Genomic DNA, 56,691 nt, shown 5'->3' with positions numbered 1-56,691 from the left:
CCAAGGTCAAGCAGTTCGATCTCAAGGGAGCCGACTGCGGCAATGTCGGGCGTGTGCTCATCAACGATGCCACGGCCTGCGAAGGCGACGGTATAGAGCCTGCCGCATGCATCCGCCAATTGGAAACTTCGGCAAAATCGGGCGTGCAATTCGGCACCTGAGCCGGAAGAACAAGGAAAACCCATGATCCCCTTCGCAGCCTTGCATAGACTGGCCGCCGCCCGTGGCGATGGCCTGAGGCCGGAATTCGTCAGACTGTTCGAAGAACAGGCTCAAATGGCTGCGAATCCCGACATCCTTCCGCTACCGCGGGAGTTCGAGGAATCGGGACCGGTCCCGGTTGCGGTTCTGCCCGAAACGCTGCCGGAAACGGTGATTATTTTCGAGAAATCACAACGGGAACAGGATAAGAAAGCCTCCGGTTCACCCGTCACAGCCAGGAGAAAGAAAAACGCATGTTCATCGCGATGAATCGCTTCAAGGTCATGTCCGGTTCCGAAGAGGCCTTCGAGCAGGTCTGGAAGAACCGTGATTCCAAGCTCGATGAGATGAAGGGATTCGTATCGTTTCACCTTTTGCGCGGCTCGAGGAACGAAGAGGAAGGCTATACGCTTTTTGCCTCACACACCGTCTGGGAATCGCATGAAGACTTCATGGCCTGGACGAAATCGCAGAATTTCCGCGATGCGCACAAGAACGCCGGCAGCAACAAGGTGCTTTACCAAGGCCACCCGCAATTCGAGGGCTTTTCCGTCGTCGAAGGGGCGTAGGCCGGCAACCACGCTCTCTCCATGCCTTATGCGCCGGCCAGCAGGCTGGCATTGCCTCCCGCTGCGGTAGTATCGACGCAGACCGCGCGTTCATGCGCGTAGGCGGCGGGATGGATCACCTCCGAGACCAGCGGGATGATCGGTCCCTCGCGCTCGGCCAGCGCCTGACGAACGGCCTTCAAGGCATCGATGTCGCCTGACGCGGCCACCAGATCCACAGGCAGGTGACGCAAGTCCTGCGCGGCAATGCTTCCATCCACCGCCGCAAGGGGCAGCTTCTTACCGAGCAATGGCTGCAGGGTCTTCTGCGCGCCCGACGCTACGGCCAGCACCGAGTTTCCTGCCGCAAGCGCCTGGATCACCTGCGCCAGCAGCGTTTCGGCCTCCGGCCCCAGGCAAAGCACCCGACCGCGTGGCACCAGCGTCAGCGTGTTCGCCTCGCCGGTCGGCCCCGGCAGATCGACGGGGCCATAATCGAGGGCAGCGGCCGCCGCGATCGCTTCCGCGTCCCTGCCGCGCAGATGCTTGCGGAGAACAGCAATCCGGTCTGCCTGCCTGACCCATCCGCTCCGTTCCGCGTCCGCCATCTTGCGAGCCAGTTCGCGGCTATCGGCGGTGCCTGTGGTATCCAGCCTGCCCTTGGCGGCGGCACCGCGCCGGAAGCGGCGCAGATAATGCGGTCCGCCGGCCTTTGGTCCGGTTCCCGAAAGCCCTTCGCCGCCGAAAGGCTGCGAGCCGACCACTGCGCCGATCTGGTTGCGGTTGACGTAGAGATTTCCGGCCTCGACGCGATCGACGAGATGCTGCACACGTGCGTCTATGCGCGTATGCAGGCCGAAAGTGAGGCCATAGCCTTTCGAATTGATGTCGGAGATCACCTTGTCGATCTCGTCGGCCTCGAAGGTCGCCACATGCAGCACCGGGCCGAACACCTCGCGTTCCAGTTCCCCGATGCCGCTGAGACGCAGGATGTGCGGCGCCACGAAGCGGCCGCCCGCCGGCGCCTCTAGTTTCGCGATGAGCCGGCCCTTCCGCTCCATGTCCTCGCAATAGGCGGAGATGGTCTCCTTCGCCTCGTCGTCTATCACCGGCCCGACATCGGTGGAGACGCGCCACGGCTCGCCTATCGATAGCGCCTGCGCGGCACCCTCCAGCATCTCCATCAGCCGCTTCTCGACGTCTTTCTGGACATAGAGAATGCGCAAAGCGGAGCAGCGCTGCCCGGCACTCTGGAAGGAGGAGGCCAGGATATCGCGCACGGCCTGCTCGGGCAGCGCCGTGGAATCCACGATCATGGCGTTCAGGCCGCCGGTTTCGGCGATCAGCATCGCGTCGGGCCGCGCAGTCTCTGCGAGTTGGCGCTCGATGAGGCGCGCCACCTCGGTCGAGCCGGTGAAGCAGACGCCGGCGATGCGCGGATCGGCGGTCAAGGGTGCGCCGACCGAGGGACCGTCACCGGGCAGCAACTGGAGAACGTCTTCCGGCACACCGGCCCTGTGCATAAGCCCGATGGCGCGGGCAGCGATCAGGCAGGTCTGTTCCGCCGGCTTGGCGAGGACCGCATTGCCGGTCACGAGTGCGGCGGCGATCTGGCCGGTGAAGATCGCCAGCGGAAAGTTCCATGGCGAAATGCAGGCAATGACGCCCCTCGCCTCAGTGCCGGCTTCGGCCCTCGCGGCCTGTCTGGAATAGTAATGCAGGAAATCCACGGCCTCGCGCACCTCGGCAATGCCATCGGCCAGCGTCTTGCCTGCTTCGCGGGAAGCGAGCGCGAAGAATTCCACCGCATGTTCCTCATAGAGGCCGGCTATGCGCCTGAGGATTTCCGCCCGTTCCGCCACCGGCCGCCCCGCCCAGCCCGGCTGGGCGGCAACGGCGAGCCCCACAGCCTCCTTGACCTGCTCTGGGGTGGCGTCGGTCACCGTGCCAACCACCTCGCTCACATGGGCCGGATTGACGATTTCGCGCTGCTGTCCCTTGCCCTTGCTTTTGGCACGCGTCACCGGCGCGGCAGTCCAGCGATGCGGACTCGCGAATTGAGCGCGGGCCCCGTCAATCGCAGCCATGGTGACCGGATCGCTTATGTCCCATCCTTTGGAATTCATCCGCTGGCTTCCGAAAATCTCCGAAGGCATTGGAATCGCTGGGTTATGCGCATCGCCCTGATTTTCGACCGCGTCGAAAGGATCACGCGCGATTTCTTCCGCGCCAACCTCCTCATCCACGATCTGGTGCACAAAGGACGAATTGGCGCCATTCTCCAGAAGCCTTCGCACGAGATAAGCGAGCAGATCCGAATGGGCGCCGACCGGCGCATAGATGCGGCAACGCATACCTTCCGCCCGCTTCACCGTTTCGTGCAGCGCTTCGCCCATGCCGTGCAGGCGCTGGAATTCAAAGCTGTCCCTGTCCGGTGCCATGGCAAGGATCGCAGCGACCGTATGCGCGTTATGGGTGGCGAATTGCGGATAGATGCGGTCCGTCATCGCCAGGAGCTTACGGGCGCAGGCGATGTAGGAGACATCCGTGTTCACCTTGCGCGTGAATACCGGGTAGCCGGCAAGACCCATGACCTGGGCACGCTTGATCTCCGTGTCCCAATAGGCGCCCTTGACTAGGCGTACCATTATGCGCCGGTCCAGTTTTTCCGCCAGTCCATGCAGCCAGTCGAGCACATAGGATGCTCGCGGACCATAAGCCTGCACGACCACGCCGAAGCCGTCCCAGCCGGCCAGCGACGGGTCGGAAAGAACCTGCTCGATCACGTCGAGAGACAGATCCAGCCGGTCCGCTTCCTCGGCATCGATATTGAGTCCCATGCGTGCGTCACGCGCTGCCTGGGCGAGAGAAAGGAGCCGCTCGGACAGTACGGGCAGCATCTTTTCCCGCTGCGGAGCCTCATAGCGCGGATGGAGCGCGGAAAGCTTGACCGAGATACCAGGATTTGCGCGGATGTCGGTAAGGTTCGACTGACGGGCCAGGGCCGCAATCGCATGCGCATAGGCGCTGTGATAGCGCAGCGCATCTGCCTCGGTGCGCGCAGCCTCGCCAAGCATGTCGTAGGAGTAGAGATAGCCCTTGGCGATCATCGAACGTCCGCGCTTCAGCGCCTCGTCGATGGTGCGGCCGAGCACGAACTGCTCGCCCATCTCGCGCATGGCAGCCGCCACCGCCGTGCGGATGACGGGTTCACCGAGCCTACGGACCATGGAACGCAGTGTTCGTTCAATGCCGCCCTCGCCTTCTTCCAGCACCCGGCCGGTCAGCATCAGCGCCCAGGTTGAAGCATTGACGAAGATCGAAGCGGATTCGCCCGAATGTGCCGACCAGTCATGCGGAGCGATCTTGTCGGCGATAAGATCGTCCATAGTCTCCGCATCGGGGACACGCAAAAGCGCTTCCGCCAGACACATTAGCGCCACGCCTTCCTTTGTCGAAAGACCATATTCGGAAAGGAAAGCCTCCATCAGATGAGGGTCGGAAGCCTTGCGCACCTTGTACACGAGCTCGGCTGCGCGGGCTGAGATCGTCGTCCGCTGCTGCGGCGAAAGGCCGGCGGTCCTGACCAGATGGGCAAGCGCGGCATTCTCGTCGGGAAGGTAATTGGCGCGGATGTCCTTGCGGATTTCGTCGAGCATCGTTTCAGGCATATCAGACCTTGGAATCTCTTACGCTGCAATGCGTCCTGGCGTGAGAGATAGCATATCCCAACCCGGCCGGTGATCTTAATTTCTCGACATCGCAGTACGTTCGCACTAACAGGTCAGTATATTTTTCACAGATTGGACCGTGGAATGCCATGCCGGAAGCACAATTGGACCGCATTGACCGCAACATCCTCGATGCGCTGTCGCATGACGGCCGTCTTTCGATCGCTGAACTCGGCCGCAAGGTCGGCCTGTCGAAGACACCAGTCCAGGCACGCCTGCGCCGACTGGAGAAGGATGGCTTCATCCGCGGCTATGCTGCCCTCATAGACCGCGAACGCATGGGTGAAGGCCACATAGCCTTCGTTCAGGTGACGCTTTCCGACACTCGCTCGGCCGCCCTCGACGCCTTCAACCGCGCCGCTGTGAAAGTGCCGGAGATCGAACAATGCCACATGATCGCCGGCGGCTTCGACTACCTGCTGAAAGTCAGGACGAAGGATATTTCTGCCTATCGCCGGATACTGGGGGAACGCATTTCGGCCCTGCCCCATGTCGCGCAGACTTCCACCTTCGTGGCCATGGAGACCGTCAAGGATCGGTAGTGCTTTCGGGAACATCCAGCGTCTTCAGGAACGCTATCAGGGCTTTTCGGCCGCGCTCCGTGAAGATGACACCCTCAATTTCACTTATCCCGGCAGGCGCATCCGGTGCATTGCTATAATGGTCGATGACCTCTTCAAGTGTGGCGAACTGGCCGGCATGCATGTAGGGCGCGCGGCTTGCCGCGCCGCGCAGCGAGGGTGTCTTATAGGCGCGGAGCAATTCCTCCCCTTCCCGCACGGCAAAACGCAGTTCCGCGCATTGCTTCGGCTCCGCGTCACTATAGGGACCGAGGCAGTTGAACGGATCGTCCAGCGCCTGTCGGACTGCCGCCGCCCGGCCAAGATCCTCGGGCAAGCCGGGGACCGCAGACACACCGGTATTGTGGAAATGATCGTCGGTGAAGCGCGGGCCGTTGTGGCAATTGATGCAATTGGCCTTGCCGATAAAAAGCTTCAGCCCTTCCATTTCGAGATCGGAGAAGACAGCATCGCCTTGCGGCTCGCTTCCTGACGCGACAGCGGCGGCGAAGCGGTCAAATCGCGTTTCCGGCGGCACAATGGAACGCTCGAAAGCAGCGATCGCCTTGCCGATATTGGCAAAGACCCGGTCAATGGCGGTTCGATCCGCTGACCGCATGGCTGACCAGGTTGCTCTTTCCTCCACCGTCCCCAGAGGGCCGGCATTGCGCGGCAGGTGAGCGAGCGATGGGAGAGGACCGAAGATCCGTTCGTAACGGGAGCGGTAGTGTTCAGCGATAAAATGCGCATAGCCGGTGCGGTTCCCGCCGTGCTCACGCGCATCTTCCATGGGCACCAGCGCCTGCGCCCACAGGCTGTCGCGGCGACCGTCCCAGAACATCCACGGACTCCAGCCGACGCCGGCAAGCGGCATGGTCCGACGATTAGTCTCCGACACGCCGACCGCCCGCGGCTTGCTGTCCTGGAACTGCTTTTCGATCATATGGCAGGTGGCGCAGGAAACGAGGCCGTCGCCGCTCAAGCCGGTATCGAAAAAGAGCGAGGCGCCAAGCGCGGCAGCCAGCGGATCATCGGCAACACGGTTGCTGGGATCAGCCGGCAACGCCGGCAGCGAAGCCAGCGAAAGGGAACCAACGATCTCCTTCTCTTCCTCCGTCAGCGCGTTCGGATTGCAGGCCGACAGAGCGGGGATGGCCAGGAACGCGGCCATGAACCCCCGGAGGAACGATAAGGGCCAGGACATCAAAGCACGATGTTGAACACCACCTCGTCATCGCCTGCGGGAGACAAGATGGAGAAGCGAAGTTCCCACCAGCCGCCCATATTGAAACGCACGCCCTCGATGCGATAGCGGCCGTCGGGAAGCGGACCCGTCACCTGTGGCGCCGTCGGCAATCCATGTCCGTGTTCAGGCATCCCGCCGTCAATGGAAACGATGGCATCCGTTGCCGGAGACCCATCCGCCATGGTGACAGAAACAAGCCAGGAATGAAGTTTTCCTTGCTCCACCGGTTCTGCTTCGGGCTCAATGCTTACTGCATAGATGCCGTTCGCACTCGATTTTGAGCGGGCAAGGTCGAGATCATCCGGCGGCCGTGCGACAAGATGCATCGCCGCCATGCCGATCGCGATGATTGCCAGAAGCGCGGCGGCTAACAGAACAACACGGCGAGATGGCCACTTCATCGCTGCCTGCACCCTTCCCCTTGAATCTCATGCGATCTTATCCAGCCGTCGTTCAGGACGCCACTGAAATGAGACTTGACGTCGGACTCGTTTGACCTCGAGGCGGAAAGTGCTATGCGCGAAGCCATGTATCGAGGGGAGATCGCATGAAGCAAGGCGTCGTATCGGTTGGTGAATGCATGCTCGAGCTTTCGGGAGGCGAAGGCGGCAATTGGCGCATGGGCCATGCCGGCGACACCTTCAACACGCTTTGGACGATCCGAGCCCTGACGAAGCCGGAGACTACGACCGATTATCTGACCGCTTTCGGTGACGATCCCTTCTCGAAAGACCAAATTGCCTTTTTTCGGCAACACGGGATAGGCACGGCTGCGAGCCCGGTCATTCCGGGAGCCTGTCCGGGCATGTATGCCATTTCGCTGAATGGAGCGGAGCGGTCATTCACGTACTGGCGTTCGGAGGCAGCCGCGCGTCGGCTTGCAGACGACCCGGATGCCTTGGCAAAAAGCCTTCAAAATAGAGGGCTTATTTACTTTTCCGGAATCACTTTGGCAATTTTGAAGGAACCAGCGCGCGCAACGCTTCTCTCGGCGATTCGCGAGGCGCGCGAGGCCGGCACCCGTATCGCTTTCGATCCGAACTACCGCGCCCGTCTCTGGCCTTCCAGGGACGCCGCGCGAGAAGCGATCTCAGCAGCTCTGACGGTGACGGATATTGCTCTTCCGACCTTTCCGGACGAATCTGATCTCTTTGACGACGACGCCCCCGCCGTGACGGCTGAACGCCTCAGAATGGCCGGCGTGTCGGAGATCGCCGTCAAGGACGGCGAGAAGCCGGCATTTGTCAGTCATCAGGGTGGATTGGCATCGATCCCCGCCATTCACGTTTCCGATGCAATCGATACGACCGGGGCCGGCGACAGTTTCAACGGCGCCTATCTGGCGGCTCGCCTTGCTGGCATTGAGCCCAAGCTGGCGGCCACCAAGGCGCATCGCGTGGCTGCGGCAGTCGTGCGAGTGCACGGCGCACTCGCGCCCTTCGAGCTGTTGCAGAAGTCTTTTGGGGAGTGACGGCTTCCTGATTGGCCACCCTGTTGCGGCCAATCGGTCTCACCCAAGCCGGAACCGATATTCCGTCACCTGCCGGTATATTTCACCAGGTCGGAGAACCGCCTGCGGAAAATGGGGATGGTTGGGCGAATCGGGCCATATCTGCGGTTCGAGGCAGAAGCCGGCATGGGGGCGGTATCTAATCCCTTGAAGACCGGCAAGATCAGGATCAAGCTTGTGTCCGGCATAAAACTGGATCCCGGGTTCCGTCGTCCATACCTCCATTTCCACACCAGAACCCGTGCCCTGTGCCCAGGCAGCGAGTTGCAGCGGCCTGCGGGCAGCCGCCAGACAGAAATTGTGATCATACGGGATCTGATCGCCGTCTTCGGTCCGGATAGGACGCGAAAGCTGGAAATCGAATGCGGTACCCGCCACCGGTACAACGAAGCCGGTCGGGATTTGCTCTTCATCTACGGGAAGATAGGCCGAGGCGTTGATCATCAGCCGATGATCGAGAATGTCGCCGGTTCCGCCATTGTCGAGATTGAAATAGGAGTGATGCGCCAGGTTGCATAAAGTCGGTGCGTCGCAGACGGCTTCCAGCTCGATCGACAGCGTGCCGGGCAGCCGCAAACGGTAGGTACAGGTAACATCAAGCGCACCAGGAAAGCCCATGCTGCCGTCCGGGTCGTGCAAGGCGAGTGAGACGAAATCATCGCCGCTATCGACGCACCGCCAGACCTGCTGAGCGAAACCTTCACGCCCGCCATGCAGGCTATGCTTACCAGCTTCGTTCAGATCAGCCTGGAAACGCTCGCCGTCAATGGTGAAACGGCCGGCCGCAATCCGGTTCGCGTAGCGGCCGACGATTGCACCGAAATAGGATGGATGGCGCAGATAATCATCGAGCGTCTCGAAGCCGAGGACGAGCGGCGCGCCGTGATCTGCCAGCCTAAGGTCCTGAATGGCGGCGCCCAGGGTAAGAACGGCGGCGGTAAGCCCGCCGCCGGAGATAACGTGACGATGGACGGCTTCGCCCTCGGCAGTCTGGCCGAAAACCTCCTCCGTCATCACGCGCTGGCTACAGCCCGAGACCGCCGATGCAGACATATTTGGTATCGAGGTAGTCCTCGATGCCCTGATGCCCGCCTTCGCGTCCGAGGCCGGACTCCTTCACGCCGCCAAAGGGGGCCTCGACCGTGGTGATGATACCCTCATTCACGCCGACGAGACCGTATTTCAGGCCTTCCATGACACGGAAGGCGCGGCCAAGATCGGATGTGTAGAAGTAGCAGGCAAGGCCGAATTCGGTGTCATTGGCGAGCGCCACGGCATCCTCTTCCTTGGCGAAGCGGAAGATCGGCGAAACAGGACCGAAAATTTCCTCCTTCATGAAGCGCATATCGGGCGTAGCATCCGTGATGACGGTCGGCTGGAAGAACGTGCCGCCCAGCGCGTGACGCTCGCCACCGGCCGCAATCCTGGCGCCCTTGGCTCTCGCATCCGCAATCAGTTCCTCGACCTTCTCCACAGCCTTGTCGTCGATCAGCGGTCCCTGCTGCGTCCCTTCCTCCAGGCCGGGGCCGACCTTGAGCTGATTCGTGCGGGCAACCAGCTTCTCGACAAAAGCGTCATGGATGCCGTCCTGGACGAAGAAGCGGTTGGTGCATACGCAGGTCTGGCCCGAATTGCGGTATTTGGCAGCGATCGCCCCTTCCACCGCCCGATCAACATCGGCATCGTCGAAAACGAGAAACGGCGCGTTGCCGCCGAGTTCCATCGACACCTTCTTGACCGTCGAGGCGGACTTTTCGAGCAGGATCTTGCCGACCTCGGTCGAGCCGGTGAAGGTGATCTTCTTCACAAGCGGATTTGTGCAGAGTTCGTCGCCAATCTCCGAGGCCGAACCGGTGACGATGTTGACGACCCCTTTCGGGATGCCGGCTTCCTCGCAGAGCGCGCCCCAGGCAAGGCCCGAATAGGGCGTTTGCGAAGCAGGCTTGGCGACGGCCGTGCAACCAGCCGCGAGCGCGGGGCCGATCTTCCTCGCCAGCATGGATGAAGGGAAATTCCAGGGCGTGATCGCACCGATGACGCCGACCGGCTCCCTTGTCACCAGGATGCGGCGATCGGCCCAAGGCGAGGGAACGACGTCGCCATAGACGCGCCTGCCCTCTTCCGCGAACCACAGCACATAGGCAGCCGACATGCCGACCTCGCCCTTGGCTTCCGCCATGGGCTTGCCCTGTTCCAACACCAGAAGCTCGGCCAGCGCATCCTGATTGTCCATGATGACATCGTGCAGCTTGCGCAGGAGCTTGGCGCGGTCGTTGGCCGAGGTCTTTTTCCAGGAGTGGAAGGCCCTTTCCGCGGCTTCGATCGCGCGCGCTGTCTCCGCCTTGCCGGACTTCGGCACGGTTCCGATCTTGAGGCCTGTCGCCGGATTGTTGACGTCGATCGTCTGCCCGGAATCGGCCGGCACCCATTCGCCGTCGATATAATTGGCTTCGCGCATGAAATGGCTAGTCTTCTGGAGCATTGTCTTGCCTCCTTGAGGCGCCGTCACCGGCACCAATATTCCGATTTCCTCGATGAGCGCAGAGCCGGCCGATATGCCGCTTCGCGCGAGCAGGGCACGATCATGGAACCTCGCCCACCATCGCCGCGACAACCTGCGTCATTTCGGCGAACCGGACAACCGTCACGGCACGGCAAAATGCGCCTGGCTCAATAGCCATGACCGTCTGGCTCGTGCCGGTTGACGCGTCAGAATGCGACGCCCGCTCACAAGCCTAGTTAGTGCCGCTCGGGCAGTCGGCAAGCCGGTCATCATGGGGCGCAGGCCTCAGCCGAACACCCATTGTGCAATGGCGAGCCAGGTACCGGTGGTCAGGAAGGCGCAGACTGTACCGATCGTCATGGCGTTGGAGGCAAGAGCCTGCCCTGTGCCGAAGCGGGCGGCAATCAGATAGGTGTTGACGCCGGAAGGCAGGGAAGCCACGGCTACCGTGACTTTCGCCGCCAGAGGAGACAGACCGAACAGCATCGCCATCGCCAGTGCGACTGCCGGCATGAGGACAAGCTTGACCGCCACCAGCACGACTGCCGGACTGAGATGGCCTGACAGTCCGAATTTCCTCAAGCCGAGTCCCATCGCAAAAAGGGCGAGCGGTCCGGCCAAATTTGCCAGACTGTCGATCAGACGGCCGGCAAGAGATGGCGTTTCAAGACTAGTCAGCCGCCAGAACAGGCCGGCAAGGATGCCGATGATCAACGGATTGACGAGCATGGTCGACAGGAACTGGCGAAGGAGGCCGACGAAGTCTATGCCGCCGCCCTTTCCCTTGCCGCCGACAAGGACGAGCAGGATGATGGTGGCCGCTGTCATCGTGGGAAGATGGACCGAAAGGATCAGCGAAAGCACCTCGAAGCCGCTCTGGCCAAAGGCGCCGAGAATGAGCGGCACGCCGAGCAGAAGCTGGTTCGAGAACGCAGCCGTCACCCCCGCCACGACGCCGGCGCGCTCGTCACGGCCGAAAATGTAGATGACCGAGAACTGGGCGGTCAGCCAAGCGATTGCCCCGGATGAAAAATAGGCACCCCAGAGCGACCACGGCACGCCGTCATGGAAATCCGCGCCGGCCATGGTGCGGAACAAAAGCAGTGGCAAAGCGATCGTCACCGCGAAATCGGTCAGCGCGTCGCCGGTCTGGGCTTTCAGCAGACCGGCCCAGCCAGCAACATAACCGAGTGCGACAAGACCGAAGACGAATCCGATTGTTTCGGCAACTGGAGACATGAGCCGGCTCTACGCGACACGGAAGATTACCGCAAGGCGAGGCTGGCAAATGATCACCACCAGGGGTCGACCGGGGCGTTGTCTTGTCGCATGCGGGATTTGCGTTTCCTATATAGCCCGCAGAAAGGAGCGTGAATGTCTCGCCTTTTCCTAGTTCTCATAGTGCTGGCCTTGGCCGCTCCGGTCGAAGCCACCGAGGCCGGATGGGCCCTGCTCCGAAATGGCGGACAGGTCATCCTGATCAATCATGCAGACGCGCCCGGCACAAGCGAGCCGGTCAATTTCGATATCGAGGATTGCTCTACCCAGCGCAATCTTTCCGACCGCGGCAGACAGCAGGCGCGGCGCATGGGAGCGCTTTTCGAGGCGCGCGCCGCGCCGATCGAAAAGGTTCTCACGAGCCGCTATTGCCGCGCCCGTGACACCGCTCGACTCGCCTTCGAAGATATCGAGATCGAAGACTTCGAAGCGCTCGACTCGTTCGCTGATCATCCCGAGAGCAAGGATGCGCAAACCACCGCGGTACGCGAGCGAATCCTGGCGCATTCAGGTGCCGGCAACCTCGTCATGGTCACTCATCAGGCAAACATCACGGCCTTGACGGGCGCGACGCCGCGCGAAAGCGAGGCCGTCATCGTTTCACGAAAAGATGACGGCTTAGGCGTCGCGGCCCGGATAATCTTCCGATAACGTGAGATATCCGACGTGACCGATAGCCCCTTTTCCTGCCAGCCAAAACGCATTAGACAGCCGCACATTATGACAAGACAAAACTTCCCCCAGACGAGGGACCGCAAGTGACGACGACATTCGACAAGGTTGCCGACATCATCGCCGAGACGAGCGAGATCGATCGCGACAAGATTACACCGGAAAGCCATACGATCGATGATCTGGGGATCGACAGCCTCGATTTCCTCGACATCGTCTTTGCGATCGACAAGGAATTCGGCATCAAGGTTCCACTGGAAAAATGGACGCAGGAGGTAAATGACGGCAAGGTTTCCACCGAGGAATACTTCGTCATGAAGAACCTGTGCGCCAAGATCGACGCGCTTGTCGCCGCCAAGGCCGCCTGAACGGCTCCCCAAGCGCGGCAGCACATATACGAGGCCGGCATGAGCGCCCGCGACGTCATGATTACCGGTATAGGCATGGTTTCTTCGCTCGGCGAAGGAACTGACGCCCATTGGCAGGCGCTGACAGCCGAGAAGCCGACGCCGGTGCTCGATTGCGAACGCTTCTCGCCTTACCTCATACATCCGCTGCCCGGGATCGACTGGGGCCTTCAGATCCCCAAACGCGGTGACCAGCGTCAGATGGAGACCTGGCAGCGTCTCGGCACCTATACGGCCGGCCTTGCGCTCGACGACGCAGGCGTGAAGGATGATGAAGCACTGGTGGCCAGCATGGACATGATCGTTGCGGCCGGCGGCGGTGAGCGCGATCAGGCGGTGGATCAGGGCATCCTCGATGCCGCCATGACGCGCAACGACCACGACATCCTGCTCAACGAGAAACTGACAACCGAATTGCGGCCGACTTTGTTTCTGGCGCAGCTCTCCAACCTGCTCGCCGGCAATATTTCGATTGTCCACAAGGTCACAGGCTCCTCCCGCACATTCATGGGCGAGGAAGGCGCAGGCATTTCAGCCATCGAGACTGCAGCGGCGCGCATCCGCTCCGGTCAGTCCAGCCACATTCTTGTCGGTGCGGCCTTCCAGACCGAGCATCCGGACATGCTGCTTGCCTACGAGCTTGCAGGATATCTCAGTCGAGGCGACTGGACCCCCGTCTGGCAACGTGAAAAGGCCGAAGGCGGTGGCGTCATCACCGGCTCGGGCGCCGCATTCCTCGTACTGGAATCGCGCGAACATGCCGAGAAACGAGGGCGAAAAGCCTATGCGGCCATCGGACCGGTCGTTTCGGAGCGAGTTCGCCGCTCGCGAGCGGATCTGGCGGAGGCGTTGACAGGCATGCTGGAGTCTCTGCCCCCGCGAGACGGGACCATAATGACGCTTTCCGGCGCGTCGGGTGCACATGCGGCAACGGCGGCGGAAAAGCAGGCTCTTTCCACCGCGCCCGGTTTCGCGATTCGCGGCTTCTCCTCACTCACCGGACACCTGAAGGAGGCGCAATTCCCCTTCGCCATCGCGCTCGCCGCGCTCGCCATCGAGCGGGGTCACCCTTACCCGGTTTTCGACGCAGAGAACGAGCAGCCTCTCGAAGGTGCGCCGGAGACTGTGCTGGCAACGGCGATCGGCTACAATCTCTTCGAAGGCATGGGCCTTGTGACCAAGGCTTGAGGAGGCAGGGCAAGGTGAAGACGACCGACAGTTTTGGAAGACCGGTGGTCGTGGTGACCGGGATGGGCGTGGTCACATCGCTCGGCCAGGGCAAGGCCGACAACTGGTCGGCCCTCACCAGCGGCCGCTCAGGCATCCATCCCATCACGCGTTTCCCCATCGATCATTTGGCAACGACCATAGCCGGCACGGTAGATTTCCTGCCTTCCAGCGACAAGGGCGCCAGCGCCCTCACCTACCAGCTTGCCGATCTGGCCGCCGAGGAAGCGATAGCCGAAGCCGGGATTCCTACCGACGACTTCACCGGTCCTCTCTTCCTCGCAGCTCCTCCGGTAGAACTCGACTGGCACGACCGCCTGGCTCTTTACGCTTCCGCCAAGGAAGAAGACGGCTTCCGCAATCTTCTCGCCAATGCCCGCCGCCGTCGCGAGCGGGATTATTTCGATGCCAGCCAATTCGGCACCATTGCCGATCGGCTGGCCGACAAATTCGGCACGAGGGGCCTGCCAATCACGCTCTCCACGGCCTGTGCGTCTGGCGCAACCGCCATCCAGCTCGGCGTCGAAGCGATCCGGCGCGGCGAATGCGATCGCGCCCTTGCAATCGGGGCCGACGGCTCGGCCACCGCCGAGGCGCTCATCCGCTTCTCGCTGCTTTCTGCTCTCTCGACTCAGAATGAGCGGCCGGAAAAAGCCTCGAAACCCTTTTCGAAGGATCGCGACGGCTTCGTGCTGGCCGAAGGCTCCGGGGCTCTCGTGCTGGAATCGCTAGAAAGCGCGCTAGCGCGAGGGGCGGAAATCCTCGGCGTCATGCGCGGCTGCGGCGAGAAGGCGGACGACTTCCACCGCACCCGCTCCAAACCGGACGGATCGCCGGCAATCGCCGCCGTGCAGGCTGCCCTTTCGGACGCCGGCATGAGCGACAGCGAAATCGCCTATATCAATGCGCATGGCACCTCGACGCCGGAAAATGACAAGATGGAGCATTTGTCGCTCTCGACCGTCTTCGGTGAACGTATGCGCGAGATTCCGATTTCGTCCAACAAGTCGATGATCGGCCACACGCTGTCGGCGGCCGGTGCCGTCGAGGCGGTATTCTCGCTTATGACCATGCGCGAGAGCGTCATCCCGCCGACGATAAACTATGACAATCCCGATCCGGCGATCGAGCTGGACGTAGTGCCGAACAGGAAGCGCGAGGCAGACATCACCAGCGTGCTGTCCAATTCCTTCGGCTTCGGCGGGCAGAATACCTGCCTTGTCATGGCACGCGAACCGGTCTAAGCGACAGCTTTTGCTGAAGCGGGACACTGGCTGATGCGCGCATTGCAACTGGTCGCGGACCGGAAACTCGAAACCGTGGAGATCGATCCGCCCCCGCCCCCCGCCCGCGGCGAGGTGACGTTGCGCATAAGTGCCGTCGCTCTCAATCATATCGATGTCTGGGGCTGGCGCGGCATGGCTTTCGCCAAGCGCAAGATGCCGCTTACCGTCGGGGCCGAAGCCTCCGGCATCGTCGATGCCGTCGGCCCCGGAGTGTCGGAGCTGCAGCCCGGCCAGATCGTCTCGATTTATGGCGCGCGCACCTGCGGGCTCTGCCGCCCCTGCCGCGAAGGCCGCGACAATCTCTGCGAGCATGTTTCCGGCGTGCATGGCTTCCATCTCGACGGTTTTGCCCAGGAAAAGATGAACCTGCCTGCGCGGCTTCTCGTGCCGGCCCCTCCGGGCGTGGACGAGATAGGCGCCGCGGTGGCGCCCGTAACCTTCGGTACAGTCGAGCACATGCTGTTCGACAATGCGAAGCTGGAGCCCGGTGAAACCATCCTCATCCATGCCGGTGGCTCTGGCATCGGCTCCGCGGCGATCCAACTCGCCAAGCGCATGGGCTGCACGGTCATCACCACGGTGGGCTCGTTCGAGAAGATGGAAAAAGCCGCGGCGCTCGGTGCCGATCATGTCATCAACTATCGCGAGGAGCGCTTCGAGGGTGTCGTACGCAAGCTGACGAAGAAGCGAGGCGTCGACGTAGTCTTCGAACATGTCGGCGCCGATACCTGGGCAGGTTCCATGCTGTCGCTCAGGCGCGGCGGCAGGCTGGTAACCTGTGGCTCGACTTCAGGCGTCTCGACCAGCATGAACCTGATGCAGCTCTTCCAGCAGCAATTGAAGATCTTGGGTTCGTTCGGCTGCCGCATGGAGAATATGGCAAACGCGATGCAGAAAATGGCTGCTGGCCTGGTCCATCCGGTCATCGACACCATCGCCGGCTTCGACGAGATCGATACTGCCCTCAAGCGGATGGAAGGCCGCGACGTCTTCGGCAAGATCATATTGCGCGTGAATTGAGAACGGTCGCGCCCATGAAGCGCTTCCTTTATCGAAACGCGCAAAGACTGAAGAAAGCGGAATACTGGACCACGGCCCAGCTCATCCGAGCGGCACTGTCCGTGTTGCGCCGCGTGCCGGTCGATACCGCGCTCGATTTTGCTGATCGGTGGGCACGGCGCGTCGGCCCCTGGCTCGGCCGCCACCGCGTGGCGATGGAAAATCTGCGCCGGGCCTATCCGGAGAAATCCGAAGAGGAAAGGGAAGCAATCGCCTCCGACATGTGGGCGAATATGGCGCGCCTTGCCGTCGAATACATCTTCCTGGACCAGTTGTTCGACTTCGACCCCGCCCGGCCGGAACCGGGGCGCGTTGAAGTGGTCGGCATCGAGATTTTCATGCGCATCCGGGCAGAGAAGAAGCCGCTCATCTTCTTCACCGCCCATCTCGGCAATTTCGAATTCCTGCCGATCGCCGCGGCGAGTTTTGACCTGCCGGTCACCGCCCTCTTCCGTCCGCCCAACAACCCATATGTCGCCGACTATATTTATTCGACGCGCAAGGCAGCCATGGGCGAGTTGTTGCCCTCACAGGCCGGCGTGGCGCTGCAGCTTGCCCGCGTGCTGGAGCGGGGCGGCAATATCGGCGTACTGGTGGACCAGAAATTCAGGCGCGGCATCCGCACCACCTTCTTCAGCCGCGAATGTGAAACGAACCCCCTCGTTCCGAAGCTTGCCCGCCAGTATGATTGCGATGTCTACCCGGCGCGCTGCATCCGCCTTCCCGGCGGACGCTTCCGCCTTGAGGTCGAGGAAAAGCTCGAACTGCCCCGCGACGACAAAGGCGCGGTCGACATCCAGCGCACAACCCAACTGCTCAACGACATCGTGGAAGGCTGGATCCGTCAAGACCCCGGCCAGTGGATGTGGTTCCACAAGCGCTGGCAGCTCAGCTCGAAATCTAGACGATCGGCAGCCCTCAAACGTCAAGGCGTATGAAGCTATGTCAACAATCAAAGCGACTGTTCCAGGCACCGGCTTGTTCGTTTAGCGGACCAGATCCAACATTTTGTAGTAGGCAAGCGTCGCCGACACATAGAGCCGCCGCAGTCCATGGAATGGGATGGGCGTGATGTCAGTGACAGGTAGCGGCAGGGCTGCAGGGTTCTCACTCACCAGGTAGTCAGCGATCCACTCACCCATCTTGCTCTGCAGCGCGACCCCACGTCCCTGGCAGCCTACAAGAAAGAGCAATCCCTTTTCGGGCTCGTGCAGGTGCGGCAGGAAATCCTGGGTGATAGCTACCCGCCCACCCCAGCGAAATTCGATTGGCTGGTTGGCCAGCACAGGATAGGCACGCGCAAGCATTCGTTCAACATGGGCGAAGTCGCCGTCGGTTGTCGGATTAGCAAAGGTGCCGCGTCCACCCATCAGGAAGCGGCCATCCCGGTCGCGACGGAAATAGGAAAGAAGCCGTCGGGTATCCGAAGCGACCACCTGGTTCTTAAGGACCATCCGGTCAAGATTGGCCGAGAGCGGTCTGGTCGCGACCTGGAAGCTGTTCGCTGCGATGATAGTCTGCTCGAGCTTGGGCCACAGTTGTTTGCTGTATGCGTTCGTGCAGACCACCACATCACGCGCATTTACCCGCGAACCTCGGTTGGTCGAGACGGTCCATCCGGAGGCACTCCGGGAAAGGCCGGTGGCGGCTGTGTGGGTGGCGACGAAGGCACCTTTGGATAGAGCGGCCCGCGCCAGACCACGCGTGTAACTCAGGGGCTGAACACTGCCGCCGCGGCGGTCGATCCAGCCTCCCTCATAGCTGTCAGTTCCGAGCAGATCGGCCATCTCCGCCTTGGTTAGCTCAGCCACATCTGCTCCAAGTGCTTTCCACTGCCTGCAGCGGTCGAGGGCCGCCGGCAATGCGGCTTTCGAATGGGCCGGCTGGGCCCAACCCGAGCGTGTGTCGTCGCAATCGATGCCGTAGCGGTCGATGAGCTCGAAAACTTTGGCGGCTGTCGAACCGAAATTCTCTGCCGCTTTGGCGCCAGCTTCCCACCCGAACATTTTCCTGAGGTCGTCGGGATCGTATTTGATGCCCGGAATAACCTGCCCGCCGCTGCGGCCTGATGCGCCCCAACCGATATCTCCGGCCTCTACAACCTGCACGGAGCGGCCTGCTTCGACGAGGTGCAAGGCCGTTGATAGCCCCGCGAAGCCGCCTCCGATGACGGCAACGTCGACAGTCACGTCCTGGTCGAGCGGCCTGGTTTCAGGCGCAGGCGCTGCTGTAGCCTTCCAAAGCGAAGGGGGAAGTTGAAGCTTGATCACAGGAAAGCCTATTTGTTGAGAACGCGGCGGAGAAAGTCGCGGGTCCGGTCATGTTGGGGATCTGTGAGCACGCTCTCGGCCGGCCCTTCCTCGACAATCAGGCCGCCATCCATGAACAGCACCCTGTCGCCGACTTCTCGAGCAAAGCCCATCTCGTGCGTGACCACGAGCATGGTCATCCCGTCGTTGGCGAGATCACGCATGGCGGCAAGCACTTCGCCGACAAGTTCCGGGTCAAGCGCCGAGGTTGGCTCATCGAACAGAATCGCTTTGGGCCGCATGGCAAGTGCCCTAGCGATGGCGACGCGCTGCTGCTGTCCGCCTGAAAGTGACGCCGGATAGCTATCGGCCTTTGTAGCCAACCCTATACGGTCGAGAAGTGCCCGGCCGTGCGCTTCAGCTTCACGCCGAGGCTCTCCCTTCACGTAGATCGGGCCTTCGATGACATTCTCCAGGGCAGTGCGATGAGGAAACAGATTGAAGCGCTGGAAGACCATCGTCACAGAGGTTCGGATGTCGTGGATCGAGGGTTTCCTTCGATCGACCTCTACGCCGTCGATAGTGACGCGCCCGTCATCATGGCTTTCAAGCCCATTGATGCAGCGAAGCAAGGTCGATTTTCCGGAACCCGATGCACCGATGAGGCAGACGACCTCGCCCTGCGCGACCTCGACGTCGATGCCTTTCAGGACTTCGAGATCGCCAAAGCGTTTGTGGATGTTCTCAAGGCGGATCATCGGGTTCCGAACCTCCGCTCCAGATAGCCTGCAAGCAGGATCAGCGGCACCGACAGGGCGAGATAGAGCAGCGCCACAAATGTGTAGACTGTCATGTTGTCGAAGGTCGACGAGGCTACCAACTTGCCCTTCATGGTAAGTTCGGCGACCGTTATGACAGAGGCCTGCGAAGTATCTTTCAGAAGCATGATCATGGTGTTGCCGTATGGTGGCAGCACGGTGCGAATGGCTTGCGGCAGGATCACACGCCGCATCATCAGCGGCCATTTCATGCCGATCGACTGGGCGGCCTCGATCTGGCCTTTTTCGATCGCCTCGAGCCCGGCGCGGAAGTTTTCCGCCATATAGCAGGAGTAGGCGATGCCGAGTCCGATTGCGCCTGCCTGGAAGGCGGTCAATTCAATGCCCAATTCTGGCAGCACGAAGTAGATGTAAAAGAGCTGGACAAGGATCGGTATGCCGCGCACTGTGTTGACGATCGTCTTTGATATGAGGACCAGGGCACCGATGCCCGAATAGCGCATCAGAGCCCAGACGAGCCCCAGGACCGTGGAGATCACCAGTGCTGCTATCGTCAGCGAAACGGTGATCACCACGCCGTCAATGAGGATAGGCAGATACTGCCCGGCTTTGCTCAGGAACTGCGGCATCCCGATTAGCCTTCGGAATCAACGGCCGCTTATTGGAGACCCCACTTAGCGGCAAGCTCGTCTATGACGCCTTTTTCCTTAAGCCTGGAGAGAGCGGTATTTAGGCGCTCCAAAAGCTCTGTGTCCTCCTTGCGGACCCCAAGCCCAACCGAGCCGACATATTGGCTCTCATAATTAGCGAACTTCGCATTGGGATAGTTCCCCTGGGAGAGCTGGTAGGCCATGATTGGCTTGTCGCCCATTCCAGCCTTGATGCGGCCGCGATTTACCTCGCTGAGAATGTCGGCAAGGGAATCGTAAACGCGAACCTCGCCAAAGCCACCAGCGGCCTGGAGATTTTCAAGATAGACGGTGCCTTGCTGCACACCGATCACCTCTCCAGCCAGTTCCTCGAAGGAGGATGAGATCTTGGTGTTGTCGTCGGCTGCCACGACGATGCCCTCGCCATAAGGCATAACCGGATCAGAGAAGTTGATCACCTCCTTGCGTGTGTCGGTGATAAGCATGGCCGCTGAAATAATGTCGATGCGGCCAGAGGTCAGCGAAGGGATCAGAGAGGCAAAATCCACCGGCTGAACATTCACTTCAAACCCGGCTTCCTTGCCAGCGGCCTGGATCAAATCGACCATCATTCCCTGGATACTGTTGGTTGAGACGTCCAGGAACGTGAATGGCACGCCGGTTGGCGTCGAGCCGACATTGAGGGTTTCAGCAGAAGCCGGCTGCGTCGCGGCGATGGTCAGAAGAGCGGCGCCCGCAAGAAAAGATTTAAGTTTCATTGTCCAGTCCTTTCCCATTGATTGTTATTGGTCTGCCTGACGAGATACCCACCCGAAGAGATCGATCGCACTGCCTCTATGAGGCGTGGTGCTAGTTCCGCTTCCATGGCCTCGATCGACCAGCGGCTTGTCGGGCAGGAAATGTTCACCGCACCTAGTGCAGTGCCGTCGGCCCCAATGACCGCAGATGCGATGTTCAGGTCCCCGACATAGAATTCTTCCACAGCGCTGGCAAAACCGCGCTCGCGCGCCTCGTCCACCTTGGCCATCACGGCATTTACATCAGTGAGGGTACGGGCGGTGAAGGCCGTCATCGCAGTGCGCTCGATGATCGCAAGCGCCTTCTCACGTGGCAGCGTGGCCAGGAAGGCACGACCGGAGGCGGCGCAAAACATCGGGATGCGGGTTCCGATAGGCATATGGATGAAGGAGCGCCGGTTGGCCGTGAAGCGGGCCAGATAGACCATCTCGGTGCCGTCAGGTTCTGACAGGTTAACGGACTCGCCGCAAGCGTGGTTCAGGTCCACGAGATGCGGATTGGCGCGTTCGATCAGCGGATCCGAAGCAAGATAGAATGTCCCTATCTCCAGCGTACGCGGGGTCAGTCGCCAACGCTTCGCGGCGTCTTTGCGGAGGTAACCCAGCATCTCGAACGTGTGGGTGAACCGCTGCGCAGCGCTCTTGGTAATGCCGGCCTCCACTGCGAGTTCGGCCAGGCTCAGGCTCTCTCGCCCCTGGAAGGCGCGAAGTACCGCGAACCCTCGTTCGACCGATTCCACAAAAAGACGACCGCGCTCGTTCACTTACCCTCTCGATCAGATCGCTCTGCGATATTCTATAGCGCAACGCGATAAGACTGTATGAGGTCACCGTCCCTAGTCAAGCCACTTCAGGTTGCGTGCGGACGAATAGCTGGATTGCCGGCCGCGACCAGAATGGACGAACCGAGCTGCGGCGAAGCGAAATGCTCAGAACGGCTCGATGAAGCGCCGCCGTTTCGTGTCGCCATCGCGGTTTGCCAGCGTGTCGAGCGTGAGCTTCAACACATCGCGCGTGGTCGCGGGATCAATCACATCGTCATAAACGAAGCGTGCCGCGGTTTCGATTGCCGAACCGGCATGCTGCATGGCGCCTAGCAATTCCTGCCGGCGGCGGTCGCGTTCTTCCGCATCGGCGATCTGCTCCAGCTCGCGGCCATGAGCAATCTCCACTGCGCCTTCGAGGCCCATGCCACCATATTCGGCTGTCGGCCATGCCAGAAGAACAGCCGGACGAAGGGCCTGGGAACCCATGATATAGAAGCCGAGGCCGTAGGCCTTGCGCAGGACCACCGTCATGATCGGGGCGCGCGCATTGGCAAGCGCGACAAGCAGGCGGGCGCTGTGACGAACAAGACCGGTCTTCTCCGCGTCCGGGCCGACCATAAGGCCGGGCGTATCACAAAGCAGGAGGACAGGAATGTCGAATGCGTCGCATATCTGCGTGAAGCGCGCTGCCTTGTCCGAGGCCGGCGTATCTATCGAACCCGCCAAGTGCATCGGCTGGTTGGCAATGACGCCGACAGTGCGGCCACCGATGCGCGCGAAGGTGGTCATTATCGCCTTGCCGAAATCGCGGCGCAATTCCAGCACCGAGCCGACGTCGCAGATATGCTCGATCGCCTTGCGCACATCGTAAGCCCGGCGGCGGTTCTCCGGGACAACAGTACGCAGTACCGAGGTGTCCGGCTCGATCACCTCGCCGCGCCACGGAGCGAAATAGGAAAGGTAACGCTTGGCGAGTTCGATAGCATCCGTTTCGTCCTCGGCCACGAGATCGACGACGCCGGACTTGGCATGCATGTCGACGGGCCCGATCTCCTCCGGCGCCAGCCGCTTGCCCATTGCCGCGGCCACTAGCGGCCCGCCAAGACCGATGGCGCTCCCTTTTATGCCGATCAGACAATCGCACATGCCGGCAAGATTGGCATGACCGGCAAAGGCCCGCGACGGCNCCTCGGCCACGAGATCGACGACGCCGGACTTGGCATGCATGTCGACGGGCCCGATCTCCTCCGGCGCCAGCCGCTTGCCCATTGCCGCGGCCACTGGCGGCCCGCCAAGACCGATGGCGCTCCCTTTTATGCCGATCAGACAATCGCACATGCCGGCAAGATTGGCATGACCGGCAAAGGCCCGCGACGGCACGATGCCGACGGTCGGCACGAGGCCCGAAAGCCGGGCGAAGACCACGAAAGTCTCCGGCGTGAGCCGGCGTCCGGGCGAGCCGTCCTGCGGTCGAGCGCCGCCACCATCGAGCCAGCAGATCACCGGCAGGTGCAGTTCTTCCGCATGGGCGAACATGCGGGTGATCTTGTGATGATTGATGTAGCTCTGCGAGCCGCCATAGACCGTGTAGTCGTAGAGCACGATGTCGACCGCCTGCCCTTCGACCTTGGCCGTGCCCATGACGAGCCCGTCGGCCGGACCGCTCATGCCGTCGATTACGGGACGAGCGAGACCGCCATATTCAACGAAGCTTCCCTCGTCGACGATCGCCGCCAGCGCCTGCCTTGCTGTCCAGCGGCCGCGACCCTTTTGTTTCGCAACTGCTTCAGGCCTGGCATCGTCCTGAAGGGCGGCACGCGCTTCGAGCACCGCCTTTAGATCCGGGCGTTCATCATTCTTCTCGGTCAACTATCGAGTCCTGTCCTGCTTCACGCTTCGATGACGACAAGCAGCTGATCTTCGGAAACCATGTCGCCCTCGGCGACGGCATATTCCTTGATCCTGCCCGAGACTGTCGCGAGGATCGGTATTTCCATCTTCATGCTGGAAAGGATGATCAGTTCGTCGCCTTGCGAAACCGTGTCGCCGACGGATTTTTCCAGGGTTTCGACGATGCCGGCAATTTCCGATTTGATCGAGACTGTCATGCAACTCTCCTGAACGATAAGTCCGCGTGCTGCGGCGTCACGTGGCAAGCTTCTGCCGCTTGAGACGGAGACCGTGGGCCTCACGGTCCCATGTTCCTTCAACCGTCCCCTGCTCGCGCAAGACATGTTTCTGGATCTTCTGTGTCGGCGTCTTGGGCAGTTCGTCAACCACTCTGAAATAGCGCGGCACCATGAAATGCGGCAGGCGCGGCTTCAGGAACTCGACAAGCTCGAAAGGATCGAAGGCGGCCGGCTCCTTGAGGGCAATAACCGCCATCACTTCTTCCTCGCCGATTTCGTCTCGTACAGCGACCACCGCAGCTTCCTTGACGTTCGGATGAGCGGCGACTTCGGTCTCGACCTCGAAGGAGGAGATGTTCTCTCCGCGCCGGCGGATCGTATCCTTCATGCGATCGACAAAGAAGAAATTGCCCTCCTGGTCCTGACGGAAAGCATCTCCCGTATGGAACCAGCCGTTGCGCCAAGCGCGCGCGGTGGCGGCGTCGTCCTTGTAATAGCCGTCGGACAAAGCCCAGGGACGGTCAGCTCGCACGACGAGTTCGCCGACTTCTCCGGGTGCGACTTCGCAGTCATTGGCATCGACGATACGCAGCGTCATGCCTTCCCGCGCCTTGCCGCACGTGCCGACCGGCGAGGGGTAGAGCTCAGACAGGATCGGAATGCTGACTTCGGTCATGTTGAAGAGCGTATATATCTCGCAGCCGAAACGCTCTCCGAATTTGCGCGCATCCTCGACCAGGGGAATCATCAGCCCAACCCGCAAGCTCGATTTGGCGTCATCAGGACTTGGCGGCGCCTTGCTGATCAGAGGCGTCATCGAACCGAGCAGCGTGGCTATGGTCGCCCTGCCCTCGTTTACCACCTTCCAGAATTCCGAGGCCCGGAAGGATTCCACGATAGCCACCGATCCGCCGCGAATGAGCATGACATAGACGGCCACCGTGCCGCCCACATGAAAAAGCGGCAGATTAATAAGGTATCGGTCGTCTGAATTGGCGAAATGGTAAGGCTCGGCCGAGACCGAATAGAGGTGCAGATAGGAAGAACGCACACCCTTTGACGGACCGGTGGTTCCGGAGGTGTACATGATGCACTGCAAGTCCCAGGGCGCAATGCCCCGCGCAAGCGGCTTCAGATTTGTTTCGTCGCCGTCCAGAGCCTTGTCGTCATGCAGCGCAAGTCTTGTTTTGCTCGCCGGTTTGCCTTTCAGCGTGACGATCGTCTCCAGCCTGGCTGTAGGTATGTCATTCAGCCGTTCGACCAGATCCGCATGGGCGATGATCACCTTCGCATCGGAATTGTCGATGACGTGGGCGAGAAGACTGCCGCGATAGGCAAGATTGATCGGCACGCAGACCGCGCCGATGTAATTGATGGCGAACCATACCCGCAGCGCATCAGGTCCGTTCGGCAGCCACGACAGCACATGGTCACCCTGTTGGACCCCAAGTTGCTGTAGCCCAGCCGCAGTGCGCCGGACAACGGACAGGGTCTCGGCATAGGTCCATTCGGAACCGTTCTCGAAATGGACGAAGACCTTGTCTGGCTGACTGGCCGCATGCTTCTCGAGAATATAGCGAAGCACACAATCCGCAGCGTCCGGAACGCGTTTGTCTTTGACGGAGATGCCCATCACGTTCTCACTTTTCTTACCGTCGGGATGCGCCTTACCGGATCGAAACCTCGCCCATATAGGCTTGTTTCACGGCATTCGACTTCTGCAATTCCGCTGGTGAGCCCTGCGCGATCAGCCGTCCGCCCTGAATGAGGTAGGCATAGTCGACGAATTCGAGCGATCGCTCCACCACTTGCTCGACCAACAGGATCGACACGCCCTGCTCGCGGATCTGATCGAGCTTGGTGAAGACCTCCTCGATCAGGATTGGAGCCAGACCTGTCGAAGGTTCGTCCAGCATGACCACGTCTGGTTTGCGGATCAGAGCCTGGGAGATTGCAAGCATCTGCTGCTGGCCGCCGGACAGCGAGCCTGCCGCATCGCTCGCCTTCTGCTTCAGAATGGGGAACAGAGAATATTGCTCCTCCAGCCGCCGCTGCACCTCGGCGCGGCTCAAAGAGACGCTGGCGAGACCAAGGTCGAGATTGTCTTCCACGCTCAGCTTGCGGAAAATGCGCCGGCCCTCTGCGACATGCGACAGCCCTTTACGGACGAGCGCCTCCGCTCCGGTGCCGGCGACGTTCTCCCCATTGAGCAGAACCTCACCGCCCTTTGGGCGGATCAGACCCGATACGGCGCGCAGCACCGTTGATTTGCCGGCCCCGTTGGCCCCCAGAAGAGCCACCGCCTCCCCCCGCCCGACGGCAAGGCTGATGCCCTGCACGACGGGGATGGCGTTGTAGCCAGCCGTAAGGTCTCTGATGTCGAGAATCGGTTCCGGACGGCTCATTTCGCGCCACCCATATAAGCATTGATGACGGCTTCGTCGTTGAAGACCTCCTCCGAAGTCCCTGCAGCAAGGATGCGGCCCTGATCCAGGACGGTCACATGATCGGCCACATTCGCCACGAGTTCGATGTGGTGCTCGACCATCACGAGGGTCATCCCGAGGCGGCGGATTTCCTTCAGCAGATCTCCCAGCCGGTCAAGTTCGCCCATCGAAAGGCCTGCGGCCGGCTCATCGAGCAGGATCAGCCGCGGGCGGGCCATCAGCGCCCTTGCGATCTCCGCCAGTCGCTGCTGGCCATGGGTGAGTTCTGCGGCCGGCAAATGCGCCATGCCGTCAAGTCCGACCAGCGATAGTAGCTGATGCGCCTCACGCGTGATCTCCCGCTTTTCACGCACTGCCCGCAGCAGCGAAAGGGCGATCTCGAACCCTGACGCCTTTTCACGCGTGTACGCACCGAAGCAGGTGTTCTCCAGCACCGACAGATCGCCCAGCAGCTTCGGCGTCTGGAACGTGCGCTGTACACCAAGCTTGGCGATCTGTTCCGGCGCCATCCCGAGCAGTTCGGCTCCGTCAAGCTTGATGGTTCCGCCATTGGCCGGATAGAAGCCCGAGACAACATTGAGCAGCGTCGTCTTGCCCGAACCGTTCGGCCCGACGATGACATGGATGCTGCCAGGCTCCACATTCAGCGTCACATCATCGAGCGCCTTCAGGCCGCCGAACTGCTTGCGCAGGTTAGCTATGGTCAGCGAAGCGCCTTCGACAGGCTCCGCCTCGTGCTTGAGCCTGCCGGTTGGCGCGCCGACCATAGCCTTGCGGGAACGCCGGCGACCGACCTGGTCCACGCCGCCGGCAAGCCCCGCCGGCAGGAAAACCGAGAATGCAAGCAGGCCAAAGCCGAAAACGATCATGCGGTATTCGCGCAGCGCCGTCAGCAGCTCGGGCAGGACATAGAAGGCGAGCACACCGAACAGCGGCCCGGCCAGCCTCCCCGGCCCGCCGAGCACCACGATGAAGAGAAACAGGATCGAGAACTCGAAGGAGAATTCCTCGGGCGTGACGACGATCTTGGCCGCGGCATAGAAAGCTCCAGCCAGTCCGGCGCAGGCACCGGAGAATGCAAAAGCGAAGAGCCGCATGCGGGCGGACGAAATGCCGTTTGCCTGCGCGCCGATATTGCCGTCACGAAGCGCGTGCAGCGCCCAGCCTATGCGCGAATTCACCAGATTGGCGATGATCCACCACAACAAAGCGGCGACGGCCACCAGGATGACGAAGAACCCGGTTTGGCCCTGCAACGGCCCGATCGAAGGGCTCGGAATCCCGATCACGCCGGCATAGCCGCCGGTGAAATCACGCCACTCCACCAGCATGGCCGGTACAACGAGCGTGAAGGCAATGGTGATCAGCACAAAATACCAGGACGACAGGCGCAGAGCCGGCAATCCGAGGAGGACGCTGAAGCCGAGCCCTACCAGAGTCGATAGACCTGCTGCCGGCCAGAAATTCCAGCCGTAATTGACGGTCGCGATCGCAGTGGCGTAGGCGCCGACGCAGACGAGCGCGCCATGGGCTATGGAGATGATGCCCATATAGCCGGTCAGCACGTTCAGCCCCATCGCTCCGATGAGATAAACGGCGGCGAAGGTGAAAAGCGTGAGGTAATGGCCGTTGACGAAGGCCACCGCGACCGCGCCGACGGCAAGAATGGCGCAGAGCACCGTCTCTGGCGTGAAACGCGCCCCTGCCCTGCCGACAGCCTGGTTTGCTGAACCACTCATGGGATCAAACGCTCCTGCCGGCAGCCTTACCGAACAATCCGTTCGGGCGGATGAGCAACACGACGAGCAGGATTCCAAGCAGCAGCAATTGCCGGTATCCGGTGGAAAGTGTGATGGAGCTGAGGCTCTCAACGCAGCCGATGATGATGCCGGCCAGCAGCGTTCCCCAGTTGCTTCCGACGCCGCCGAGCGCAATCGCCATGAATCCCTTGACCAGCAGGGCTAGCCCGAGAGACGTGCTGGCCAGCATCAGGGGAGCGGCGATAATGCCTGCGAAGGCGCAGTAGGCCGCGCCCGCGGCAAAGGAGATCATGGTGAGGTGCAATGGGTTGATGCCGTTGAGCCTCGCTCCGTCCCGATCTTCGGAAACCGCCGATATCGCCTTGCCAATGCGGGTGCGGCGGTAGACATATTCGATGGCGAAGACGCTGGCGACGACAATGACGAGCACCGCCACCTGATGGGTGTTGAAGGCCACCGGCCCGACGAACATGGTATCGAGGCTCGTTCCCGGCAGCGACGGCACGAAGCGCGGATCGGCCCTGAAAACCTGATCCGCGATATTGATGATGATGATCGAAAAGGCGAGCGTGCTTATCAGCCAGCCGTGGTGGTGCGACTGAACCTTCAGATGCGGCGCTACTGCCACGCGTTCCTCGAGGACTCCCAGCGCGCCTACGGCCAGCACCACCCCGATCGTGCCGACAATCCACGCCATGGACATGTCCGTTAGGAACAGCCAGCCCAGCATGGCACCAAGCATGACGAATTCGCCCTGCGCCAGGTTGAAGACGTTGGTCGGCTTGTAGGCGATGTTGAGGCCAATGCCGGCCATGGCGTAGACCGCGCCAAGCGTCACGCCATTGACCATCAGCGCCAGGAAGTCCTCCAGAAGCATGGCAGGCCCTTAGCCGCGCGGCCTGAAAAGACCTTGCGAGGCGGTGACCAGTTCGCCTGGATCTTCGACGAAGACCTGCGCCATGGCCGCCGCTTCCGGCCCATAGGCGGTATGGTTTTCCGCAGTGAACTTCATCTCGCCGAAGAGGCCCTTATAGCCGGTGAGTTGGTCGAGATACGCCTTGATCTCGTCGGTATCGAGTGACTCCGTTTCCTCCGCTGCATGCTTGAGGACATGCAGGAAGTCGTAATATGGGCTAGTCGCTGCCGGCGGAAGGGCTGCGGGCGGCAAGCCCAATCCCAGGATCTTGTCGATATAGCTCCTGACGCGCTCGTCGGGCTGCTCGCTGTCGGTGAAAGTCAATGCCTTGTAACTGGCAGCGAAGGCATCCGGATAGCGTGCCGCATCCGGCACAGCCTTGTCTGCCGCGGCGAAGACCAGCCCGATGTGGCCGACAACCGGCGGCTGCCAGCCAAGCCGTTGCAGGCCGACGAAGAACTGCGTCACATCGATATTGTTGGAGACGAAGGCGCAGAGAGCTTCCGCCCCAGCACTTCTCAGAGAACGCAGGAAAGGCGTCAGATCGTTGGAGCGCAAGGGGGAGATCTGTTCGCCGACGATGGTCAGGCCGCGTGCCGGCAGTTCTTCCTTGCAGGCGGCGAGAACCGAGGTTCCGGCGGCAGAATCTTCAACCAGGATACCGATCTTCTTGGCCCGGGTCTTCTCCGCCAGATGCTCGGCATAGATCACCGCCTGCGTCTCGACGGTGAACACGCACTGGTAATGATAAGGATACCGAGTGCCGGCGCCGCCTTCACTGGCGGTGATGTAGCCGGACTGGATGATCTTGGCCGGCGTCGAGACGGCCAGCGAAGCGAGCGTCTGCGAACTGCCCACCGGACCGACGACGAATTTGACGTCCTGATTGATCAGTTCGCGCATGGCGATCGGCTCGTTCGCCGGCGCGCCCGCGTCGTCCACCTCGACTTTGACCAGCTTACGACCGAGAATGCCGCCTGCCGAGTTGATCTCCTCGAGGGCAATGTCACCAGCAGCATAGAGCGCTTCGAAGCTGCTTGCCAGCGGTCCGGTCAGCGGGCGAACCCAGCCGATCTTCAACTCGTCGTCGGCGAGTGCGCGGCCGATGATGCCCGGCATGGCGAGCATGGCGGCACTGGCGGCGCCGGCTTTCAGCAACTGCCGACGGCCGATCGGCGCGGCAAGGGCGCGGTCCTGCAGAATCTTCATTCTCTCCTCCACCGATTGCACGGGTTTTTCCGGTTCCTCAGTAGCGGAGGATAGACAGACGACGACAGGGCGACTTGTGTGAATACGCTATGCCGACTGCCGGACCTAGCGCCTGGGCACAAGCATGTCGTGACCGATCGCGCAAAACCGGCTCCACTCAGATCAGGGTGGATGCATGAAGGTTCTTTGCGAGAAGAAGGGGCACATCGCCCTCGTCACCATCAACCGGCCAGAGGTCCGCAACTGCTTCGACCCGGAAACGACCGTGCGGCTCGCCGAGGCCTGGCGCGGCATCAAGGCGGATGACGGAATCCGAGTGGCCGTAGTGACCGGTGCCGGCGAGAAAGCCTTCTGCTCCGGCGCCGATCTCGGCCGCATGTTGCCGCTGATGAGCGGCGACAGGACGCCGGAAGACGAATGGGACCGGATGGTTGCAGGCGACGACAGCTATTTCGAGACGGCGCTGCTGCGCAGCTTCGATATCGGCAAGCCTGTGATCGCTGCGATCAACGGGATAGCCGTAGCAGGCGGAATGGAAATGGCTCAGGGCACCGATATCCGGATCGCCTCGGAAACGGCCGTCTTCGGCATGCCGGAGGTGCGCTGGGCGATCTTCCCCAAGGGCGGCTCGACGGTGCGCCTGCCGCGTCAGGTGTCGCAATCCACGGCGATGGAGATGCTTCTGACCGGCGACATGATCGACGCGCGCCGCGCGCTCGAGATAGGCTTCGTCAGCCATGTCGTGCCGCAGGCCGAGGTGCTGGACAAATCCATGCAAATCGCCGAGCGCATTGCGCGCAACGGCCCACTTGCCGCGCGAGCAATCCGCCAATCCGTCCGTGAATGCTTCGGCCGCCCTGAAAACGAGGCGTTGCGGATGGAGCAGGCATTCGCGAGACCAGTCTTCGAAAGCGAGGATATTCGCGAAGGCCCACGCGCTTTCATGGAGAAGCGCGAGCCGCGATATAACGGCCGGTAGACGGGTCATAGCCATTTCACACAAGTCTCCAGACGAACCCCACCCTTAGATTCGGATCAATCGCTTCGCGTATCGGGAGGAAGGCAAATGTCCGCAAACACGCAACACCAGTTCCCTGTTCTCGCCGAGCTCGTCGCCGGATCGTCTTTCGACCGCATGGCGATGAAACTGCTGCTGGTCGTCGCCGGTTCAGCGGCGCTGACACTTTCAGCAAAGACGAACGTGCCCTTCTTCCCGGTGCCAATGACATTGCAGACGTTGGTCGTGCTTCTGCTCGGGGCTGCCTACGGTCCACGGCTCGCGGCGGCAACCGTGCTCGTATACCTCGCGCAGGGAGCGGCCGGACTTCCCGTGCTTGCCGGAACGCCGGAGCGCGGCATCGGCCTTGCTTATATGGTCGGCCCGACTGGCGGCTTTCTTGCAGGCTTTATTATCGCGGCAGCGCTGACGGGAGCCCTCGCCCGCTTCGGCTGGACGGCTTCCGTCGGCCGGGCCACCGTGACGATGACGGCTGGAACCGTCGCGCTTTACGTGCCTGGCCTGCTCTGGCTCGGCTTCTTCGCCGACTGGGACAAAGCTCTTGAACTCGGCCTTATGCCCTTTGTCTACGGCGACATGCTGAAATTGGCCGTCGCGGCCATTGCAGCCCCGGTCACATGGCATATCCTGCACCGGATCCGCTGAGCGAAACCTCGTATCCCGGATCAGGAGGAGAAATGGCAGAGGAATTCCGCCTTCCCGACCCTAAACTGCCGTCGCTCGGCGAGCGGACGCTTGCCGGCGTCATGGAGCGCAACCTGCGCCGCAATCCGGACAAGACGGCTTTGCGCGACCCGCGGCGCTCCTTGACCTATCGCCAGCTCAACGACGAGGCACTGCGCTTAGCCGGCGGCATCACGAAGCTCGGCGTCGAGCGCCAGCAGCCGCTTCTGTTGATGCTCGACAACCATATGGACTACATCTCATGCTGGATCGCGCTCGGCCTCACCGGGCGCGTCGAGGTGCCTATCAACACCGCCTATCTCGGCTCGATCCTCGTTCATGTGATCAACAATTGCGGCGCGCGCGCCATCATCATCGAGGATCATTATGTCGAGCGTCTTGCCGCGATCGCGGACCAGATTCCCGCACTGGAGGAAGTTGTCATACGCGGCGACGTTAGCCAGGCGGCCGCCCTGCCCGAACGCATGCGGGTGCGGCCCTATTCCGACCTCTTTGACGCCGAGCCGGCTGAGCCAGAGGCGATCGCGCCCTGGGACCTGATAGGCATCATGTACACCTCGGGCACGACTGGCCTGTCCAAAGGTGTCCGCGTCACCCATGCGCATGCCTATGGCTACTCGACGCCGGAGATCTACGGCGCCTGCAAGCAGGACGACACGGCGCTGGTAGTCCTGCCACTGTTCCATATCGGCGGCCAATGGAAGGGCGTCTACAATACCCTGATCGCCGGCGGCACGACGATCATATTGCCGCGCTTCCGCGCCACGCAGTTCTGGGATGACATCCGGGAATATGGTTGCACTTATACCATGCTGCTCGGGGTGATGGCAGAATTCCTCTACCGTCAGCCGGAAAGCGAAAGGGACCGCGACCACCCGCTGAAACAGATCATCATGGTGCCGGTCATGGCCGATCTGGAGGGTTTCAAGAAGCGGTTCGGTATCGAGATCGTCAGTTCCGCCTATGGCTCAACAGAGGCAGCGGTGGCAATCCTGTCGCCCATCGGAGGCGCCGAGCCTGGTAAGATCGGCTGGCCGCGGCCGGATTACGATATCCGCCTCGTTGACGAGAACGACATGGACGTCCCGCCCGGCAAGGCGGGCGAGCTTGTCATCCGCGCCAAGGAACCCTGGGTGATCATGGACGGCTACCACGACATGCCGGAGGCGACCGCTTCGGCATGGCGCAATCTCTGGTTCCACACCGGCGACACCATGAAACGCGACGAGCGTGGAATGCTGATCTTCGTCGACCGCGTGAAGGACGCGATCCGCCGCCGCGGCGAAAATGTTTCGAGTTTCGAGGTCGAGCGCGAGATCCTGGAGCATCCGGCCGTTGCCGAATGCGCCGTGGTCGCGGTGCCGAGCGACGCCACGGAGGACGACATCAAGGCTTGTGTGGTCCTGCGGAAGGACGTCGAGGTCAGCGGGGAGGAATTGTTCACGTTCCTGCAATCGCGGCTGCCCTATTTTATGATACCGCGCTACTTCCAGTTCATGGACGAACTTCCCCGCACGCCGACCGAGAAAATCCGCAAGCAGCACCTGCGTGAGATCGGTGTCCCCGGAGGCACCTGGGATGCGGAGAAAGCGGGTTTCCCGCAAACCGGACGGCGACAGGCATGAGTGAGAACGGGAAGCTGAACGATGAATTGGTAGCGGTCGAGGCGCGTCGGCAGGCAGGCCGGGACGAAGCGCGCGCGGAAGCGGTCGCCCGTCAGCACGCGCTGGGCAAGCTGACCGCGCGCGAGCGCATCGCGCTCCTGCTGGACGAAGGCAGCTTCGAGGAGTCCGGCGCGCTGGTCGAGCCCGGCCGCGATACCTTCGACACCGAAAATCTCGAAGCGCCCGGCGATGGCGTGATCACCGGTTTCGGCAGGATCGAGGGCCGTCCGGTCGCCCTTTGCGCCTTCGATTTTACCATCGTCGGCGGTTCCAACGGCGAGCGCGGCGAATACAAGGTGCTGCGCATCGCTGCCCAATGCCTGCAGCATGGCTACCCGCTGATCATGTTGCTCGACGGTGGCGGCCATCGCATCCAGGAGGGCCTGGACAGCCGCCACTTTGCCCGCGGCACCACGCTCTTCCAGGCTTTTGCCGACCTCTCCGGCTGGGTTCCCATCATCGCCGCCATGATGGGACCTGGCTTTGCCGGTCCGTCCAACTTCGCCGCCTTGGCCGATTTCGTCGTCATGGTGGACAAGACCTCGACCATGGGCATCGCCGGGCCGGCGCTGGTGAAGGCAGCAACCGGCGAGACAATCGACAAGGAAGAACTCGGCGGGCCGCAGATCCAAGCTGACCAGGCCGGCATCGCCGATCTATCGGCGCTCGATGACGAGGCGGCGCTCGCCGCTATCCGCCGCTATCTGTCCTATTTCCCGTCCAATGCCGAGCAGGCCCCGCCCCTTCTCGACAGCGAAGACCCCGTCGATCGCCGCGAGGAATCGCTGCTCACCATCGTGCCGGAAAACATCCGCCGCGCTTATGACATGCGCAAGATCATGACCGCGATCGCTGATGAAGGCAGCATTTTCGAGATCAAGCCGACTTTCGCCAAGAGCTTGTACACCGGCTTTTGCCGCATGGGTGGCCGGCCGGTCGGCATCGTCGCGAACCAGCCGATGCATCTGGGCGGCACGCTGACGGCGGCGGCCTGCGAGAAGGGCGCGCATTTCATCTCGCTTTGCGATGCCTTCGGCATTCCGCTTCTGTATCTGATCGATGTGCCGGGTTTCATGGTCGGACCCACGGCTGAGCGAAGCGGTCTTGCCCGACGCGGCGGCAGGCTGCTCTTTGAACTCGGGCAGGCAACCGTTCCGCGCATGTCGGTCGTCATCCGCAAGGGCTATGGACTGGCCTATATCGCCATGGCCGGCGGACGCAGCTTCGACGCCGATCTCTGCGTCGCGTGGCCGACCGCCGAAATCTGCGCCATGTCCGTCGAGGGCGCGGTGGACGTCGCCTACCGGAAGGCCATCGCAGCAGCAGCCGATCCGAATGCGCATCGCGACGCCCTGATCGAACGTTTCCGCAGCCAGCTCGGCTCACTGCGCGCCGTGGAAGCCTACGGCGTCGACGACATCATCGACCCGCGCGATACGCGAAAGGCGATCATCACCGCGCTCAATCGCACGGGCCTGCGCAAATCCGGTCTTGCACGGCCGCAGCGTCATCACGCAATCTCCCCCATTTAGGGTTGAGCCAGCCAATCCGCGCAAGAAGGGTCGAAGCCGATCGCCTAGTTTCGATCCATCGGAAGCTTGAATGGACGAAATATGAGCACGAACCAGAAAGCCGTCATAACCTGCGCGCTGAACGGCGTTCTGACTGATCCACGGCAGCATCATGTACCTGTCACGCCGGAGGAGATGGCGGCCGAGGCAAAGCGGGCCTTCGATGCAGGCGCCTCCATCATGCATATCCATCTGCGCCAGCAGGGCGAGAGCGGCGGCAACCTTCCCTCTTGGGACACCAATCTCTCCCGCGAGGTCCAGGAGGCGATCCGCGCCGCCTGCCCCGGCGTCATCATCAATCACACAACCGGCGTGGTCGGCGGCGACTATCAGGGCGCGCTCGATTGCGTCCGGAAGACTAAGCCCGAAATGGCTGCCTGCAACGCGGGTTCGCTGAACTATCTCAAGGTCCGCGCGAATGGCGATTGGGCCTGGCCGCCGATGATGTTCGACAATCCGGTCAAGAAAATCCAGGATTTCATCGATGTCATGGACGAGGCAGGCACCCTGCCGGAGTTCGAGTGCTTCGATGTCGGCATCGTCCGCTGTGTCGGCATGTATCGCAAGGCGGGCATGTATTCCGGACCGCTCGAATACAACTTCGTCATGGGGGTGGCTTCCGGCATGCCGGCCAATCCCGACCTCCTGCCCTTTCTAATCGACCTGAAGGAGCCGGACGGCAGCTGGCAGGTCACCGCAATCGGCCGCGCCGAAATCTGGTCGCTGCACCGACGCTGCGCGGAGCTCGGCGGCCACCTGCGCACCGGTCTCGAAGACACCTTCTATTTGGCAGACGGAAGCAAGGCGACCTCGAACGGCCAGCTCATCGAGGAGATCGCCGGGATTGCCCGCAAAGCCGGCCGCGAGATCGCTTCGCCGGACGAGGCGCGCACCCTGCTGGGCATCCGGACGCGCGATTGAGCCGAGTCTGTCTTGAAACCCGGGGAATGACCATGCCGGAAATCCAGTCATCCGTTTCGACAAGCAGCGAGGCCTTCCGCAGGAACAGCGCCGACATGCTGGCCCTGGTGGAGAAGATGCGCGGCATCGAAGAGCGGACCCGTGCACGCTCGGCGCGTTCCAAGGACCGCTTCGAAGCGCGCAAGCAATTGCTGCCGCGCGAGCGGGTCGCACTGCTTCTCGATGCGGGCACACCCTTCCTGGAACTCTCTTCCCTCGCCGGGTGGCGCTGCGATACGTCGGATGAGGAGGAAAGCATCGCCGGCAGCGGCATCGTGGCTGGGATCGGTGTCGTTTCAGGAATCCGCTGCATGATCAATGCCAGCGACAGCGGAATTGCTGCCGGCGCTTTACAGCCTTACGGGCTAGACAAGCAACTACGGGTGCAGGAGATCGCGCTCGAGAATCGCCTCCCCTACATCCAGCTCGTGGAAAGCGCCGGCGCGAACCTCATGGCCTACCGGGTCGAGGACTTCGTGCGCGGCGGCAATATGTTCCGCAATCTCGCCCGCCTCTCTGCGGCCGGTCTGCCCGTCATCACGGTAGCGCATGGGTCTTCGACAGCGGGCGGCGCCTATCAGACCGGTCTCTCCGATTACATCGTCATGGTCCGCGGCCGCACGCGCGCGTTCCTTGCCGGACCGCCTCTCCTGAAGGCGGCGACAGGCGAGATCGCGACCGAAGAGGAGTTGGGCGGCGCTGAGATGCACACCTCCATTTCCGGGCTGGGCGACTACCTTGCCGAAGACGACCGCGACGCGATCCGCATAGCGCGCAACATCATGGCGGACCTCACCTGGGACCGCCTCGCGCCCGAGCCGGCCAAAGACTGGTCACTGCCGAATTACGATCCCGAAGGGCTAATCGGCGTCATGCCGACCGATCATAAGCGCCCGGTCGATATGCGCGAGGTGATCGCGCGCATCGTCGACGGCTCGATCTTCTCCGAGATCGGCGCCAATTACGGCAGCGCCACCCTTTGCGGTTATGCCCGTATAGAAGGCCGGGCGATCGGCATCGTCACCAATAACGGCCCGATCGATCCGGCAGGCGCCAACAAGGCGACGCATTTTATCCAGGCCTGCTGCCAGTCTGCGACACCGATCCTCTATCTCAACAACACGACTGGATTCATTGTCGGTCGCGCCTTCGAGGAGGCCGGCATGATCAAACATGGCTCCAAGATGATCCAGGCAGTAACCAATGCCACCGTGCCGCAGATCACCATTTATTGCGGCGCCTCCTTCGGCGCCGGGAATTACGGCATGTGCGGCCGCGGCTTCCATCCACGCTTCTGCTTCTCCTGGCCTAACGCCAAGACAGCCGTCATGGGCGCGGATCAGGCCGCCGGCACCATGGAGATCGTCACCCGAGCTGCTGCGGAGCGGCGCGGAGCCACGGTGGACGAGGAGCAGCTTGCCGCACAACGGGCCAAGATCACCGAGCGTTTCTCCGGCCAGATGGATGCCTTCCATACCAGCGCCCGGCTGCTCGACGACGGTGTGATCGATCCCCGCGACACCCGTTCCATACTGGCCGAGGTCATGAAGATCTGCTCCGAAGGCGATGCGCGAAAGCTCCAACCCATGCAGTTCTCGGTGGCGCGGCCATGAGTTCCGGAAAGAAAGCACCCGGTGTGACGAAGACGCCTTTTTCAACAGTTCTCATCGCCAATCGCGGTGAGATCGCGCTGCGCGTCATCCGCTCGGCCAAGGCTGCTGGTTTCAGGACGGTCGCGGTGTTTTCGGACGCCGACCGCGACGCCCGCCACGTTCGTGCGGCAGATGCAGCGGTGTGGATCGGTGAAGCTTCGCCGCGCAAATCCTATCTCGACATCAATCGCGTGATCGAAGCGGCCAAAGCGAGCGGGGCCGACGCCGTTCATCCAGGCTATGGCTTCCTTTCCGAGAACGCGCAGTTCGCCGAAGCATGCGCCAAAGCCGGACTCGTCTTCATCGGCCCGTCGGCGGAAGCGATCCGCCGCATGGGCGACAAGGCGGCTGCGAAAGCGGCGATGGAAGCAGCCGGCGTCCCTTGCGTGCCGGGTTACCAAGGGGACGAACAGGACGAGGAACGCCTTGCCGCCGAGGCCGAAAAGATCGGCTATCCAATCATGATCAAGGCGGTGGCGGGCGGCGGCGGACGCGGCATGCGCCTCGTCTCCCAGCCAGGGGAGTTTGCCTCCACCCTACGCTCGGCCAAATCCGAAGCCAAGGGCGGCTTCGGCGACGATCGCGTTCTATTGGAAAGGGCGATCGTTGAGCCGCGTCACGTCGAAATACAGGTTTTCGGCGATCGGTACGGCAATGCCATTCACCTCGGCGAACGCGACTGCTCGGTGCAGCGCAGGCATCAAAAGGTTATTGAGGAAGCTCCCTCGCCTTTCGTATCGCCGGAACTGCGCGCCAGGATGGGTGAAGCAGCGACCGCAGCAGTGCGCGCCATCGGCTATGAAGGCGCCGGAACACTGGAATTCCTCGTCGATGGCGAAGGTCGCTTCTATTTCATGGAGATGAACACACGTCTTCAGGTGGAGCATCCGGTTACGGAGGCGATCACAGGGCTCGACCTCGTCGACCTTCAATTGAAGATCGCCGCCGGCGAGCCGATCGGCTTCACACAGGAAGAGGTGCGGCTCGACGGCCACGCGATCGAGGTGCGGCTTTGCGCCGAGGACCCCGACCGCAATTTCATGCCGCAGTCGGGCAGCGTCGCCATGTGGAAGATGCCCGAAGGCGTCCGCGTCGAGGATGCGCTGGAAAGCGGCTCTGTGGTTTCCCCCTATTACGATTCCATGGTGGCCAAGATCATCACCCACGGGGCCACACGCGAAGAAGCCCGCCGCAGGCTGATACAGGCTCTCGACCGCACCGTGGTGCTGGGGATCAAGACGAACCGCTCCTTCCTGCGCTGTGCGCTGGCGCATGACGTCTTTGCACGTGGACAAGCAACCACCGCATTTATCGGCACCCATTCGGATGAGCTGCTGGCCGGCAAACGGGAACATGCGGCGGAACTCTATGCGCTTATAGCGCTGCTCTTGCACCTGACCGAGATGCCGCCGGCCGAAGGCGCAGGCGTCCATCCGTTGACCCACACCTTTCCGGTTCCGATGCGTTTCCGTATCGATGAGGAGACGATCGCTGCAACCCTCGCTTACCAGCGCAATGGGAACTATCGCGTCGAGGTGCAGGGTCAAAGCCATTCAGTGACGGTCGAAAGACTGGCCCCGGATCATCTCGCATTCGCCATCGGCGGCGTACGTCAAAAGCTGGTTTTCGCCCGCAATGGCTCAACCCTCATGCTCAATTGGAACGGCGACGACGTAACGGCGGAAGACTTGACGCGTACGGCGGAAACCAGCGCCGAAAGTGCCGATAGCGACGGAATTCTTCGCGCCTCCATGACCGGACAAGTCGTGGCCATCCACGTGGATGGCGATGACAAGATAGCTGCCGGCCAGCCGCTGATCACCCTGGAAGCCATGAAAATGGAACATGCCCAATCCCTGCGCATCGGCGGCCGAGTGGCCGAGATCATGGTCAAGAAGGGCGACCAGGTTGCGTCCGGCCAAGTTCTGGCGAGGATAGAGATCTAGATCGGGAGGGCCGATATGTCCGTTGTCCTACATGAAAAGCGCGGCAACACGTTCTGGATCACCATAAATCGACCGGATAAGCGCAACGCGATCAACAACGAGGTCATTGCCGGCATCGCCGAGGGCTGGCGCAAGGCCGAGGCGGATGATGAGGTCCGCGTCATCATCCTCACCGGCGCGGGCGAGAAAGCCTTCTGCGCCGGCGGCGATCTGCAGCCTGGCCAAGGCTTTGCTTTCGATCTTTCAAAGCCCAGCCTGCCCTATGCGGATTTGATCCGCATGGCGCTTGCTTCTAACAAGATCAGCATCGCCCGCATCAACGGCGCCTGCCTTGCGGGCGGAATGGGCCTCCTCGCCATGACCGATTTTGCCGTCGCGGCTGATAATGCCCGCTTCGGTCTTCCGGAGGTTAAGGTCGGAGTCTTTCCGATGCAGGTGATTAGCCTGCTGCAGCGCTTTGCACCCAAGCGAATAGTCGCCGAATGGTGCATGACAGGAGAATTGTTCGACGCCGACGAAGCGTTGCGTAACGGGCTGGTGAACCATGTCGCCGAAGCTGGCGCTCTCGACGCCAAGCTGGAATGGATGGTTGAACGGTTGGCGAAGAGTTCTCCTACCGCCGTCCGTCGCGGCAAATATGCAATGCGAGCCATGGCCGACATGTCCGTGGAGGAAGCGCTCGCCTACTGCGAGTCTCAGATCGTCCTCCTGGCCATGACTGAAGATGCCAAAGAGGGCATGGCCGCCTTCGCGGAAAAGCGGCCGCCCGTCTGGCCCGGCCGCTGAAGCGGTCTACTCTATCGTACCGCGGTAGCTTTCGCGTATTTGTCACCGGCGAAAATCGCCATATTGCGCGAACCTTCGAAGATCGAGGTCGGTTTCAGGCCGTAGATCCGCCGGATCGAATGGCTGAAATGCGTCGAATCCGGATAGCCGAGATCAAGCGCCAGATAGGTAAGGCTGCTGTCGGTGTTCGCATAGGCAAGGAACGTGCGCGCCCTTTTCCACATCCGATAAGAGCGGAAGCGCAGGCCGGTCTCCTCCGTGAAGAGATGCAGAAAACGCGAGGTCGAGAGATCGACCGAGCGGGCGCAACTGCTGGCTGACAGGTTGAGATCGTCCTCCTTGTTGCGGAAGCTGCAGAGCACCCGCGCCACGCGCCCATCGAGCGATCGTTTCTCAAGGGTCCGGTTCAGGAGGAGCTCGTCGAAATCGCCTGTGCGAAAACCGCTATTGTCATGGGATTTCTCCAGCCATTTCTTAGCCTCGCGTATGTTGCGGACAACCGTCTCGGCATCGCGTGTCTCATTGATGAGATGTTGGAGTCCCAGCATCTCACCGTTGGAGACAGTTTCCGGTTCGATGAGGATCGTTGTGATCATGTCCGCTTCGGAGGAGAGCCTGTGCGGCGTGTAGGGCGGCAGCGCCGCGATTTGGCGCTCCATCCACGGACCATCATCGATCGAGAGCTTGAATACGCCCTGCGGGGCGGCATAGATGGTGAAGGCTCCCAGCTCGCGCGTCTTCAATGCGTTTCCGAGCAGGCCGTTGTAGAAAAGCCGGCTGTTGCCGATAAGCATGATGTTCGGGTTTCCGTCTCCGAAACGCTCCATCCTTTTCCTCCCGTTCGCTATCTTGCTTGTGCTTCTGCGATTTTCCGTTTGAGCCGCATCATAGAGCCGATCCAGCGTTCGCGGTCCTCTCCCTTGCGGCGCACATAAGTCTCCACCTCCTGGTGCGGCAGGATCAGGAATTGCTCCGCCCTCACGCCTGCCAGCGCGCACGCGGCAACCTCTGCGGCCGTCATGACCCCGTCGCCTGACTGCGGCCCTTCCGGCAGGCCGCGCAGCATCGGGGTGTCTACGCCTTGCGGGCAGAGTATCGAGACGCGAATGCCGTCATCCATATGCGTGATGGCAATGTTCTCGGCAAAGCCCACGGCCGCCTGCTTGGTGGTCGAATAGACGGCACTGCCGATCTGCGACAGCAGGCCGGCCGCCGAAATCGTGTTGAGCAGATAGCCGCCGCCACGGGCCTTCATCAGCGGAATGAGGATGCGCGCCGCCCGGACATGCGCCATCACGTTGATCGCCCATGCCTTTTGCCAAACGTCATCGGGCGCGGCGGCCGCATTCTCGAAACTGTTATCGAAGCCCGAGGCTATTCCGGCATTGGAGCAGAAGAGATCAATCGGCCCGTGATGGGCCTCCGTCTCGGCGATGAGGTGTCGGATCTGCTGTTCACTCGAAACGTCGCAACCGACGGCAACACCGTCGATGTGGGCCGCGACGGCTTGTGCGCCCGGCACGTCTATATCGGCCACTACTACCATTCGAGCACCTACCTGGTGAAAGGCATTGCAAAGAGCCTCACCGATGCCGCTCGCGCCGCCGGTTACGACGACTATCTTGCCTTCGATCTCCATGGCTCAAGCACCCGTGACGGTGGCGCCGCCGTCCACCACGATCGTCTGGCCGGTGACGAAGCTTCCCGCCGGCGAAGCCAGGAACACCGCCGCGCCTGCGATTTCATCGGGTTCGCCGATCCGCGCCAGCGGAGTCACGCGGGTATAAAAGTCGAGCGTTTTCGGATTGTCCCAAAGTGCCTTAGAGAAATCGGTCTTGATGAGCCCCGGCGCAATGCAGTTGACGCGGATATTGTCAGGACCGAGCTCGACAGCGAGGTTGCGGGCGAGCTGCATGTCGGCCGCCTTGGAGATATTGTAGGCGCCGATCACAGGCGAACCGCGCAGACCCCCGATGGACGAGACGATGATGACCGAGCCGTTCTTGCGTTCGCGCATCTGCGGCCCGACCATGCTCACCAGCCAGTTGTTGGCGATGATGTTGTTGTCCAGGATTTTTCGGAACTGCTCGTCCGTGATGCCCGCCATCGGACCGTAATACGGGTTCGAGGCGGCGTTGCAGACCAGGACGTCGATCCGGCCCAAGGTCTGCAACACCTGTTCGACCATGCGCTCAAGGCTGCCGCGGTCCGAGATGCTGGCGGCGATGGCGAGCGCCCGCTTGTCGCGGTGCCGCTCGTTGATGGCCTCTGCCACAGCGCGGCAGGCATCCTCCTTGCGCGAGGAGATCACCACGGAAGCACCCGCCTCGGCCATGCGTTCGGCGATGGCCCGCCCGATGCCGCGGGAGGAACCTGTAATCAGCGCCACTTTGCCGGAAAGGTCGAAAAGACCCCTACCCGATTCCATGCCGACCGGATCCGTCACTGGAAGATCTCGAACAGGCCGGCCGCCCCCATTCCGCCGCCGACGCACATGGTGACGACGCCGTATTTCGCGCCGCGCCGCCTACCTTCCAGCAGGATATGGCCCGTCATGCGCGCCCCCGACATGCCATAAGGATGGCCGATGGAGATCGCGCCGCCATTCACATTCAGCTTCTCGTCCGGGATGCCGAGCCGGTCGCGGCAATAGAGCACTTGCACAGCGAAAGCTTCGTTGAGTTCCCAAAGATCGATGTCGTCCACAGTCAGTCCGTTCTGCTTCAGAAGCTTCGGTACGGCGAAAACCGGGCCGATTCCCATCTCATCGGGCTCGCAGCCGGCCACCTGCATGCCACGATAGGCGCCGAGCGGCTTCAGACCGCGCCTTTCCGCTTCGCGCGCTTCCATCAGGACAACCGCAGAGGCTCCGTCGGAAAGCTGGCTGGTATTGCCGGCCGTGATGTAGCGACCTTCGGCAATCGTCAGCCCATCCTTGAAGACAGGCTTGAGGCCGGCGAGATCGGCCATGGTCGTCTGCGGCCTGTTGCCCTCGTCGCGGTCAAGCGTGACGGGCCGCTCGCTCGTCTCGCCCGTCTCCTTGTTGGTCACCAGCATGGTGGTCGAGACAGGGACGATCTCATCGTCGAAACGACCGGCTGCCTGCGCCGCCGCGGTGCGCTGCTGCGACTGCAACGCATACGCGTCCTGCTGCTCGCGGCCGATGTCGTAGCGAGCGGCCACCGTTTCTGCCGTCTCCAGCATGCTCATATAGATCGCAGGCGCCATCTCCTCGAGCATCGGATCCTTTGCCCGGAACCGATTGGCATGTTCGTTCTGCACCAGAGAAATGGATTCCAACCCGCCTGCCACGACGACATCCATGCCGTCGACCATGATCTCCTTGGCGCCCGTCGCAATCGCCATCAGACCGGATGCGCATTGCCGGTCGAGGCTCATGCCGGCAACGCTGGTCGGCAAACCAGCGCGCAAAGCTGCCTGTCGCGCGATATTGCCGCCGGTGGAACCCTGCTGCATGGCCGCGCCCATGACAACGTCGCCGACCTCGGCTGGATCGATCCCGGCGCGCTTTACCGCCTCCGCGATCACATGCCCTCCGAGCATTTGCGCCTGGGTGTTGTTGAAAGCGCCGCGATAGGCCTTGCCGATCGGGGTGCGGGCGGTTGAGACAATGACTGCTTCACGCATCTTCGGCGTCCTCACTGGTGAATTCGGCAAAAGCTGATGGTTGTTCTTCTGGTGCGAATACATGGTCCGGAAGCTGCTGCAACGCCTGCGACGTCAGGCGGATGTGATCTCGGCCGGCAGCCTCCGCACCGGTTTCATCGCCGGCCAGAATAGCTTCCGCGATTGCACGGTAATCAGCAAACCGGTCTTCCGTCGACTGCTTCAGATGAGTCCGGACCAGATGGACCTGAATGCTCGGGAGGATGCGATCCAGTTCCTTGTTGCCGCCGATCTGCGTTATGGCGCGATAGAAGCGGTTGCGCGCTCGCACCATCTCGTAGGAATCGCGCTCGTTCCTGAACGCCAGCAAAGCCTGATAGGCCTGGTCGAAATGGGCGCGACGTCCCGGCAGGCCGATATTGGCTGCCGCCAAACGGCAGGCCAGGCCGATCATCAATTCAAGAATCAACAGGATGTTGCGGGCTTCCGTCCGCGACAATTGCCTGATCTGCGCGCCGCGATAGGCATGCACGGTAATGACGCCCTCGGCCGCGAGACGCTTGATCGCCTCGCGCACAGTGCTCCGACCGACGCCGTAGCGGCGCATGAGGTCCGGCTCGGCCAGCCTCTGCCCGGCGACGTAGCGCCCTTCGTAAAGCCCGCGGACGAGATCGCGTACGATCTGGTCGGAAGAACTCACGCGGTTCTCTGCCTTTCCGCCGATCTCGGGGTTTTCTTTGTCCATCGATGTTCCGCCGATAGTTCTCAGCTCCGCCAGCCTGGCCTGCCCTTGCCGCCCACATAGCCGGCCTGCACCCGCTGCTTCAGGAGCGGTCGCGGCCGGAAGCGCTCACCATAGGCATCGAACATGATCTGCTGCGCCTGCAGGCAGAGGCTGGAGGTCGTGGCGTCCATGAGTTCGAATGGCCCCATGGGATGGCCGAGGCCGAGCTTGCAAGCCATATCGATATCCTCAGGCGTCGCGACCTCCTCCTCGACCAGCCGCACTGCCTCGATCATCAGGACATGCAGCAGCCTGTTCACGGCAAAGCCGGTGACGTCCTTGATGCGGATTGGAGTTTTGCCAGCCATGCGGCAAAGCTCCATCACCGTCTCGACGGTTTCTTCGGAGGTCTCTATTGCCGGGATCACCTCGACGAGCTTCATGCGCGAGACGGGCGAGAAGTAATGCGTCCCAACGAACCGCTCACGCCGTTCGGGCGCAACAAAGGAGGCAAGCACCGATATCGGAATAGTGGAGGTGTTGGTTGCGAAGAGGCAGTCCGGCTTGCACACCTTGTCCAGCGCGCCCAGGACTTCGGCCTTCACCTCTTCCTTCTCGAACACGGCCTCCGTCACCATATCGCGATCGGCAAAGTCACCGAGATCGGTCGTCGTGCGGATCGCCGACAGCACGGTACTCTTCTTTCCTGTATTATAGATCGAGCGCGCGGCGCCCTTGTCGTAGATCGTGGAGAGCCGCGTCATGGCGTGATCGAGCGCCTCATCGGTCCTGTCGGTCAACAGCACTTCGTGGCCGGCAAGCGCATGAACGAACGCGATTTCCGCACCCATGAGCCCTGCTCCGACGACCCCGATCTTCCACTGCGAATGGCTCATGCTTTTCCTCTTTACGTGCAGGTCAACCGTCGATGCCTTGTGCTACCTTCCAAGCCAGTTCCGACAACGGCACCGCCTTGGCGCCGACGGCTTTCGCATTCGCGTCGGCAGCCGTGCCGTCGATCGCCCGACGCGCGATCCCCTGCAGGATCGCAGCGATGCGGAACATGCTCAGTACGAGATAGAATTCCCAATGTTCCGGACGACCGAGCCCGACACGGCGCAGATAGGCGTCGAGGTAGCTCTGCTCGTCAGGTATGCCGAGCCTGGCGAAATCAATGCCCGCCAGACCGCGAAACAGTTCCGAAGCGATGCGCCAGGTCATCGCGTGGTAGGCGAAGTCGGCCATGGGATCGCCAAGCGTCGAAAGCTCCCAGTCGAGAACCGCTACGACGCGGGGCTCCTGCGGATGGATCAGCAGATTGTCGAGACGGTAATCGCCATGCACGATGCGCGTTTCGCCTTCGGGCGGCAGGTGCTGCGGCAGCCACTCGATCAGCTTGTCCATCGCCGGATTTGGCACGGTTTCGGAAGCGCGATACTGCTTCGACCAGCGGGCGACCTGGCGTTCCAGGTAGGCGCCCTTGCGCCCGTAATCGGCGAGACCGAGAGCATCCGGATCCAGCGCATGGATTTTCGCGATGGTGTCATTCATGGAGTCGAAGATTGCCCCGCGCTCCTCCTTCGACAGCTCCGGCAACCTCGGATCCCAGAACACGCGCCCGGGCACGAGATCCATAACGTAGAACATGCTGCCGATGACGGCATCGTCCGTACACAGTGCATGGACCCGCGGCACCGGAACGCCCGTACCGGCCAGCGCACTTAAGACGCGGAACTCGCGATCGACGGCATGCGCGCTTGGCAGGACGTTCCCAACGGGCTTGCGCCTCAGAACGTAATCGCCGGAAGCCGCGCAAAGTTTGAAGGTCGGATTGGACTGGCCGCCGGCAAAGCGTTCGATTCGCAAGGGACCGCGATAGCCTTCGACATGCTGCCTAAGCCACGCTTCCAGCCGATCCGAGGCGATCTCGTCCCGCTTTGGCCTAGCCTCTGCGCCTAACGAATGGCTCACGCTGTTTCCTCCTCACCAGCGGCGGACAGCAGTCCACCTGCCTCTGCCTCCGACGGCATACTCTTCACCACATCCGATAATGTCAATCAAAAACGTCTGACGTTATTGCCAGCCGAAAGCGTCTGTTCTACGGTGCGATATGAGGAGGCTGGTCTGTGGGCCCGCTACCGAGGTTTCGCTACAGGACCAGGAGGAAGCAGCGATGATTTTTGAGAAATCGGATAGGGTAAAGGCCCTCGAAGCCAAGCTCGAGGGTTTCATGGAAGAGCACATCTATCCAAACGAGGCGCGATACTACCGCGAATCCGAGGATGTCGGCCCCTGGGGTGTGCAGCCCATCGTGGAAGAACTCAAAACCAAGGCTAAGGCCGCTGGGCTGTGGAACCTTTTCCTGCCTGAATCGGAGCTCGGCGCGGGCCTGACCAATCTCGAATATGCCCCGCTTTGCGAGATCATGGGCCGATCGCAGCTGGCCCCGGAAGTCTTCAACTGCTCCGCGCCCGATACCGGCAACATGGAAGTGCTGGTCCGCTATGGCACTCCGGAGCAGAAGAAGGCTTGGCTGGAGCCTCTGCTCGCCGGCGAAATCCGCTCATCCTTCGCCATGACCGAACCGGCCGTAGCCTCGAGCGATGCGACCAATATCGAAAGCCTGATCCGGCGCGAAGGCGAAGAATACGTCATCAACGGGCATAAGTGGTATACCACCGGCGCCACCGACCCGCGCTGCAAGATCATCATCTTCATGGGCAAAACGGACCCTGAAAATGCCGACCGTTATCGCCAGCAGTCGATGGTCCTCGTGCCAAAAGACACGCCCGGCGTAAAGGTCATCCGATCCATACCGGTCTTCGGCTATTACGGCGTGCCGGATCGCGCCTCGGAAGTGATCTTCGAGAATGTCCGCGTTCCCGTTTCCAACATTCTGCTCGGCGAAGGCCGCGGCTTCGAAATCGCCCAGGGGCGTCTCGGACCGGGCCGCATTCACCACTGCATGCGCTTGATCGGCCTTGCCGAGCGCTCGCTGGAAAAGATGTGCCAGCGCGTGCAGCAGCGGGTAGCCTTCGGCAAGCCGATTTCAGAACACTCCGTGACGCGCGAGCGGATCGCCGAGGCTCGCGTCAAGATCGAGCAGGCCCGCCTGCTGACCTTGAAGGCGGCCTATATGATGGATACCGTCGGCAACAAGGAAGCGCGCGCCGAGATCGCCATGATCAAGATTGCCGTACCGAACATGGCCTGCGAAGTCATCGACTGGGCCATCCAGGCCTTCGGCGGCGGCGGTACGGGCAACGATTTCGGACTGGCGGCAGCTTACGCGACGGCGCGTCTGCTGAGGCTGGCCGACGGTCCGGACGAGGTGCATCGCGACCAGCTTGCACGGCTGGAATTCCGCCGCCAGAGCAACAAACGGCCGGAACAATGGGCTCCGGCTCTCACCGATCGCGCCCTCGGCGCAGAGGGCAGGAAGGCAGGATGATCACGCTCTATCATTGCCGCAATGCGCGCTCGTTCCGGGTCCTATGGGCGCTTTGCGAGATAGGGCTGGATTACGAACTGAAGCTCCTGCCTTTTCCGCCCAGAGTGCACCAACGGGAGTATCTCGACATCAACCCGCTGGGGACCATTCCCTATATGATCGATGGCGAAACGCGGATGACGGAATCCTCCGCGATCTGCCATTATCTGGCCGTCCACTATGAAGCGCGCGAACTTTTGGTCCAGCCCGACGAGCAGGACTACGGCGCTTATCTGAACTGGCTGTTCTTCGGCGAAGCGACGCTCACATTTCCGCAGACGCTGGTGCTGCGCTACACGCGCCTCGAGCCGGAAGAACGCCGTAACCCTCAGGTAGCGGAAGACTACGAGCGCTGGTTCTTTGGCCGGCTCAGAGCGGTCGATGCCGCTATGCAGAAATCCGAAACCCTTTGCGCCGGCCGCTTCACCATGGCGGATATTTCGGTCGGCTTTGCCCTGATGCTTGCCGAAGAACTGGGGCTGTCGGGCAAGTTCACCGAGCCGGTGGCGGCTTACTGGAACCGCCTCCAGCAGCGGCCCGCCTTCAAGGCCGCGCTTGCGGCGCAGGACGCCGGCTGAACTTCATCAACTCTTGCCATTCCGCCCGCAACTCCGATGTCGGGCCATGAACAAGTCGAAATTAACCGACTATCGGAAGAAGCGCGACTTCTCCCGAACCAGTGAACCGCCGGGCGAGGAAAGCGTCAGCGCAGGCAACCGCTTCGTCATCCACAACCATTCGGCCACTGCCGATCATTAAGACCTGAGGCTGCAGGTCGGCAATGTGCTGAAAAGCTGCGCTGTGCCGAAGGGTCCGTCGCTCAATCCCGATGACAAGCGGCTGGCCGTCGAGACCGAAGACTACCCACTCGAATATATCGACTTTGAAGGAGTCATCCCCGAAGGGGAATATGGCGGCGGCCCGATGATCGTCTGGGACCGGGGCGTCTGGGCTCCCATGGATGATATCGACAAGAGCCTCGCCTCAGGTTCTTTCAAGTTCCGTCTTGCAGGCGAGAAGCTGAATGGCGGCTGGATGCTGGCGCGACTGAAACAAAAGCCAGGCGACAGCAAAACGAACTGGCTGCTTTTCAAAGAACGCGATCCCGCCGCCGACGCTGGCCGCGGAATGCCGGTCTGCGGTTGGATCATCTGCTCCTGAGCAAGAAGGTTGCGCGCAGGCTGCGCGATGAGCTCCAGCGACCACGAGCCAGTCTGGATCGAACTCAAAGACGAGCTGACCCGCTACAGGTCAATCATCTTCGTCGTCGCCGTCCTCGAGCGTAAAACCGGCCTTCAGAACGACCTGGAAATGATGGATCTCGCCATTCTCTATGTGACCGCGCGTCTGTACGACTTCAAACCAGCGCAGATTCCGAAGCGATTTTCCAGCGCACCTTATTGCCATGCGTATGGCGTCTTCGACGCTGTCGGTCGACGATCCCACAAGCTCTATGACCTTATAGATATGTTTCTCTTCCATCATGATTCCTCCGGCTTACCTGCAATATCTGTGGCAGGGCTCCGTGAGGAAAAGAGGCAAGATAAGGGACGAGGAGATTCTGTGACCCAGCCCTGACGGACGGAAGAGGTCCAAGATGACGGCGCCCACAGCACTGTCCGAGGATTGGAATGGTGGGCGATGAGAGACTCGAACTCCCGACATCTTCGGTGTAAACGAAGCGCTCTACCAACTGAGCTAATCGCCCTTTTCGGCCGTTCGTTTAGGCGTTTCGCGGCTTTGCCGCAAGGGGAAATCATGCGACGGGCATAAGCATCGCATGATTGGTCAAACTCATAGGGAATAGCCTCCGATGCGGCTTGACACGCATTCGCGAACCGCCTAATTGACCCGCCACGAGACGCAGACGCCACTGGCGCCGACGTCCGAAGCGCGGGTGTAGCTCAGTCGGTTAGAGTGCCGGCCTGTCACGCCGGAGGTCGCGGGTTCGAGCCCCGTCACTCGCGCCATTGCTTTCCAAGCTCCAAGATTTCCCTCCGCAATATTGCTTCTTGCCTCCCGCCTCCCAGTTGTCAGCATGTATTGCAGCTGCCCGTCGGTCCGAATTCCACCCCGATGCAGATACCGATATCGATCCTTTAGGCAAGTTTGTCATTGATCCTGGTTGACCCGACGGATTTGCTGTTGCTCAATGTCGCCGCCAAGGCGTTCTGTAGTGAACCGCCGGGATACGAGGAGAGAAAGATGGGAATTTTTGACAAAATCAAAGGGGCGATTTTCGGAAACGCCGCGGCCGCACCTTCGGCTTCCCCGGCTTCACCCGATTCAGCCCCCACGGCTGCCCCGGGAGCCGAGAGTGCCGCGGCACCCGAACCGGTGGCCGCTCCAACGGCTGACGCAGGCCAGCCCGTGGACGTCGAAGCCATCCTGGAGAAGGCAGTTGCCGCCAAGGGCCAAAAGCTCAACTGGCGCACCTCCATCGTTGATCTGATGAAGGCACTCGACCTGGACAGCAGCCTCAGCGCCCGTAAGGAACTCGCCCAGGAACTTAACTATACCGGCGACATGAAAGATTCTGCAGCGATGAATATCTGGCTGCACAAGACCTTGATGAAAAGACTCGCCGAGAATGGCGGCAAGGTCCCGGCTGAGTTCACCGACTAGTTACCGGGCAGAATTGGACGACGTAACAAAAACGACGTCGCGGCAGATCTCACTGCTCACGTCGGGTTTTCAATGCGCCCGATATAGGACTATGACCCTTCTGTCGGCCGGGCCCAGCGCCCGGCCTTTTCTTTGCGATCATACGGCCCGCAGGTCCTGCTCACGCCCGCCGTAATAATTCATGACCGCGTGGCGGGCCTCTGCAAAGAACAGCCAACGCTCCAGCAGAATGCCAAGGGCATGGCTCAAGACGGCCACAAAAAGCAGCAATGCAGTCAGCCCACCGGAAAGGCCTGGAAGAAGGCACAGGACCATCAGAACAATGGGCACGGCTCCGCCGAAGATGAGCGCGAGACGGAACAGCTTTTCCGCATGCTTCCGCGCGATCCGGAAGCCCATTTCACGCGTCAGGTAGTTTTCGGTCATATGCGGACGCTCAAGGAGCCGCACACGCCCTATAGCGCCGAGCCCGGTGGCGCTTTCGGGGTTGGAAAGCGGGGTCAGGTTCTTCAGACGCCGCCGCCAACGGATCTTGACCACCCAGGCGGCAATCAGAAGAGCGATGGCTGTGGCTGAAAGGCCATGGGCGGCGCTGCTTTCGCCCGCGCTTGCGAAAAAGGAGGCGAACAACGTGCCACCGGCAAGGGCGAAAAGCAGGTAGCAGGCGGGTGTCAGCCGTGTATGCCAAGCGTCCACAGAACGCAGCGAGGCATAGATCATCGCCGTGCAATAGACGGTAAGCAGGCTGAGCCCGGAACCGATTAAGCCAGCCCAGTCAAGACAAGCATCTTCGAAAATCACCGACCAGGCGGAAATGCAAAGCGGCACGAAGGCGACTACTGCCATCACACCTTCGCGCGACAGCCAGCTCGATTTCCATTGCGAGAAGGCCCGCCAGGCGCGCTGCGGATTGCCGAGATGCAGGGTTGACGACACCAGGCCTGCCCCGATCAGGCCCAGCGCCAGCACATGCGCCAGCTTGGTCGAAAGGGCCGCCGGATCGAGAAGGCCAAGCCCAAGGACGGTCGCCAGACCGTAACCCATGCCGGAGGCTGTCGTGAAGACAATGATCGAGAATGCCGGATGCATGCAGCGTCTTACCTTCCCCCTCGTGGGGAGGGTCGCCCGAAGGGCCGGGTGGGGGTCAGTGACAAGAAAGCCGCTTGCCTGTAGCCGCACCCCACCTCGCGAATTCCACCACCTCGCTGCATCCGCTCACCGACCTTCCCCACCAGAGGGAGGGTAAGACACCGGTGCCTGTCTTCTCGCCCAATTGCAAACGGGTGAGCCATGCTCAAATCCGATCCAGCATGCCGTCGAGCCAAGCCAGAAAGCCCTTGGCGTCGTCGGTATTTTCAGCCTTTGGCAGGGACGAGGTACCGGCAGCAAGGGGCTTTCGCGGCCGCGGGGGCAGATATTTGTTGACCGGCCGCGTCCCCTGCTCCGGCATGAGGTCGATGCCGCCGCGCACCGCCACCATGCGTGACACGTCCGAGTCCGGATCGGCGAGATCACCGAAATGACGGGCATTGGAGGGGCATGTCCGCACACAGGCCGGCACCCGGTCCACCTCCTCCAGCGTCTCGTTATAGATGCGGTCGATACACAGCGTGCATTTCTTCATAACGCCTGCGGCAAGGTCCATTTCGCGGGCGCCGTAGGGGCATGCCCAAGCGCAAAGACCGCAGCCGATGCACTTTTCCTCGTCGACCAGCACAATACCGTCATCCAACCGCTTGTAGGACGCGCCGGTAGGGCAGACGGTGACACAGGGGGCCTCCTCGCAATGCAGGCATGATTTCGGGAAATGCACGATGCGCGCCTCGCCCGCCTCTCCCACCACTTCGCCGCTTTCAGGCATAATCTCAAAGGTATGAATACGGTTCAGCCAAGCGCCGGAGACATCGGCCCCGTAAGGCTGCTGGTCCGAAAGCGCGCTGCCATAGCCGCCGGTATTCCATTCCTTGCAGCTGACCACGCAGGCATGGCAGCCGACGCAGACGTCGAGATCGATGACGAGGCCGAGCTTCTTCGGCGTAGGCAATGCGGGCAGGCTCGTCACTGGCTCCACTCCTGACCGTAACGCAGTTCGTTCGGTGCTTCCGCGTCATTGGCAATGCTGGGAAAGCGCGGTTCGCTTGCCTCTCCCGGCTCTGCCTTCTCTATGCGCACCCGCAAGTCATACCAAGCCGCCTGGCCCGTAACCGGGTCGGAGTTCGACCAGCGCATCCCGTCGCCCTTCGGCGGCAGAAGTTCGTGGATCAGATGGTTCACCAGAAACCCCTTGCGCGCCTCGGGGGCCCCCGGATCGAGCCCCCATGTTCCGCCGCGCTTGCCGATCGCATTCCAGGTCCACATCGTATCGCGGTTGACGGCATCGGAACGGGCGATCTGCACCTTGATGCGTCCGTGATGGGAAATCACCCAGGCCCAGTCTCCATCCTGAAGGCCGACCTCGTCGCAGATCACGCCGGGCACATAGAGAGGATTCGACGTATGAATCTGCCGCAGCCAGGCATTCATTGAGCCCCATGAATGATACATGGCCATCGGCCGCTGGGTGATCGCGTGATAAGGAAATGCGGCGCGATCGATGCCATCTTCTTCCAGTGGCCGGTACCAGGACGGTAAGGGCGTGAACGCCTTCAATATCCGCTCGCGATGGGCCTCGGGCGCCACGGGCTCCCGCACACCTTCCGCCGAAAGCCAGAATTTCTGCAGAATTTCCGAATAGAGCTGAAAGATCACCGGCTGCGGTGTGTCGAAGAAGCCCATCCTCACCGCGAAATCCTGATAGGCGCGGTTCGCATGCTTCATGAACTGCGCTTCGGGCGGAATATGGGCCGAAAAGAAGGAACCGTTTTCGATATAACGGCGTAACTGGTCCGGATTCGCCGCGCCGCGTCCCGTCTTTTCTCCCTCGGAGCCACGGAAGCCCGCCAGCGGGCCGATACCCGGCCGTCTTTCGTGGCGGACGATATAGTCGGCATAATCGCGATAAAGCGGTTTTCCGAGATGGTCGGCAAAGCCCGGTAGCCTGAGCCGTGCGCCGAGGTCGAGCAGCACCGACTGGAAGGCGCGCACGTCGCGATCCGGCTCCACCACGGGCCAGCGGATGGCGTCCTGCACGGCATCAGGCTCCGTGATCGGCCTGTCGAGCAGCGAGATGCAGTCGTAGCGTTCCAGATAGGTCGTGTCGGGAAGAACCAGATCGGCATAGGCGACCATCTCTGAATAATAGGCGTCCGAATAGATGATCTTCGGGATCCGGTATTCGCCGGTTTCCAGCTCCTTGTCCTCCAGCATCCGGATGACGCCGGCCGTGTTCATGGACGAGTTCCAGGCCATATTGGCCATGTAGAGGAACAGGACATCGACCGGATACGGATCGCCGGCATGCGCATTGGCGATCACCATATGCATCAGGCCGTGCGCTGCGATCGGCGCCTCCCAGGAGAAGGCCTTGTCGATCCTCGTCGGCCGGCCTTCCTCATCGACCAGAAGATCCTCCGGCCCGCGCGGAAAACCCAGATGCGGACCGGAAAGCGGCTGGCTGGAGCCGAAATGCTCCGCCCTGCCATGCGGCTTCGGATGCTCGTCGACAGGTTTTGGATAGGGCGGTTCGAAGCGGAAAGCGCCGGGGCAATCCACGGCACCGATCAGCACCTGCAGCATATGCAGCGCACGGGCCGTCTGGAAACCGTTCGAATGGGCCGAGATGCCACGCATGGCATGGAAGGAGACCGGGCGGCCGATGAAGCTGTCATGCCGCTCGCCGTTCATGTCCGTCCATGGCTGCGGCACCTCGATCACTTGCTCGAAGGCGACTCGCGCGATCTCGGCGGCAAGTCCGCGGATCGTTTCGGCTGGAACGCCCGTTTCGGCCGCGACCGTTTCCGGCGCATATTTCGGATCGAGATACTCTTCCGCGAGCAGTTGGAAGGAGGGAATGGCGAAGCGCCCGTCCGGGAGAGTGAAGCGGCCCGACAAAGCGGGGCGGGCCCCTCTCGTCCCATGCGGCACAATAAGGCCGGTGACCGTTTCATGGATCTGCGGCCTGCCCTCCCCATCACGCGCGAAGAGGCCATGGTCGGCACTGCCGGGCGCGTCGATGACCAGCCAGGAGGCGTTGGAATAGCGGACGATATAGTCTACGTCGATCTTGCGGGCCTTCAGAAGCTCATGCACCAGCGCCAGGATCAGCAGTCCGTCCGTTCCGGGCCGGATGCCGATCCAGTTGTCGGCTATGGCCGAATAACCGGTGCGTACCGGATTGACCGAGACGAAGCGTGCGCCCCTCTGCTTCACCTTCGAGATGCCGATCTTGATCGGGTTCGAATCATGGTCTTCGGCCACACCGAACAGGATGAAGAGCTTCGTGCGGTCCCAATCCGGCGAGCCGAATTCCCAGAATGCGCCGCCGAGCGTCATGATGCCGGCGGCGGCCATATTGACCGAGCAGAAACCGCCATGGGCGGCATAATTGGGCGTTCCGAACTGCTGGGCCCAATAGCCGGTCAGGGACTGCGACTGGTCACGACCGGTGAAAAAAGCGAGCTTCCTCGGGTCAGTCCTCCGTACATCACCCAGCCAGTCGGTCGCCAGGGACAGCGCCTCATCCCACGAAATCTCCCTGAACTCGCCCGAACCGCGGGGCCCGGTGCGCAACATCGGCGCTTTCAGCCGCGCCGGCGCGTAGTGCTGCATGATGCCGGCAGAACCCTTGGCGCACAGAACGCCGCGATTGACCGGGTGGTCGCGATTACCTTCGATATAGCGGATCTTGCCGTCCTTGAGGTGGACATCGATCCCGCACCGGCAGGCGCACATATAGCAGGTCGTCTTGCGAATCTCGTCCGAAACCGGCCTGGAAAGCTCAACACGCGAGCCTGACAGCATGACATAACTCCTTGACGATAGTCATAGGGAGGGCAGCGGCCAAAGAAAATGCCTGCTGTGATCCTTTCCAACACTTACCGAACCAGCCACGGCGTTGGCCGGAGCGGTTGAGGCAGGCCGGTAGCAAAAAACCGCCGCGATGAACCATCTTGCCAAAAGGATCATCTGCCTGTTCAAGTCGGCACATGAACGAGCATATTTCCCGCGCCATTGCCGAACGCATCGACGATCTCGTCGCGCTGACGGTCGATCTGATCCGCTTTCCCACCGTTAATCCGCCCGGCGAGGGCTATACGCCTTGCACAGAATACATCGCCAACCGCCTGAAGAAGCAGGGCTTCCAAACGACCCTGATTCGCGGCGAAGACACGCCGGGCGACAATGACCGCTATCCGCGCACCAATGTGATTGCCCGGTATGAGGGACGCAGGCCGGGCCCGACGGTGCATTTCAACTCGCATATTGACGTCGTTGAGGCCGGAGCAGGCTGGACCGTCGATCCCTTTGCGGGCGTCGTGCGCGACGGCAAGGTTTATGGTCGCGGTGCCTGTGACATGAAAGGCGGGCTGGCCGCCTCAATCATCGCAGCGGAAGCCTTTATCGCGGTCAATCCGGACTTCTCCGGCGCGATCGAGATTTCCGGCACGGTGGACGAGGAATCCGGCGGGTTCGGCGGCGTCGCCTATCTGGCGCAGAAAGGCTTCTTCTCCAAGCCGCGTGTTGACCACGTCATAATCCCGGAACCGCTCAACAAGGACCGCATCTGTCTCGGCCATCGCGGCGTCTGGTGGGCGGAGATCGAGACGAAGGGCTCTATCGCCCATGGCTCCATGCCTTTCCTCGGCGATTCGGCAATCCGCCATATGGGCGCCGTGCTGCATGCCTTCGAGGAAGAGCTTTTTCCCGCCCTCGACGCCAAGCAGACGCGCATGCCGGTCGTGCCCGAAGGCGCTCGCCGCTCGACCCTGAACCTCAATTCGGTCCATGGTGGCCAGACGGAGGACTATTTCCCCGGCCTGCCCTCGCCCAATGTTCCCGATTCCTGCCGGCTTGTCATCGATCGCCGCTTCCTGATCGAGGAGGATATCTCGGAGGTCCGCAACGAGGTGGTGCG

The 56,691-nt window shown here is 61.6% G+C and carries 52 protein-coding genes, 2 tRNA genes and 2 pseudogenes (2 of these 56 cut by a window edge); 26 read left to right on the top strand and 30 right to left on the bottom strand.

The window, feature by feature from the left end; all coding sequences use genetic code 11:
- The 3 genes in view from L598_RS00940 to L598_RS00930 are tightly spaced (at most 22 nt apart) and all read left to right on the top strand, a layout consistent with a single transcriptional unit that may run on beyond the window.
- Window positions 1–161: the 3' portion of a hypothetical protein gene (locus L598_RS00940; RefSeq protein WP_144859133.1), read on the top strand. The gene continues 280 nt to the left of window position 1, outside the view; only the last 161 of its 441 coding nucleotides appear in the window; the start codon falls outside the window, past its left edge; its stop codon occupies window positions 159–161.
- A gap of 22 nt (window positions 162–183) precedes the next feature.
- Entirely contained in the window at window positions 184–471 is a 288-nt protein-coding gene (locus tag L598_RS00935) for a hypothetical protein (RefSeq protein ID WP_144859131.1), read from the top strand.
- Entirely contained in the window at window positions 456–770 is a 315-nt protein-coding gene (locus L598_RS00930) for an antibiotic biosynthesis monooxygenase (protein WP_144859129.1), read from the top strand. Before L598_RS00935 ends, L598_RS00930 begins: the two co-directional genes overlap by 16 nt.
- Window positions 771–796: 26 nt before the next feature.
- Here the strand turns inward: L598_RS00930 and putA are convergent, their stop codons facing one another.
- Window positions 797–4,420, bottom strand: a complete 3,624-nt coding sequence (gene putA / locus L598_RS00925; RefSeq protein WP_144859127.1) for a bifunctional proline dehydrogenase/L-glutamate gamma-semialdehyde dehydrogenase PutA — start codon at window positions 4,418–4,420, stop codon at window positions 797–799.
- Between the two features lie 149 nt (window positions 4,421–4,569).
- Here putA and L598_RS00920 point away from each other — a divergent pair, with 149 nt between their 5' ends.
- Window positions 4,570–5,022, top strand: a complete 453-nt coding sequence (locus L598_RS00920; protein WP_144859125.1) for an Lrp/AsnC ligand binding domain-containing protein — start codon at window positions 4,570–4,572, stop codon at window positions 5,020–5,022.
- Here L598_RS00920 and L598_RS00915 read toward each other — a convergent pair.
- The gene (locus L598_RS00915; protein ID WP_144859123.1) at window positions 5,009–6,211 is read right to left on the bottom strand and encodes a cytochrome c peroxidase; all 1,203 of its coding nucleotides are present in this window, start codon (window positions 6,209–6,211) and stop codon (window positions 5,009–5,011) included. The two genes, L598_RS00920 and L598_RS00915, sit on opposite strands and share 14 nt — an antisense overlap.
- 32 nt (window positions 6,212–6,243) lie before the next feature.
- Window positions 6,244–6,687: a FixH family protein gene (locus tag L598_RS00910; RefSeq protein ID WP_144859121.1), complete on the bottom strand. Its 444-nt coding sequence runs from the start codon at window positions 6,685–6,687 to the stop codon at window positions 6,244–6,246.
- Between the two features lie 146 nt (window positions 6,688–6,833).
- Between L598_RS00910 and L598_RS00905 the strand changes: the two genes are divergently transcribed.
- Window positions 6,834–7,757: a sugar kinase gene (locus tag L598_RS00905; protein ID WP_144859119.1), complete on the top strand. Its 924-nt coding sequence runs from the start codon at window positions 6,834–6,836 to the stop codon at window positions 7,755–7,757.
- A 39-nt stretch (window positions 7,758–7,796) separates the two neighbouring features.
- Here the strand turns inward: L598_RS00905 and L598_RS00900 are convergent, their stop codons facing one another.
- The 3 genes from L598_RS00900 to L598_RS00890 all read right to left on the bottom strand — a co-directional run bounded on the left by L598_RS00900 (window position 7,797) and on the right by L598_RS00890 (window position 11,538).
- Window positions 7,797–8,849, bottom strand: a complete 1,053-nt coding sequence (locus tag L598_RS00900; RefSeq protein ID WP_246658564.1) for an aldose epimerase family protein — start codon at window positions 8,847–8,849, stop codon at window positions 7,797–7,799.
- Complete coding sequence (locus tag L598_RS00895) at window positions 8,821–10,278, bottom strand: NAD-dependent succinate-semialdehyde dehydrogenase (RefSeq protein WP_144859117.1); 1,458 nt, start codon at window positions 10,276–10,278, stop codon at window positions 8,821–8,823. The genes L598_RS00900 and L598_RS00895 overlap by 29 nt, the downstream gene beginning before the upstream one ends.
- Before the next feature lie 306 nt (window positions 10,279–10,584).
- Window positions 10,585–11,538 (bottom strand): AEC family transporter, encoded by a 954-nt coding sequence (locus L598_RS00890; RefSeq protein WP_144859115.1) that lies wholly within the window; start codon window positions 11,536–11,538, stop codon window positions 10,585–10,587.
- Between the two features lie 135 nt (window positions 11,539–11,673).
- Between L598_RS00890 and L598_RS00885 the strand changes: the two genes are divergently transcribed.
- The 6 genes from L598_RS00885 to L598_RS00860 all read left to right on the top strand — a co-directional run bounded on the left by L598_RS00885 (window position 11,674) and on the right by L598_RS00860 (window position 17,166).
- Window positions 11,674–12,228 (top strand): histidine phosphatase family protein, encoded by a 555-nt coding sequence (locus tag L598_RS00885; protein ID WP_144859113.1) that lies wholly within the window; start codon window positions 11,674–11,676, stop codon window positions 12,226–12,228.
- 107 nt (window positions 12,229–12,335) lie between these two features.
- Window positions 12,336–12,617, top strand: a complete 282-nt coding sequence (locus L598_RS00880; RefSeq protein WP_144859111.1) for an acyl carrier protein — start codon at window positions 12,336–12,338, stop codon at window positions 12,615–12,617.
- Between the two features lie 39 nt (window positions 12,618–12,656).
- Window positions 12,657–13,844, top strand: coding sequence for a beta-ketoacyl-ACP synthase (locus tag L598_RS00875; protein ID WP_144859109.1), 1,188 nt, complete (start codon window positions 12,657–12,659; stop codon window positions 13,842–13,844).
- Between the two features lie 14 nt (window positions 13,845–13,858).
- Window positions 13,859–15,127: a beta-ketoacyl-ACP synthase gene (locus L598_RS00870; RefSeq protein ID WP_144859107.1), complete on the top strand. Its 1,269-nt coding sequence runs from the start codon at window positions 13,859–13,861 to the stop codon at window positions 15,125–15,127.
- A 33-nt stretch (window positions 15,128–15,160) separates the two neighbouring features.
- Window positions 15,161–16,189 (top strand): zinc-binding dehydrogenase, encoded by a 1,029-nt coding sequence (locus tag L598_RS00865; RefSeq protein WP_144859105.1) that lies wholly within the window; start codon window positions 15,161–15,163, stop codon window positions 16,187–16,189.
- A gap of 14 nt (window positions 16,190–16,203) precedes the next feature.
- A complete protein-coding gene (locus L598_RS00860; protein ID WP_144859103.1) occupies window positions 16,204–17,166 on the top strand; it encodes a lipid A biosynthesis lauroyl acyltransferase in 963 nt (320 codons plus the stop codon).
- A gap of 48 nt (window positions 17,167–17,214) precedes the next feature.
- Here L598_RS00860 and L598_RS00855 read toward each other — a convergent pair whose 3' ends face one another.
- The 12 genes from L598_RS00855 to L598_RS00800 all read right to left on the bottom strand — a co-directional run bounded on the left by L598_RS00855 (window position 17,215) and on the right by L598_RS00800 (window position 29,931).
- A complete protein-coding gene (locus L598_RS00855; RefSeq protein WP_281407353.1) occupies window positions 17,215–18,417 on the bottom strand; it encodes an FAD-binding oxidoreductase in 1,203 nt (400 codons plus the stop codon).
- Window positions 18,418–18,506: 89 nt separating this feature from the next.
- Window positions 18,507–19,235 (bottom strand): amino acid ABC transporter ATP-binding protein, encoded by a 729-nt coding sequence (locus L598_RS00850; protein ID WP_144859099.1) that lies wholly within the window; start codon window positions 19,233–19,235, stop codon window positions 18,507–18,509.
- A complete protein-coding gene (locus tag L598_RS00845) occupies window positions 19,232–19,885 on the bottom strand; it encodes an amino acid ABC transporter permease (RefSeq protein ID WP_144859097.1) in 654 nt (217 codons plus the stop codon). The genes L598_RS00850 and L598_RS00845 overlap by 4 nt, the downstream gene beginning before the upstream one ends.
- A 29-nt stretch (window positions 19,886–19,914) precedes the next feature.
- Complete coding sequence (locus L598_RS00840) at window positions 19,915–20,664, bottom strand: ABC transporter substrate-binding protein (RefSeq protein ID WP_144859358.1); 750 nt, start codon at window positions 20,662–20,664, stop codon at window positions 19,915–19,917.
- Entirely contained in the window at window positions 20,661–21,467 is an 807-nt protein-coding gene (locus L598_RS00835) for an IclR family transcriptional regulator (RefSeq protein WP_144859095.1), read from the bottom strand. Before L598_RS00835 ends, L598_RS00840 begins: the two co-directional genes overlap by 4 nt.
- Before the next feature lie 165 nt (window positions 21,468–21,632).
- Entirely contained in the window at window positions 21,633–23,339 is a 1,707-nt protein-coding gene (locus tag L598_RS00830) for a carboxyl transferase domain-containing protein (protein WP_144859093.1), read from the bottom strand.
- Window positions 23,340–23,359: 20 nt separating this feature from the next.
- Window positions 23,360–23,578 (bottom strand): acetyl-CoA carboxylase biotin carboxyl carrier protein subunit, encoded by a 219-nt coding sequence (locus L598_RS00825; RefSeq protein ID WP_144859091.1) that lies wholly within the window; start codon window positions 23,576–23,578, stop codon window positions 23,360–23,362.
- A 37-nt stretch (window positions 23,579–23,615) separates the two neighbouring features.
- On the bottom strand, window positions 23,616–25,232 hold the full coding sequence (locus tag L598_RS00820) for an AMP-binding protein (RefSeq protein WP_144859089.1): 1,617 nt from the start codon (window positions 25,230–25,232) through the stop codon (window positions 23,616–23,618).
- Window positions 25,233–25,266: 34 nt separating this feature from the next.
- Complete coding sequence (locus L598_RS00815) at window positions 25,267–26,004, bottom strand: ABC transporter ATP-binding protein (RefSeq protein WP_210244954.1); 738 nt, start codon at window positions 26,002–26,004, stop codon at window positions 25,267–25,269.
- Entirely contained in the window at window positions 26,001–27,785 is a 1,785-nt protein-coding gene (locus L598_RS00810) for a branched-chain amino acid ABC transporter ATP-binding protein/permease (RefSeq protein WP_144859087.1), read from the bottom strand. The genes L598_RS00815 and L598_RS00810 overlap by 4 nt, the downstream gene beginning before the upstream one ends.
- A 4-nt stretch (window positions 27,786–27,789) precedes the next feature.
- Window positions 27,790–28,683 carry a branched-chain amino acid ABC transporter permease gene (locus L598_RS00805; protein WP_144859085.1) on the bottom strand — a complete coding sequence of 298 codons (894 nt, stop codon included), beginning with the start codon at window positions 28,681–28,683 and terminating at the stop codon, window positions 27,790–27,792.
- 9 nt (window positions 28,684–28,692) lie between these two features.
- The gene (locus L598_RS00800) at window positions 28,693–29,931 is read right to left on the bottom strand and encodes an ABC transporter substrate-binding protein (protein WP_144859083.1); all 1,239 of its coding nucleotides are present in this window, start codon (window positions 29,929–29,931) and stop codon (window positions 28,693–28,695) included.
- Between the two features lie 175 nt (window positions 29,932–30,106).
- On the opposite strand from L598_RS00800, the gene L598_RS00795 reads away from it, so the two are divergent.
- From L598_RS00795 to L598_RS00760, 8 genes are all read left to right on the top strand, one after another.
- Entirely contained in the window at window positions 30,107–30,910 is an 804-nt protein-coding gene (locus L598_RS00795) for an enoyl-CoA hydratase-related protein (protein WP_144859081.1), read from the top strand.
- An 87-nt stretch (window positions 30,911–30,997) separates the two neighbouring features.
- Window positions 30,998–31,594, top strand: coding sequence for a biotin transporter BioY (locus tag L598_RS00790; RefSeq protein ID WP_144859079.1), 597 nt, complete (start codon window positions 30,998–31,000; stop codon window positions 31,592–31,594).
- Between the two features lie 32 nt (window positions 31,595–31,626).
- Window positions 31,627–33,258 (top strand): AMP-binding protein, encoded by a 1,632-nt coding sequence (locus tag L598_RS00785; protein WP_186444893.1) that lies wholly within the window; start codon window positions 31,627–31,629, stop codon window positions 33,256–33,258.
- Entirely contained in the window at window positions 33,255–34,829 is a 1,575-nt protein-coding gene (locus L598_RS00780) for an acyl-CoA carboxylase subunit beta (protein ID WP_144859075.1), read from the top strand. The genes L598_RS00785 and L598_RS00780 overlap by 4 nt, the downstream gene beginning before the upstream one ends.
- Before the next feature lie 81 nt (window positions 34,830–34,910).
- Window positions 34,911–35,789 (top strand): 3-keto-5-aminohexanoate cleavage protein, encoded by an 879-nt coding sequence (locus L598_RS00775; protein WP_144859073.1) that lies wholly within the window; start codon window positions 34,911–34,913, stop codon window positions 35,787–35,789.
- 32 nt (window positions 35,790–35,821) lie between these two features.
- A complete protein-coding gene (locus L598_RS00770; RefSeq protein ID WP_144859071.1) occupies window positions 35,822–37,441 on the top strand; it encodes a carboxyl transferase domain-containing protein in 1,620 nt (539 codons plus the stop codon).
- Window positions 37,438–39,426, top strand: coding sequence for an acetyl-CoA carboxylase biotin carboxylase subunit (locus L598_RS00765; protein ID WP_144859068.1), 1,989 nt, complete (start codon window positions 37,438–37,440; stop codon window positions 39,424–39,426). The genes L598_RS00770 and L598_RS00765 overlap by 4 nt, the downstream gene beginning before the upstream one ends.
- 15 nt (window positions 39,427–39,441) lie before the next feature.
- Window positions 39,442–40,212, top strand: a complete 771-nt coding sequence (locus tag L598_RS00760; protein ID WP_144859067.1) for an enoyl-CoA hydratase/isomerase family protein — start codon at window positions 39,442–39,444, stop codon at window positions 40,210–40,212.
- Between the two features lie 11 nt (window positions 40,213–40,223).
- Here L598_RS00760 and L598_RS00755 read toward each other — a convergent pair whose 3' ends face one another.
- From L598_RS00755 to L598_RS00725, 7 genes are read right to left on the bottom strand one after another with little or no spacing between them, the layout of a single operon-like run.
- Complete coding sequence (locus L598_RS00755) at window positions 40,224–41,039, bottom strand: helix-turn-helix domain-containing protein (RefSeq protein ID WP_144859065.1); 816 nt, start codon at window positions 41,037–41,039, stop codon at window positions 40,224–40,226.
- A 17-nt stretch (window positions 41,040–41,056) separates the two neighbouring features.
- On the bottom strand, window positions 41,057–41,851 hold the full coding sequence (locus L598_RS00750; protein WP_144859063.1) for an SDR family oxidoreductase: 795 nt from the start codon (window positions 41,849–41,851) through the stop codon (window positions 41,057–41,059).
- Window positions 41,852–41,854: 3 nt separating this feature from the next.
- Window positions 41,855–42,640, bottom strand: coding sequence for an SDR family oxidoreductase (locus tag L598_RS00745; protein WP_144859354.1), 786 nt, complete (start codon window positions 42,638–42,640; stop codon window positions 41,855–41,857).
- A 14-nt stretch (window positions 42,641–42,654) separates the two neighbouring features.
- The gene (locus L598_RS00740; protein WP_144859061.1) at window positions 42,655–43,860 is read right to left on the bottom strand and encodes an acetyl-CoA C-acyltransferase; all 1,206 of its coding nucleotides are present in this window, start codon (window positions 43,858–43,860) and stop codon (window positions 42,655–42,657) included.
- On the bottom strand, window positions 43,853–44,584 hold the full coding sequence (locus L598_RS00735) for a GntR family transcriptional regulator (RefSeq protein ID WP_144859059.1): 732 nt from the start codon (window positions 44,582–44,584) through the stop codon (window positions 43,853–43,855). The genes L598_RS00740 and L598_RS00735 overlap by 8 nt, the downstream gene beginning before the upstream one ends.
- Window positions 44,585–44,604: 20 nt before the next feature.
- The gene (locus L598_RS00730; RefSeq protein WP_144859058.1) at window positions 44,605–45,459 is read right to left on the bottom strand and encodes a 3-hydroxyacyl-CoA dehydrogenase family protein; all 855 of its coding nucleotides are present in this window, start codon (window positions 45,457–45,459) and stop codon (window positions 44,605–44,607) included.
- Between the two features lie 22 nt (window positions 45,460–45,481).
- Window positions 45,482–46,534, bottom strand: coding sequence for a phosphotransferase family protein (locus tag L598_RS00725; protein ID WP_144859056.1), 1,053 nt, complete (start codon window positions 46,532–46,534; stop codon window positions 45,482–45,484).
- A 202-nt stretch (window positions 46,535–46,736) separates the two neighbouring features.
- Here L598_RS00725 and L598_RS00720 point away from each other — a divergent pair, with 202 nt between their 5' ends.
- The 4 genes and pseudogenes from L598_RS00720 to L598_RS00705 all read left to right on the top strand — a co-directional run.
- Window positions 46,737–48,014, top strand: a complete 1,278-nt coding sequence (locus L598_RS00720; protein WP_144859054.1) for an acyl-CoA dehydrogenase family protein — start codon at window positions 46,737–46,739, stop codon at window positions 48,012–48,014.
- Complete coding sequence (locus L598_RS00715) at window positions 48,011–48,631, top strand: glutathione S-transferase family protein (protein ID WP_144859052.1); 621 nt, start codon at window positions 48,011–48,013, stop codon at window positions 48,629–48,631. Before L598_RS00720 ends, L598_RS00715 begins: the two co-directional genes overlap by 4 nt.
- A 46-nt stretch (window positions 48,632–48,677) precedes the next feature.
- A pseudogene (locus L598_RS00710) lies at window positions 48,678–49,169 on the top strand (DNA polymerase ligase N-terminal domain-containing protein); the annotation flags it as partial.
- Window positions 49,160–49,283, top strand: a pseudogene (locus L598_RS00705) (exodeoxyribonuclease III); the annotation flags it as partial. The pseudogenes L598_RS00710 and L598_RS00705, both read left to right, overlap by 10 nt.
- Before the next feature lie 21 nt (window positions 49,284–49,304).
- Here L598_RS00705 and L598_RS00700 read toward each other — a convergent pair.
- Together L598_RS00700 and L598_RS00695 are read right to left on the bottom strand one after the other, a co-directional pair.
- A complete protein-coding gene (locus tag L598_RS00700) occupies window positions 49,305–49,535 on the bottom strand; it encodes a dodecin (protein WP_144859050.1) in 231 nt (76 codons plus the stop codon).
- A gap of 150 nt (window positions 49,536–49,685) precedes the next feature.
- Window positions 49,686–49,761: transfer RNA gene (locus tag L598_RS00695), tRNA-Val, on the bottom strand.
- 185 nt (window positions 49,762–49,946) lie between these two features.
- Between L598_RS00695 and L598_RS00690 the strand changes: the two genes are divergently transcribed.
- Both L598_RS00690 and L598_RS00685 read left to right on the top strand, forming a co-directional pair.
- Window positions 49,947–50,023, top strand: a tRNA-Asp gene (locus L598_RS00690).
- A 235-nt stretch (window positions 50,024–50,258) separates the two neighbouring features.
- A complete protein-coding gene (locus L598_RS00685) occupies window positions 50,259–50,678 on the top strand; it encodes a DUF3597 domain-containing protein (protein ID WP_144859352.1) in 420 nt (139 codons plus the stop codon).
- A gap of 138 nt (window positions 50,679–50,816) precedes the next feature.
- On the opposite strand, the gene L598_RS00680 is transcribed toward L598_RS00685, so the two are convergent.
- The 3 genes from L598_RS00680 to L598_RS00670 all read right to left on the bottom strand — a co-directional run bounded on the left by L598_RS00680 (window position 50,817) and on the right by L598_RS00670 (window position 55,577).
- Window positions 50,817–51,767 (bottom strand): DmsC/YnfH family molybdoenzyme membrane anchor subunit, encoded by a 951-nt coding sequence (locus tag L598_RS00680; protein ID WP_144859048.1) that lies wholly within the window; start codon window positions 51,765–51,767, stop codon window positions 50,817–50,819.
- 205 nt (window positions 51,768–51,972) lie between these two features.
- Window positions 51,973–52,740 carry a 4Fe-4S dicluster domain-containing protein gene (locus L598_RS00675; RefSeq protein WP_144859045.1) on the bottom strand — a complete coding sequence of 256 codons (768 nt, stop codon included), beginning with the start codon at window positions 52,738–52,740 and terminating at the stop codon, window positions 51,973–51,975.
- On the bottom strand, window positions 52,737–55,577 hold the full coding sequence (locus L598_RS00670; protein WP_144859043.1) for a molybdopterin oxidoreductase family protein: 2,841 nt from the start codon (window positions 55,575–55,577) through the stop codon (window positions 52,737–52,739). The genes L598_RS00675 and L598_RS00670 overlap by 4 nt, the downstream gene beginning before the upstream one ends.
- A 185-nt stretch (window positions 55,578–55,762) precedes the next feature.
- Between L598_RS00670 and L598_RS00665 the strand changes: the two genes are divergently transcribed.
- On the top strand, window positions 55,763–56,691 hold the 5' portion of the coding sequence (locus tag L598_RS00665; RefSeq protein ID WP_144859041.1) for an acetylornithine deacetylase/succinyl-diaminopimelate desuccinylase family protein. 355 nt of this gene lie beyond the right edge of the window; 929 of the gene's 1,284 nt are visible here — the first part of the coding sequence; the start codon lies at window positions 55,763–55,765; its stop codon lies off the right edge, out of view.

Origin of the sequence: Mesorhizobium sp. J18 (assembly GCF_007829525.1) — a bacterium.
GTDB lineage: Bacteria > Pseudomonadota > Alphaproteobacteria > Rhizobiales > Rhizobiaceae > VLJP01.
The sequence above is the reverse complement of the archived record's forward strand: the minus strand, read 5'-3'. Positions and strand labels throughout refer to the sequence as shown.

Excerpts from the sequence above, each read along its gene's own strand:
- L598_RS00935 (WP_144859131.1), top strand. The coding sequence starts at position 184 with ATGATCCCCTTCGCAGCCTTGCATAGACTGGCCGCCGCCCGTGGCGAT.
- L598_RS00930 (WP_144859129.1), top strand. The coding sequence starts at position 456 with ATGTTCATCGCGATGAATCGCTTCAAGGTCATGTCCGGTTCCGAAGAG.
- putA (WP_144859127.1), bottom strand. The coding sequence starts at position 4,420 with ATGCCTGAAACGATGCTCGACGAAATCCGCAAGGACATCCGCGCCAAT.
- L598_RS00920 (WP_144859125.1), top strand. The coding sequence starts at position 4,570 with ATGCCGGAAGCACAATTGGACCGCATTGACCGCAACATCCTCGATGCG.
- L598_RS00915 (WP_144859123.1), bottom strand. The coding sequence starts at position 6,211 with ATGGCCGCGTTCCTGGCCATCCCCGCTCTGTCGGCCTGCAATCCGAAC.
- L598_RS00910 (WP_144859121.1), bottom strand. The coding sequence starts at position 6,687 with ATGAAGTGGCCATCTCGCCGTGTTGTTCTGTTAGCCGCCGCGCTTCTG.
- L598_RS00905 (WP_144859119.1), top strand. The coding sequence starts at position 6,834 with ATGAAGCAAGGCGTCGTATCGGTTGGTGAATGCATGCTCGAGCTTTCG.
- L598_RS00900 (WP_246658564.1), bottom strand. The coding sequence starts at position 8,849 with ATGTCTGCATCGGCGGTCTCGGGCTGTAGCCAGCGCGTGATGACGGAG.
- L598_RS00895 (WP_144859117.1), bottom strand. The coding sequence starts at position 10,278 with ATGCTCCAGAAGACTAGCCATTTCATGCGCGAAGCCAATTATATCGAC.
- L598_RS00890 (WP_144859115.1), bottom strand. The coding sequence starts at position 11,538 with ATGTCTCCAGTTGCCGAAACAATCGGATTCGTCTTCGGTCTTGTCGCA.
- L598_RS00885 (WP_144859113.1), top strand. The coding sequence starts at position 11,674 with ATGTCTCGCCTTTTCCTAGTTCTCATAGTGCTGGCCTTGGCCGCTCCG.
- L598_RS00875 (WP_144859109.1), top strand. The coding sequence starts at position 12,657 with ATGAGCGCCCGCGACGTCATGATTACCGGTATAGGCATGGTTTCTTCG.
- L598_RS00865 (WP_144859105.1), top strand. The coding sequence starts at position 15,161 with ATGCGCGCATTGCAACTGGTCGCGGACCGGAAACTCGAAACCGTGGAG.
- L598_RS00860 (WP_144859103.1), top strand. The coding sequence starts at position 16,204 with ATGAAGCGCTTCCTTTATCGAAACGCGCAAAGACTGAAGAAAGCGGAA.
- L598_RS00850 (WP_144859099.1), bottom strand. The coding sequence starts at position 19,235 with ATGATCCGCCTTGAGAACATCCACAAACGCTTTGGCGATCTCGAAGTC.
- L598_RS00845 (WP_144859097.1), bottom strand. The coding sequence starts at position 19,885 with ATGCCGCAGTTCCTGAGCAAAGCCGGGCAGTATCTGCCTATCCTCATT.
- L598_RS00840 (WP_144859358.1), bottom strand. The coding sequence starts at position 20,664 with ATGAAACTTAAATCTTTTCTTGCGGGCGCCGCTCTTCTGACCATCGCC.
- L598_RS00825 (WP_144859091.1), bottom strand. The coding sequence starts at position 23,578 with ATGACAGTCTCGATCAAATCGGAAATTGCCGGCATCGTCGAAACCCTG.
- L598_RS00820 (WP_144859089.1), bottom strand. The coding sequence starts at position 25,232 with ATGGGCATCTCCGTCAAAGACAAACGCGTTCCGGACGCTGCGGATTGT.
- L598_RS00815 (WP_210244954.1), bottom strand. The coding sequence starts at position 26,004 with ATGAGCCGTCCGGAACCGATTCTCGACATCAGAGACCTTACGGCTGGC.
- L598_RS00810 (WP_144859087.1), bottom strand. The coding sequence starts at position 27,785 with ATGAGTGGTTCAGCAAACCAGGCTGTCGGCAGGGCAGGGGCGCGTTTC.
- L598_RS00805 (WP_144859085.1), bottom strand. The coding sequence starts at position 28,683 with ATGCTTCTGGAGGACTTCCTGGCGCTGATGGTCAATGGCGTGACGCTT.
- L598_RS00800 (WP_144859083.1), bottom strand. The coding sequence starts at position 29,931 with ATGAAGATTCTGCAGGACCGCGCCCTTGCCGCGCCGATCGGCCGTCGG.
- L598_RS00795 (WP_144859081.1), top strand. The coding sequence starts at position 30,107 with ATGAAGGTTCTTTGCGAGAAGAAGGGGCACATCGCCCTCGTCACCATC.
- L598_RS00790 (WP_144859079.1), top strand. The coding sequence starts at position 30,998 with ATGTCCGCAAACACGCAACACCAGTTCCCTGTTCTCGCCGAGCTCGTC.
- L598_RS00785 (WP_186444893.1), top strand. The coding sequence starts at position 31,627 with ATGGCAGAGGAATTCCGCCTTCCCGACCCTAAACTGCCGTCGCTCGGC.
- L598_RS00780 (WP_144859075.1), top strand. The coding sequence starts at position 33,255 with ATGAGTGAGAACGGGAAGCTGAACGATGAATTGGTAGCGGTCGAGGCG.
- L598_RS00775 (WP_144859073.1), top strand. The coding sequence starts at position 34,911 with ATGAGCACGAACCAGAAAGCCGTCATAACCTGCGCGCTGAACGGCGTT.
- L598_RS00770 (WP_144859071.1), top strand. The coding sequence starts at position 35,822 with ATGCCGGAAATCCAGTCATCCGTTTCGACAAGCAGCGAGGCCTTCCGC.
- L598_RS00765 (WP_144859068.1), top strand. The coding sequence starts at position 37,438 with ATGAGTTCCGGAAAGAAAGCACCCGGTGTGACGAAGACGCCTTTTTCA.
- L598_RS00760 (WP_144859067.1), top strand. The coding sequence starts at position 39,442 with ATGTCCGTTGTCCTACATGAAAAGCGCGGCAACACGTTCTGGATCACC.
- L598_RS00755 (WP_144859065.1), bottom strand. The coding sequence starts at position 41,039 with ATGGAGCGTTTCGGAGACGGAAACCCGAACATCATGCTTATCGGCAAC.
- L598_RS00750 (WP_144859063.1), bottom strand. The coding sequence starts at position 41,851 with ATGGAGATCGAAGGCAAGATAGTCGTCGTAACCGGCGGCGCGAGCGGC.
- L598_RS00745 (WP_144859354.1), bottom strand. The coding sequence starts at position 42,640 with ATGGAATCGGGTAGGGGTCTTTTCGACCTTTCCGGCAAAGTGGCGCTG.
- L598_RS00740 (WP_144859061.1), bottom strand. The coding sequence starts at position 43,860 with ATGCGTGAAGCAGTCATTGTCTCAACCGCCCGCACCCCGATCGGCAAG.
- L598_RS00735 (WP_144859059.1), bottom strand. The coding sequence starts at position 44,584 with ATGGACAAAGAAAACCCCGAGATCGGCGGAAAGGCAGAGAACCGCGTG.
- L598_RS00730 (WP_144859058.1), bottom strand. The coding sequence starts at position 45,459 with ATGAGCCATTCGCAGTGGAAGATCGGGGTCGTCGGAGCAGGGCTCATG.
- L598_RS00720 (WP_144859054.1), top strand. The coding sequence starts at position 46,737 with ATGATTTTTGAGAAATCGGATAGGGTAAAGGCCCTCGAAGCCAAGCTC.
- L598_RS00715 (WP_144859052.1), top strand. The coding sequence starts at position 48,011 with ATGATCACGCTCTATCATTGCCGCAATGCGCGCTCGTTCCGGGTCCTA.
- L598_RS00700 (WP_144859050.1), bottom strand. The coding sequence starts at position 49,535 with ATGGAAGAGAAACATATCTATAAGGTCATAGAGCTTGTGGGATCGTCG.
- L598_RS00685 (WP_144859352.1), top strand. The coding sequence starts at position 50,259 with ATGGGAATTTTTGACAAAATCAAAGGGGCGATTTTCGGAAACGCCGCG.
- L598_RS00680 (WP_144859048.1), bottom strand. The coding sequence starts at position 51,767 with ATGCATCCGGCATTCTCGATCATTGTCTTCACGACAGCCTCCGGCATG.
- L598_RS00670 (WP_144859043.1), bottom strand. The coding sequence starts at position 55,577 with ATGCTGTCAGGCTCGCGTGTTGAGCTTTCCAGGCCGGTTTCGGACGAG.